Genomic DNA, 57,671 nt, shown 5'->3' with positions numbered 1-57,671 from the left:
TCGTCGCGCATCGGCGGAATCGGCAGCGCGGCGAAGCTCATGTTCTTGCTGTGCAGCTTTTGCAAAAAGGCCTGACGCTGGGCTAGCGGCAAACGGATAAAGCGCTGAACCAGGGCCAGGTTATCGAACTGTGTCATGTCAAAGGGTCTCCAGGTCCGCGAGGAAGTCGTGCATTTCACTCAGGTCGTCGCTGGAGTGAGGGGTCAGGTGTACCGCCAGTTGTTCGGCGTATTCAGCCAAGGATGAAGATCTGAAGAGCAGGTCCAGAGGCACGGCGGCCCCCTGTTCCATTTGCAGGCGTGCCGTTGCTTGTGTCGCCAAAAGTGAATGTCCACCCAGTTCAAAGAAGTTGTCGTCGCGCCCTACCCGTTCCAGCTTGAGCACGTCCTGCCAGATCACGGCCACGCTCTGCTCCAGCGCGCCCTGCGGCGCCACATAGGCGCGCAACAATTGGTTGGCGTCTGGCAGCGGCAAAGCCTTGCGATCGAGCTTGCCGTTCGGCGTCAGCGGGAAGCGTTCGAGCACCAGCCAGTGAGCCGGAATCATGTAGTCCGGGAGCATCGGCGCGAGGTGCGATTTGAGTTCGTCGCGCAGTGCAGCGTCGGACGCCGGCTCAGTCGCCGGAATGACGTAAACCACCAGTTGCGTGCCGCCCGGTCCTTCCTGAGGCACAACCACGGCCTCGCGAATCAGCTCGTGGGCGAGCAGGCAGGCTTCGATCTCGCCCAGTTCGATGCGGAAACCACGAATCTTCACCTGGTGATCGACCCGACCGAGGTACTCGACCACGCCGTCGGCGCGATGCCGCGCCAGGTCACCGGTGCGGTATAACCGCGCCCCCTTGCCGAACGGGTCCGGCAGGAAACGCTCGGCAGTCATGGCCGCACGCCCGTGGTAACCACGGGCCAGGCCGTCGCCGCCGATCAGCAGCTCACCGATCAGACCGGCCGGGTTCGGCGCAAAGTGGTCGTCGACGATGTACAGCGCAGTGTTGGCAATCGGCCGGCCCAGAAATGGCAGACGCTTGCGTTCGGTCAGTTGATAAGCCGCCGACCAGATCGTGGTTTCGGTCGGGCCATAGAGGTTCCAGACCTGTCCAGCCACACCCAGCAGCCGCTCGGCCAGATCCTCGGCCAACGCTTCGCCGCCGCACAGGCATTTGCGCCCGCGAAGGTTCGCCAGCAACGGGTGGTCGAGCAACATCCGCCAGGTCGATGGCGTCGCTTGCACAATGCTGACCTGTTGCTGCTCGATCACCCGCAGCAGCGCCTCGGGATCGTGGGCGCTGAGCTTGTCGACCAGCACCACCGCCGCGCCGCAGAACAGCGGCCCGTAGAGTTCCAGACCGAAAATATCGAACGAGAACGTCGTCAACGACAGCATGCGGTCAACCGCTGTAATGCCCGGCTCCTTCGCCATGCTGACGACGAAGTTCACCAGTGCTTCATGGCGCACCATCACGCCCTTCGGCTTGCCGGTCGAACCGGAGGTGTAGATCGCGTAGCAGAGATTGTCGCCATCGACCGCCACGTGCGGGTCGTGGTCAGCAGCCGATTCGTCCGGCGCACCGAGCAGCAGGGTTTGCACCCCGACCGGAATCGGCAGTTGCTCCAGCAGCGACACCTGGGTCAGCAGCAGTTGCAGGCCACTGTCCTCGATCATGTGCACCAGGCGATCCGCCGGGTATTGCGGGTCCAGCGGCACGTAGGCGCCACCGGCCTTGAGGATCGCCAACAGGCCGACAATCATCTCCAGACCACGGTCCACGGCAATCCCGACCAATTGATCCGGGCCGACGCCTTTTTCAATCAAGCGATGGGCCAAGCGGTTGGCGCGGATGTTGAGTTGGCGGTAGGTCAACGACTGCTCGGCAAATACCAGAGCAGTGGCGTCCGGCGTACGTCGGGCCTGCGCCTCGATCAGTCGATGGATGCAACGCTCGCTCGGGTAGTCGGCCTGACTGGCGTTCCACTCCAGCAGATGCTGTTGGGTTTCACGCGGGTCCAGCAAGGTCAGGTCGCCCAGCAATTGCTGTGGGTTGCCGATCATTTGCTGCAACAAGCGCTGAAGATGGGTGCCGATCTGCTCGATCGAGTCCTGGGCAAAACTGGCGCACTGGAAGCTGAACTGCACCGCCAGTTGCGCACCGAGGCTGACCGACAGCGTCAGCGGATAGTTGGTTTGTTCCAGGTTATCCACCGCGCCAAAGCGCAGACCTTGCGGTGAACCTTGCTCCAGTGCCTCGGAAATCGGGTAGTTCTCGAACACCAAAATGTTATCGAACAAGGCTTCACCGCCCTGCCCGGCCCAACGCTGGATGTCGAACAACGCCGTGTGTTCGAACTCGCGCAGCGCCAGGTTCTGCGCCTGCACGACGTGCAGCCAGTCGCCCAGACTCTGCTCGGCACGCGGGCTGGCGATGACCGGCAAGGTGTTGATGAACAGACCGATCTGCTGCTCGACCCCGACCAGATCCGCCGGGCGCCCGGACACCGTGGCGCCGAACGCGACGCTGGATTTGCCGGTGTAACGCTGCAACAGCAACAGCCACGCCGCTTGCACCAGGGTGTTGACGGTGACTTTCGACTCGCGGGCGAACTCGCTCAAGCGCAGGGTTTGACCATCATCCAGCGCGATGTGGTGCTGGCCGTACAGGTGAGTCGCGACCTCCTCGGTCGGCCGGGCAAACACTTGCGCCAGGCGCAGCGGCTCGTCGAGGCTGCGCAACTGCGGCGTCCAGAACGCTTCGCTGGCGGCCGCGTCCTGGCGTTGCAACCAGGCGATGTAATCGCGATAACGCCCAGGCTGGCGAGCCACGCCCTGACCGCTGTAATGCTGCAGCACCTCGCCGAGCAACTGCGCACTGCTCCAGCCGTCCATCAGGATGTGATGGTTGGTGTAGATCAGGTGATGACGGTCGGCAGCGGTTTGCACCAGCACCAGACGCAACAGCGGCGCCTGAGTCAGATCGAGGCCTTGGGCCCTTTCTTCATCTGCAAGGGTTTGCAGCGCCGCATCGAGGTCGAGCTGATTACGCCAGTCCAGCACCGAAAACGGCACTTCGATGTTGCGATGAACCACCTGAATCGGCTGCTCCAGATCGCCCTGCCAGAAGAATCCGGTGCGCAGGATATCGTGAGCATCAAGCGCCGCTTGCCAGGCGTCGCGGAAGCGTTGCGGGTCGACGCCATCAACGTCCAGACGCATCTGGTTGATGTAGTCGCCGGTGCCTTGTTCAAGCAAGGTGTGGAACAGCATGCCCTGCTGCATCGGCGATAACGGGTAGATGTCGTCAATGGTTTGAGGTGCGACAGCCAGGTTGTCCAGTTGCGCCTGGGACAGTTGCGCCAACGGAAAGTCTGACGGTGTAACGCCGCGATTGGCGGTGTCACAGCAATGAGCGATGAGCGCGGTGAGTTCTTGCAGGTAGTCATCGGCCAGGCGCTGGATGGTCGCCTCGTTGAACATCTCGCCGCTGAAGGTCCAGCTCAGGTCCAGTTCGCCGCCAAACACTTGGCCGTCGAGGGCCAACTGATTGCCCAGCGGGCCTTGCAGGTTCACTTCCTGGCCGCCGGACTCGCTGGTCGGCACGAACAAGGCATCGCCCGCCGCATCGAAACTGCCATCGAACTGACCGAGGTAGTTGAAGGTCAGGCGTGGTTTTGGCAGCGCTTGCAGGGTTTGCCGCGCGTGGTCGTCGCCCAGATGCGCGAGGGCACCGAAGCCGATGCCTTTGTTCGGGATCGCCCGCAGTTGTTCCTTGATCTGTTTAAGCGAGGTGCCCAGCTCGGCAACCGGGGTCAATTTCGCCGGGAACAGGCTGGTGAACCAACCGACCGTGCGGGTCAGGTCCACCGCTTCGAACAGGTCTTCGCGACCGTGACCTTCAAGTTGTACCAAAACACTGTCGTCACCGGTCCAGCGCACCATCACCCGCGCCAGCGCGGTCAGCAGCAGGTCGTTGACCTGCGTGCGGTAGGCCGCCGGGGCTTCTTGCAACAGTTGGCGGGTCAGGGTTTTGTCGAGTTGGCTGCGAATCACCAACGCTTGCTGGTGTTGCTGCCCGCCCTCGGCGTTGTCGCACGGCAATGCGACTGGCGCGCCTTGCAATTGTTGCTGCCAGTAAGCCAATTCGGTCTGCAACGGAGCACTGGCGGCATAGCCTTGCAGCGCTTCGGCCCAAGCCTTGACGGGGCTGGTCTTGGCCGGCAATTGCACGGTTTCACCGGCCAGGCTTTGGCGGTAAGCGGTTTGCAGGTCTTCGAACAGGATGCGCCACGACACGCCATCGACCACCAGGTGGTGAACAACCAACAACAAGCGTTGAGTACCATCGGCCAGGTTCGCCAACACGGCGCGGATAAGCGAACCGTCGCGCAGTTGCAGGCTGCGTTGGGCTTGATTGCCCAAGGCTTCGAGGGCTGCCAGATCGGCGACGCTGGCTTGCCAGAGGATTGCTTCGCCTTCGAAAACGTCGCGGTACTGTGCGGACCAATCGTTGTCCTGTTCAATGAAATTCAGACGCAGACTGTCGTGATGAATCACCAACGCGACCAAGGCCTGTTCCAAGGCTTGAGGATTCAACGCCTGAGTCGGCTTGAGCATCACCGACTGGTTCCAGTGATGACGATCAGGAATCGCTTGGGCGAAGAACACCTGATGCACTGGCAACAGCGGAGTTTCGCCGGTTACCGGACGCTGATCGATCTGCTGCAACGGTTCGCCGGTCTGGACCACCGCCACCAGCGCCTGAATGGTCTGGTGCTGGAACAGGTCTTTCGGGGTGAAGCGCAGGCCAGCCTGGCGGGCGCGGCTGACCACTTGAATAGAGATGATCGAGTCGCCGCCCAGCTCAAAGAAGTTGTCGCTCAAACCCACGCGTTCGAGCTTCAGCACGTCTTGCCAGATCGTCGCCAGTTGCTGTTCCAGGGCGGTTTGCGGCGCCACGTAGGTTTGCTGCAATTGGCTGACATCAGGGCGTGGCAGGTTCTTGCGGTCGAGCTTGCCGTTGGGGGTCAGCGGCATGCGTTCGAGCAGCAACACGTAGGCCGGAACCATGTGCGCCGGCAGTGCGGCTTTAAGCTGTTCACGCAATGATTCGGCGAAATCCTTGCCTTGGGCGTCGCCGACCACGTAAGCGACCAGCCGTTTGCTGCCGGCGCTTTCCTGAGCGACCACCACCGCTTCGCGGACACCATCGAAGGTCTGCAAACGCGCTTCGATTTCGCCCAGCTCGATACGGAAACCACGGATCTTCACCTGGTTGTCGATACGTTCCAGGTAATCGAAAGTCCCGTCGGCGCGTTGGCGCACCAGGTCGCCAGTGCGATAGAGCAAACCGCCGGTACTGCTGAACGGATCAGCCACAAACCGCTCGGCCGTCAGGCTCGGACGATTCAGGTAACCCCGGGCCAGCCCGGTGCCGCCGAGGTACAGCTCACCGGCCATGCCTTGGGGCAACAGGTTCAGGTCAGCGTCGAGCACGTAAGCGCTGCGATCACCGATGCGACTGCCAATCGGCGCATAAGCCGCGCCGCACTGCACCTCGCGGCCAGCCTTCCAGATCAGCGGCGTGACCACGGTTTCGGTCGGGCCGTAGCCGTTGATGATGTACTCCGGGTTCAGCGCACGCTTGACCCGTTCAAAACTGGCGTTCGGCACCGCATCGCCGCCGAAGCAGTAGATGCGCACCTTCGGCGGGTTGCCTTCACGTTCAGCGTATTCGGCCAGTTGTTGCAGGTAGACCGGCGGGAATGCGACCACGGTCACGCCGTGTTCGATCATCGCGTTGTAGGTCTGCTCCGGGGTCCACAGGCTGTCGTCGCGAATCAGCAGCGAAGCGCCGTGGGTCAGGCTGGTCAACCAGCGTTCATGGGCGCCGTCGAAGGCGAACGACATGAAGTGGAATTCGCAGTCGCTGTCACGCATTTCATAACGTTCGCCGATGGCCAGGCAATGCATCGCCAGCGGACCGTGGGTCACGCTGACGCCTTTCGGATTGCCGGTGGAACCGGAGGTGTAGATCACGTAGGCGAGGTTGTTCGGGGCGAGGTTTACAACCGGTGCCGTTGTTGGACGTGCCCTCAGGTCGAGGTGATCCAGCTCCAGAACGTTCATGACATCTTCAATCGGCAACTGCGCCGAAATCCGCGAGTCGGTCAGCAGCAACGCCAGCCCCGAATCCTGCATCAGGTACGCCAGGCGTTCGCGGGGGTAACTGGTGTCCAGCGGCACATACGCGCCACCGGCCTTGAGCACCGCCAGCAACGCGACGATCAAGCCTTCGCCACGCGGCAACGCCACGCCGACCCGCACTTCGGGGCCGACGCCTTGCGCCACCAGTTCATGGGCGAGGCGATTGGCCCGCAGGTCCAGTTCGCCGTAGCTGAAACGCTGACCGTCGAAGATCACCGCCGTGCGCTCGGGACGCTGGGCCGCCAGCGCAGCGAAACGCTGATGCACCGCGACATTCACCGGGTACGGTTGTGGCTGATTGTTCGCTTGTTGCAGGGCCTGTTCTTGCGGGGTGACCAGGGCGATTTCACCCAGGCGCCGCTCGGCGGACTCGGCAAAGCTGTCGAGCAAGTGCAGCAAATGGGCACTGAGACGTTCGATGGTCGCGGCGCTGAACTTCGCCTGATCGAAACTCAAATGCAGCGCCAACGTTTCGCCAAGCGTCACGCCAATCGTCAGCGGATAGTGAGTTTGATCCTGATTGGCGACGTCGCCGAACACCACGCCTTGGGCAGTGCCGTGTTGCAGCGCTTCGGAGATCGGGAAGTTCTCGAACACCAGCAAGGTGTCGAACAGCGACTCACCGCCCTGCCCGGCCCAGCGCTGGATATTCGCCAGCGGCGTGTGTTCGAACTCGCGCAGGCTGAGGTTTTGCGCCTGCACCGCAGCCAGCCACGCGCCGACGCTTTGGTCCGGACGCGAGCCGGCGATCACCGGCAAGGTGTTGATGAACAGACCGACTTGTTGCTCGATACCCACCAGGTCCGCCGGACGCCCGGCGACGGTGGTGCCGAACGCCACGCAGGCGCTGCCGGTGTAACGCTGCAACAGCAACAGCCACGCGGCCTGGACCAAGGTGTTGACGGTAATTTTCTGCTGACGGGCGAAATCATTCAGGCGACGAGTACGCAACGCGTCCGCCGCGAAATGACGCAGCGTATGACCGGTTTCGCTCAGCACTTCACCGCCGCTCGCTGCGGCTTGGGCCAACACGGTTGGCTCCTGGAAATCGCCGAGTTGCGCCAGCCAGAACGCTTCGCTGACGGCACCGGCCGGGCGTTGCAGCCACTGGATGTAATCGCGATAACGACCGGCCGGGCGCGGCGGTTGTTGGCCGCTGTAACGCTGCAACACCTCGCCGAGCATCTGCGCGCTGCTCCAGCCATCCATCAGAATGTGGTGGTTGGTGAAGATCAGGTGATGACGGGTGTCCCCGGTCTGGATCAGGGTCAAACGCAGCAGCCCGGCCTGGGTCAGGTTGAAACCTTGGGCCAGGTCGGCGGCGGTGAAGTCGCTGAGGGCCTGGGCGATGTCAGTGCGTTCGCGCCAGTCGAGCAGCACATAAGGCAGCGGCAGGTGGCGATGGATGATTTGCAATTGTTCCTGCAACTCGCCCTGCCAGATGAAACCGCTGCGCAGGATGTCGTGGGCGTCCATGGTCGCCTGCCAGGCATCACGGAAACGCTCGGCGTCGAGGCCGTCGACATCGACGCACAACTGGTTGATGTAGGTGCCGGTGCCCTGCTCATACAAAGTGTGAAAGAGCATGCCTTGCTGCATCGGCGACAGCGGGTAGATGTCCTCGATGGCTGCGGCCGGCACTTGGATCGCGTCCAGTTGTGCCTGATCAATGTGCGCCAGCGGGAAGTCCGACGGCGTGACACCCATCGACTCCGGCAGGCAGCAATGGCTGATCAACGCTTCGAGTTCGCGAGTGTATTCATCGGCCAATCGGGCGATGGTCGCTTCGTTGAACACCTCGCGGCTGAAGGTCCAGCGCAGGTCGAGTTCGCCTTCAAACACCTGACCTTCGACGCCCAGCCAGTTGTCCAGCGGCGCTTCGGCGCTTTGTTCGAGGCCGGCACTTCCGCCGGCCGGGCTGAACAATGCGCCTTCATCGGCATCGAAACTGCCGTCGAACTGGCCGAGGTAGTTGAAGGTGATGCGCGGTGCCGGCAAGGCTTTGAGGCTGGATTGCACCGACTCACCGCCGAGGTATTTCAGCACGCCAAAACCAATGCCTTTGTTCGGGATTGCCCGTAGCTGTTCCTTGATCTGCTTGAGCGCCGAGGCCAGGGAATCGGCGGTTGTCAGGCGCACCGGGAACAGGCTGGTGAACCAGCCGACGGTGCGGGTCAGGTCGATCGCGTCGAACAAGTCCTCACGACCATGACCTTCGAGTTGGATCAAGGTGTCAGCGTGGCCGGTCCAGCGGCAGATCACCCGGGCCAGCGCGGTCAACAGCAGATCGTTGACTTGCGTGCGGTAAGCGGCGGGAGCCTGTTGTAACAGTTGTTGGGTAAAGGCTTTGTCCAGTCGGCTATGAACCACTTGGGCATGGCGGCTTTGCTGACTGCCTTGCGGGTTGTCGCACGGCAGTTCGACGGTCACACCGTTGAGTTGCTGGTGCCAGAAACTCAGCTCCGCTTGCACGGCTTCCGTGCGCGCATAAGCCTGCAGATGCTCGCCCCAGGCCTTATAGGAACTGGTTTTGGCCGGAAGTTTGGCACTCGCGCCCAGCGACGCTTGCTCGTAAGCGAACTGCAAATCCTCCAGCAAAATGCGCCACGAAACACCGTCCACGGCCAAGTGATGAATCACCAGCAACAGACGTTGACTGCCATCGGTCAACGTCGCCAATACACCGCGCAGCAATGGACCGTTTTGCAGGTCGAGGCTGCGCTGGGCCTTGGCGTAGAGTTCGTCCAGTTCGGCAGTGCTGACGTTGTTGGCGGTCCAGAGCAATTCGTTATCGACCGCAACCGCTGCCACTTCGGCGCGTCCTTCGGTAAACCGCGAACGCAGCACGTCGTGGTGCGCCATCAACACATTCAGCGCTTGAACCAACGGTGCCGCTTGCAAGCCTTGATGGGCGCGCAGCAGCACAGCCTGGTTCCAGTGGTGACGCTGGGGAATCTGTTCTTCGAAGTAGGTTTGCTGGATCGGCAGCAACGGCTGTTCGCCGGTCACTGGGCCTTGATCGATGCTCAGCGCTACGACGCCTTGCTGCGCGACGCCCGCCAAACCCTGCACGGTTTGGTGCTGGAACAGGTCACGGGGACTGAAATGAATTCCGGCCTGACGCGAACGGCTGACCACCTGGATGGAGATGATCGAGTCGCCGCCCAATTCGAAGAAGTTATCGGTCAAGCCGACCTTCTCCAGCTTCAGCACGTCCTGCCAGATCCCGGCGATTTTCTGTTCCAGTTCGCTGCGCGGCGCCACGTAGGCCTGCTGCATCTGGCTGGCATCCGGGGCCGGCAAAGCCTTGCGATCGAGTTTGCCGTTCGGACTCAGTGGCAATGCCGCGAGGAACAGCAGATGGGTCGGGACCATGTAGTCCGGCAGGTTGTCCTTGAGTTGAGCCTTGATCGTTTCCCGGGCCTCGCCTTGTTCTTCGGCGCACGCTTGCACCAGCGAAGTGTCGGTTGGCACCACGTAGCCGACCAGTTGCAGGCTGCTGCCGCCCTGCACGGCCAGAACCACGGCGTCACCCACGGTGTCCAGTTCCAGCAGTCGCGCTTCAACTTCACCCAGCTCGATGCGGAAACCGCGAATCTTCACTTGATGGTCGACGCGCCCCACGTATTCGATCACCCCTTGGGCGTTGAACCGCGCCAGGTCGCCGGTGCGGTACAGGCGTGCGCCGGAACCGGAAAACGGATCAGGGATAAAACGCTCGGCACTCAAGTCCGGCTGTTGGAAGTAACCACGGGCCAGCAACTCGCCGCCGATCACCAGTTCGCCGATCACACCGACCGGGGCCGGTTGGCCGTTCTCATCGAGCAGGTAAGTGTGGCGGCCGGGCAATGGCTTGCCGATGGGCAAGGTCAGCGGCAACGGCTGGCGGCCGAAGATGTAATCGCTGCAATCCAGGGTCGTGGCGGTGACGGTGGCTTCGGTCGGGCCGTAGGTGTTGAGCAGTTTTACCTGCTCCAGGCCGGCCTGACGCCAGGCCAGCACGCCTTCCGGCGGCATCGCTTCACCGCCGCTGTGCACCTGGCGTAGTTTTGCGTAGTCACGTGGACCGACAGCGGCGAATTCCTTGGCGACCATGTTCCAGTAGGCCGTGGTCAGGTCCATCACCGTGATGCCCTGCTCGACGATCTGTCGGTAAAGGGTTTCGCTGTCCCAGACTTCGTTACCGCGCAGCACCACCGACGCGCCGCAGGTCAGTGGCCCGAAGAGTTGCTCGCCAAAGGCATCGAAGTTGAACGTGGCGAATTGCAGCGCGCAATCGGCGGCGCTCAGGTCGTAATAGTGCTGACAGGCAAAGGCATGTTTGCTCAACGCGCCGTGACTGATGCCGACGCCTTTCGGGCGACCGGTCGAGCCCGAGGTGAACATGACGTAGGCCAGGTTGTCCGCCCATACCGGACAGGACAAATTGCTTTCATCGGTCGACTTCCAGGCGTCCTCCTGATCCAGGCACAAGCAAGCCACGCCGTCCGGCACCGGCAAACGCTCAAGCAGATGACTTTGGCTGAGGATCAACTGGCTGGCGCTGTCTTCGATCATGCCCAGCAAGCGATCGCGCGGGTATTGCGGGTCCAGCGGCACGTAGGCGCCGCCGGCCTTAAGCACCGCGAGCACGGCGACGATCAGGTCGAGTCCGCGATCCACCGCGATGCCCACCAACACTTCCGGTCCCACGCCTTGGGCCACCAACGTGCGGGCCAAACGGTTGGCCCGGGCGTTGAGCTGCCCATAAGTCTGTTGCTGGCCATCGAAGATTAACGCGATCGCGTCGGGAGTTTTCTCGGCTGCGGTTTCAAACAGTTGATGCACCGGGCGCTCGCTCGGCCACACGTTGTCGTTACGGCCCCAGTCGGCGACCAGTTGCTGATACTCGTCCGCCGCCAGCAACGGGATTTCACCCACCCGTTGCTGCGGGTCGTTGACGATGCTGCGCAGCAGGAACGTCCAGTGCCGGGCCAGACGCTCGATGGTTTCAGGCTCGAACAGGTCGCTGGCGTAGGTGAACGCCGCGTGCAGTTGCCCGCCCTTCTCATACGTATCCAGGCTCAGGTCGAACTGGGTGCTGCGGCTTTCCCATTCGATCACGCCCAGTTCCAGACCGGTGCCAACCTTCAGCGTGGTGACATCCGCCACTTCCGGCTGGTGGTTGTACATCACCTGGAACAGTGGGTTGTAGCTCAGGCTGCGTTCCAGTTTCAGCGCTTCGACAAGACGCTCGAACGGCAGGTCCTGATGGGCCTGGGCGCCGAGGGCAGTCTCTTTGAGGTCGCGCAACAGATCGCCGAGACGGGTCTGGCCGTCCAGTTGCACCCGCAGCACTTGGGTGTTGACGAAGAAGCCGATCAGCCCTTCGATTTCCCGGCGATTGCGGTTGGCAATCGGCACGCCGATACGCAGGTCGTTCTGGCCGGTGTAACGGTGCAACAGAATATTGAAGGTGCCCAGCAGCAGCATGAACAGAGTCACGCCGTGCTGACGGGCAACGCCGCGCAGTTGCTCAGCCAGTGCGGCGTCGACCACGTGTTCATGGCGACGACCGCGATAGCTCGGCAGCACCGGGCGCGGATGATCGAGCGGCAGTGCCATCACCGGATGTTCGTCACCCAGTTTCGCCAGCCAGTAATCGAGTTGTTTTTGCTGCTCGCCGGCTTCCAGCCAGCGGCGCTGCCACAAGGCGTAGTCGCTGTATTGAATCGGCAGCGCGGCGAAATCAGGGGTGTTGCCTTGATCGTGGGCATCGTAGAAGCGGCAGAACTCGTCGATCAACACGTTCATCGACCAACCGTCAGAAACGATGTGGTGCAAGGTCAGCAGCAGCACGTGCTCCTGCTCGTCCAGCTTCAACAAGCGCACCCGCAGCAGCGGGCCCTGGGCCAGATCGAAAGGAATCAGCGATTGCTGTTCGGCTGCTTCGGCGACACGGGATTCACGTTCTGCCGGCGGTAAGGCGCTGAGGTCGATGCGTTCGATGTCCAGCAGTTGCTGCACCGAGACTTGCAACAGGCTGTCGTCGGGTTGTTGCTGGAATACCGTGCGCAGGGTTACGTGGCGTTCGATCAGGCTGGCGAACGCTTGCTCCAGCGCAACCTGATTCAGGCGACCGGTCAGGCGCACCGCCGCCGGCAGGTTATAGGCGCCGCTTTGCGGGTCCAGGTGCCAAAGAAACCACATGCGTTGCTGGGCATAGGACAACGCCTGGCGGTCCTGGGCCTCAACCCCGGCCGGGATCGGGAATTGCGAGAAATCCACGCCTTCCTTTTGCAAGGCCGCAAGGAACATCTGGCGCTTTTCCAGGGGCAACCCGATAAACCGGCGAGCAAGTTTCAAGGAGTCTTCAGCATTCATTTCTTAGCATCCGGATCAGTAGGCAGGAAGCACAAAGGCACGTCGTCCCTATAAAACGAATGCAGACCGGAAAAATTAGCGAATGAGAACAACTATCAGGAAGGAGGTATTGCGGGGAGTTTGAGACTGTCGCAGATCAATGTGGGAGCGGGCTTGCTCGCGAATGCGGTGTGTCAGTCAACAACAATGCTCAATGACATACCGCATTCGCGAGCAAGTCCGCTCCCACAGGGTAAAGCAGTTGAGTCGTCAGGCGCTGGCGGCCATGGCATGCCGCCGCCGATGCCCTTCCAGTTGATCCTTGATCACCCGCAGCACCTTGGGCTCATGCTCATGGATGAAGAAGTGCCCGCCGGCCAGCATGTCCACCGAGAAGCTGCCGTGGGTTTCCTTGCTCCAGCCGATCAATTGTTCGGTGGTGGCCTTGTCGGCCTTGCCGCCGAGCACGTGCACCGGGCATTTGAGCAGTGGGCGCTGGATCGGCTGAAAACGCCCGCACAGCAGGAAGTCGGCGCGCAGGATCGGCAGGGTCAGGCTCATCAACTCTTCATTGGCCAGCACTTCTTCGCTGGTGCCATTCAGGGTGCGCAACTGGTCGATCAGTTCGGCGTCAGTCTTGGGTTCGGCAAAACCGCGATCATAGTCGGCGCGCATGGTTGGCGCTGCGGTGCCCGAGGCAAACAGCGCCACCGGTTCCGGGCAACCGAGTGCACGAAACGCGTGGGCCAACTCGCACGCCATCAGGGCGCCCAGGCTGTGCCCGAACAAGGCGTACGGCGTCTTGAGCGTCGGGCGCAATTCCTTGGCCAATTGCATCGCCAGCCCGCGCATGTCGGTGTGCAACGGTTCGTCAAAACGGGCGCCACGCCCCGGCAACTCGACCGGTTGCAGTTGCAGCCATTCCGGCAACTTGCGCCGCCAGCGGCTGTAGACCATGGCGCTGGCGCCGGAATACGGCAGGCACAGCAGAGTCAGCTTGGTCACCGTGGGTTCCTCAAAAAGATGTCTGTACCAAGTAACGCTCCGGCGCCTGGGTAAATTAGTCGTCGATCACGCAACGATCGGGAAGAGGTTGGTAACCCATTACCCCTGTGGGAGAGAGCCTGCTCCCACAGTTAGATCTCATTTCAAATGGCGGAAGCTCTGGATCGCCGACCCCAACACCACCGCCCCCGCCGCAATCGCCACCCAAAACCCGCTGCGCGCCCCGAACGCATCCACCAGCCACCCGGAACTCGCTGCGCCCATTGCAACGCCAATGCTCAACCCGGTGACCAGCCACGTCAGGCCTTCGGTCAGTTTGGCTGGCGGAACGATGCGTTCCACCAACGCCATCGCCACAATCAGCGTCGGCGCAAAGAACAGCCCGGCGACAAATACCGCCAGTGCCAGCCCGAATATGTTCGTCGCCAGCAGTAACGGCAATGTCGTCACCGCTGTCGCCACACCGCCATAAAGGAACAATCGCGGCAGCGGCACTTTCGAGCGCAATGCGCCGAACGCCAACCCGGCCAGGCACGAACCGATGGCGTACACCGACAGCACGATACTCGCTGCCGCCGGTTGGCCCTGCTGCTGGGCGAACGCCACGCTGACCACGTCCACTACGCCGACAATGGTGCCCATGGCGGTCATCAACAGCATCAGCAGGCGGATTTCACCGGAACGAATGATTGAGCCCTGATGGTGAACTTCATGGGGATGCACCGCCGGCTCGGTGCCGCGCTGCAACACAAACGCCGCGACCCCGATCGCAAGCATCAGTAACGCCGCCAAGGGACCTGCCTCGGGGAACGCCACCACGCATAAGCCCACCGACAGCGGCGGCCCGACAATAAAGCAGACCTCGTCCAGCACCGATTCCAACGCATAGGCGGTTTGCAGTTGCGGCTGACCGCGATAGAGCTCGGTCCAGCGCGCCCGGACCATCGCCGACATGCTCGGCATGCACCCGGCCAGGGCAGCGAACACGAACAGCGTCCAGTGTGGCGCCTGCAACCGTGTGCAGAGCAACAACAGCAACAGCGAACCGCCACCCACCAGCGCCGACACCGGCAGGATCCGGCCCTGGCCGTAGCGATCCACCAGACGCGAAACCTGCGGCGCACAGAATGCCGTGGCGAGGGCAAAAGTTGCCGCAACGGCGCCGGCCAAGCCGTAGCCACCCTGTAACTGCGAGAGCATGGTGATCAGGCCGATGCCGGTCATGGAAATCGGCATGCGCGCGATCATCCCGGCCAGCACAAAGGCCCGGGCGCCAGGGGCGTTGAACAGTTCGCGGTAGGGGTTTGCCATCGATTTCGGCCTCAATCAGGGCCTGCAAGTTGCCATAAAGGCTGGTTGAGGGGAAAGCGGGTAATTGTTGGTTGAATGTTAAGGCCCCTTCGCGAGCAAGCCCGCTCCCACATTGGATTTTTGGTGTAAACGCGATCGTGTGGGCGCGACCAAACCTGTGGGAGCGGGCTTGCTCGCGAAGGGGCCTGCACTGACGCCCGAAAATGAACTCTCTACCCAACAATCCAGTCAGCTAGTTAGGCCCTCCCTTCAAGGCGCTAACGCTCATGCAGATTTCTCTCGATCAACAAGTAGCCCTGGTCACCGGCGCCAGTTCCGGCATTGGTGCCGGCGCCGCCAAAGCGCTGGCCGCTGCCGGTGCTGCCGTCGTCATCAACTACAACTCCCAGGCCGCTCCCGCCGAAGAACTCGCCAAGCAGATCAACGACAGCGGCGGTCGCGCCATTGCCATCGGTGCCGACGTCTCGAAGGAGGAGGACGTCGAACGGCTGTTCGCCCAGACCCTCAACGCCTTCGGTTTCCTCGATATTCTGGTGGCGAATTCCGGCATGCAAAAAGATGCAAATGCCGTGGACATGACCCTCGCCGACTGGAACCAGGTGATCGGCGTCAACCTCACCGGCCAGTTCCTCTGCGCCCGCGCCGCCCTGCGGATTTTCAACAAACAGGGCATTCGCCAAGGCGTGTCCCGAGCCGCCGGCAAGATCATCCACATGAGTTCGGTACACCAGCGCATTCCATGGGCCGGCCACGTCAATTACGCAGCGTCCAAGGGCGGCGTCGCCATGTTGATGCAGACCCTGGCCCAGGAAGTCAGCCGGCAGAAAATCCGCATCAACGGCATCGCGCCAGGGGCCATTCGCACGGCGATAAACCGCGCCGCCACCGAGGGCGACGCCGCGCAAGAACTGCTCAAGCTCATCCCTTACGGCCGCATCGGTGATGTCGAGGACATCGCCAACGCCGTGGTTTTTCTCGCCTCCGATCTGTCCGATTACATCGTCGGCACCACCCTGTTCATCGACGGCGGCATGAGCCTCTATCCGGAGTTCCGTGGCAATGGCTGATCATCATCCCGAACGACAAAGCGCCATCGACGCCCACGGCATCATTGGCGACATGCGCAGCGCGGCACTGGTCAACGACAAGGGCAGCGTGGATTTTTTCTGCTGGCCGGAGTTCGACAGCCCGTCGATCTTCTGCTCGCTTTTGGACACTCCCGAGGCCGGGATTTTCCAACTGGCCCCGGACCTGCCTGACGCACGCCGCGAGCAAATCTACCTGCCGGACACCAATGTCCTGCAAAGCCGTTGGCTGAGCGAACGCGCCGTGGTCGAAATCACCGACTTGCTGCCGATTGGCGACAGCGAAGATGACCTGCCGATGCTGATGCGCCAGGTGCGGGTGGTCAGCGGCACGGCGACGATACGCATGCGTTGCGCGGTGCGGCATGACTACGCCCGGGCAAAAACCCGTGCTCGCCTCGATGAACAGGACGCGGTGTTTGAAGCCACAGACCAACCGTCCCTACGCCTGTCTTCGGATCAAGCCCTGAGCCTCGACGGTAATTGCGCCGTCGCCGAGTTCACCCTTAAGCAGGGACAAAGCGCGAAGTTTCTGTTGGGCGCGGTCGACGATCCACGCTTCAAGGAAGGTGCCGCCGAACTGTGCCTGGAACGTACCTTGAAGTTCTGGCGCGACTGGATCGGTCAGTCCAACTATCGCGGTCGCTGGCGGGAAATGGTCAACCGCTCGGCCCTGGCCATGAAGTTGCTGACCTCGCGCAAACACGGCGCAATCCTCGCCGCCGCGACCTTCGGCCTGCCGGAAACCCCCGGCGGCGAACGCAACTGGGATTACCGCTACACCTGGATCCGCGACGCCTCGTTCACCGTCTACGCCTTTATGCGCCTGGGCTTCGTCGACGAGGCCAACGCCTACATGAACTGGTTGCGCGGGCGCGTCAGTGATTGCCACGGCAACTCGATGAAAATCAACATCCTCTACGCCATCGACGGTCGCCAGAAACTGCCGGAAACCGAACTCACGCACTTGGCCGGCCACGGCGGCGCGAAACCGGTGCGCATCGGCAACCAGGCTTACGATCAGATCCAGCTCGACATCTTCGGCGAGCTGATGGACGCGGTGTATCTGGTCAACAAGTATGGCGAAGCGATTTCCCATGAAGGCTGGAAGCACACCGTGGAAGTGGTCGATCAAGTCTGCGAAACCTGGGAGAGCGAAGACGTCGGCATCTGGGAAATGCGCGGCGAGCAGCATCACTTCCTGCATTCGCGACTAATGTGCTGGGTCGCCGTGGACCGGGCCATTCGCCTGGCGTCCAAACGTTCCCTGCCCGCCCCGTTTGCGCGCTGGGACCAGACTCGCCAAGCGATCTACACCGACATCTGGGCAAAGTTCTGGAACGAAGAACGCGGGCATTTCGTGCAGCATATCGGCGGCACCGCGCTTGATGGCTCGATGTTGCTGATGCCGCTGGTGCGCTTCGTCAGCGCCAAGGACCCGCGCTGGCTCTCGACCCTGGAAGCGATCCAGAAAACCCTGGTGCGCGATGGCATGGTCTACCGCTACCACAACGAAGACAGCCACATCGACGGCTTGGTCGGCACCGAAGGCGCCTTCGCTGCTTGCTCGTTCTGGTACGTCGAATGCCTGGCCCGAGCCGGCCAGGTGGAAAAGGCTCATCTGGAGTTTGAGCAGCTGCTGAGGTACGCCAACCCGCTGGGCCTGTATGCCGAAGAGTTCGACAGCCATGCGCGGCACCTGGGCAATACGCCGCAAGCGTTGACGCACCTGGCGCTGATCAGTGCGGCGAGTTTTCTGGATCGCAAGTTGAGTGGGGAGAAGAATTACTGGCAGCCTTAAAAAACAGTTCACTGCCGCTCGCTTTAATAAAACACCCACCATCAAGAAGCTTCTTCTATAAGAAGCTTTACTTTAAAACAGCAATACAACAAACCCAATACACCGAACTTGAATTTTATCGCCACACTTTAAAACTTCCTTCCCTACCTGATAACGAATTATAAGTACTTCAAGCTCAAACCCGGCACAACATACGCCAATCAGGGCTTATCTACTTTATAATCCATCATCTAGAATCATTAACAATGAATCCAGCAAGCAACACCACAACCCGCAACAACTACGCCAATTGGATGAGCACTACGCCACATATTGACAGTTTGAAAATCGGCGAACTTGTCTGGCCTGGCTGTCACAATGCCGCCATGGACTGGGACATCGGTCATTCTTTCCCGGAGTCTGCATCGGCCAACTGGGCGCTTTGTCAGAACCACGACTTACTCTGGCAAATGAGGAACGGGGCACGGTCTTTTGATCTGCGGATGCTCTTGCAAAATAACGAATTCAAGGCCTACCACTGGAAAATCCGCGGGCGGCTACTTAAAGAAATCGTTGCCGCAGCCAACACTTTCCTTGATGAAAACCCGGATGAATTCATCATCTTTGACTTTAATACGCTCCATGATGAAAAAGACAATCGGTTTGATCACTCATTATTCAAAGAGGAAATACTGCGCCATTTAAAAGACCGTCTGATCCCATACAGCAATAAATACCTAAGCTTTGCGCAACTGAGGAAAATCAGCCGAAAGCAACGAGTTATTCTCTCCATCGAATATCATGAAAAATTTGGTTCAGAATTATTCTGGCCTGCCTTTCAAAATCGCTGGGAGGGAAGCACATTTGTTTCTGTTGAAAAGCTAGCGCAATACGTTACTGCAGTGATGCAAAACCCTCCGTCCTTCACTTATCCGTGGAGACTGTCCATGACCCAATACACTGCCGCACGTGGCCCCACCAAGTTAACCAAGGAAATCAATGCCTGGTTCGACATGGAAAGCTACTTCCTTTACCGTTCGAGCATTATCAGTGTCGACTTTTTTGACGAAAGCAGACTCGTGGAATATTGCATCGGCGCAAACAGTCGGCTGGTTCGGGAGCCGCATTTAAAACGTCCTTTTAAATGAGTCGGATACATCCGTAGGCATTAACGCTATTGGCATTGATCCTTGCGGCGAATTTTCTCTATCGCAAGTTCAGCGCCGAGAAAAATTACTGGCAGCCTTGAACGTCATCCATAGCCGCCAGATCTTGTCGGAAATTTCCTTTTTCTAACCTCGACCTGTAGGAATTAGACCTACATGCGATAAACAAAACCCGGTTTATCTGCCAAAACACACGCCCTTGTGGTGAGGGGGCTTGCCCCCGTTGGGTTGCGCAGCGGCCCCTTTAACTTTTGCCCCATTGCCTCAGATGCACCGTATTTGCTGGTTTTGCGACTGCTGCGCAGCCGAACGGGGGCAAGCCCCCTCGCCACAGAGGTATGTAGGTCGGCCCCTACAATGTCTAAACGACAGGCTCCGATTCAAAGTCCAGAACGTCCGTCCTACCCCCACAAATACCTTGTTGCCAGCTGTTACATCCCCCCCTAACATCCACCGTCAACGGGTACAGCGGAGCTGTCCAACAAAACCCGAATTCAAGGAAACAGAATGACCCAGCGCATCCACCGCACCATCGACGCCCCACTGCGCTCCGGCCTGAACCGGGATGAACTGTGGGAAGCCCACGACAAGGGCCTGATCAAATGCTGGGAAATCGGCCGCCAACGCGCCAGCCGATTCCCCGACATTGCCCAACAGTGCCTCGCTGGCGAACTGCCGGTGCTGGGCTGGAAAGGTGGCGTGAGCCGCAGCCTGAAGAAACTCGAAAAGTACGGATCGCTCAAGTACCTGGCGCAATGGCAGGGGTTACGTGGGGAAGATCTGGATATTGATCTGAGTGAAGAGCGGGCATTGACGTGTTCGCGGACCAGAATGGTGGTGACGTTTACGCCGGATCGGGCGAAGTATTTTAATCAGGTGGCAGAAGTCGAGGCCTGAGGCTGACACACTCCCGTTGGACTGCGCAGCAGTCGTAAACCTGCAAAATGTGTTTTCCTGGGAGGAATGCGGTGATTGATTTGGGCCTGCTGCGCAGTCCAACGGGGGCAAGCCCCCTCGCCACAGAGCTCCCTCGCCACAGGTTCAGTGCACCGCTCAAGTCGGGCTTCATCAGCTAATGTTCTCGGATGCCAGCGCTCAGGAGTTCCTCGTGACCAAGTCGCCAGTCGTTCAGTACGTTGAAACTCCAAGCCTGAAAATCGCCTACGAAGAACACGGTCCGACCACTGGCGATCCGATAATCCTGCTCCACGGTTTCCCTTATTCCCCCCGTGCCTATGACGACATCGCCCCAGCCCTCGCGGCTCAAGGCTACCGCGTCATCGTCCCGTACCTGCGCGGCTACGGCCCGACTCGCTTCAATAGCCCCGACACTCTGCGCTCCGGTCAACAAGCCGCCCTCGCCCAGGATTTGCTGGACCTGATGGACGCCCTGGCCATCCTGCAAGCCGCGCTCTGTGGCTACGACTGGGGCGGTCGGGCGGCGTGCATTGTCGCGGCGTTGTGGCCGGAGCGGGTTCGCTGCTTGGTCACCGGTGATGGCTACAACTTGCAAAACATTCCCCACTCCACCCAACCGCTGGACCCTGAGACTGAACATCGCCTCTGGTATCAGTACTACTTCCACACCCCGCGCGGGGTTGAAGGCCTGACCCAAAATCGCCGGGCCTTCTGCGAATTGCTCTGGCGCCTGTGGTCGCCGACCTGGGTCAGGAACGCCGAGCGTTATCCCTTGAGTGCGCCGGCCTTCGACAATCCGGATTTCGTCGAGGTGGTGATTCACTCGTATCGGCATCGGTTCATGTATTCGCCCGGCGATCCTGCGCTGGAGTGGATGGAAGAGGCGCTGGCCAAGCAACCGCCGATCAGCGTGCCGACAATTTCCCTGTGCGGCGCCGACGATGGCGTCGGACCGGCGCCGGAGATGGACGAAGACATCGAGCACTTCACCGGCCTTTACGAGCGCCGCGTACTGGCCGGTGTCGGGCATAACATTCCTGAGGAAGCGCCCGAAGCGACGATCAAGGCGTTACTGGATCTACTGAAGGGCTGACGCTGAAACGCTCGCGGTAGGCCTGCGGCGTCACGCCCATGGCCCGCAGGAAACTGCGGCGCAGGGTTTCTTCGCTGCCAAACCCGCATTGCACCGCGACCCGTTTGATCGGCACGCCAGTATCGCTGAGCAGCCGTCGCGCGGTTTCGACCCGAATCAGTTCAATGGCCCGGGCCGGGGTTTGGCCGGTGTCGGCGCGGTAGTGACGGATAAAACTGCGCTCGCTCATGCCGGCCTGCAGGGCCAGGGTCGGGACACCGAGGTCTTTGGTGAGATTTTCGCTGATCCAGGCATGAAGTTCGTCGAAGCGGTTGCCTTCCTGTTGCAGGGACAGGGTCACGCTGAACTGCGACTGACCGCCCGGACGCTTGAGAAATACCACCAGTTGCCGGGCGACATCCAGGGCCATCGCGCGACCGAGGTCTTCTTCGACCATGGCCAGTGCCAGATCGATGCCGGCGGTGACCCCGGCCGAGGTCCAGACCGGGCCGTCGTTGATGAAAATCGGGTTGGGTTCGACGTGCAGGCGTGGATACATCTGCGCCAACTGTTCGCAGCGGGTCCAGTGGGTAACCACTCGTCGACCATCGAGCCAACCACTGGCGGCCAGCAGAAACGCGCCCGTACACACCGAAGAAACCCGACGACACCGCGTCGCCTGCTCGCGCACCCACGCCACCAAGGGCTCCTCCTGTGCCGCCGAATAAACGCCCCAGCCACCCGCGATGATCAAGGTGTCGCTGCCACCCGCCGGCAACGGCTCGGCCAATATCGCCAGCCCCGCCGACGACATTACCGCCCCGCCACCGCTGGCAATCACAGACGGTGCATAGGGCGCAGGCAAACCCTGTTGACGGGCACTGTCGTTGGCCGAAGCGAACACTTGCAAGGGTCCGGTGACGTCGAGCAGTTGCACGTTGGCAAACGCGAGTACGTGAATGGTCTTCGGCATGATTGGCGTAATTCGTGGGGTAATTGGCGGATACGCCAAATCCTACGAGCCTACAGTGAAGCCGTCCACCCCAACCAGGAGAAAAAACGCCATGACGTTGCAGATCGGTTTTCTGTTGTTTCCGCAGGTTCAACAACTGGACCTGACCGGCCCTTATGACGTACTGGCTTCGTTGCCGGACGTGAAGGTGCATTTGATCTGGAAGGACCTGGTGCCGGTCACCGCCAGTACCGGACTGGTGCTGAAACCGACCGCCACGTTCGACGATTGCCCGGCGCTGGACGTGATCTGCATCCCCGGCGGCAGCGGCGTCGGGCCGTTGATGGAAGATGAACAGACCCTGGCCTTCATCAAGGCTCAGGCGGCGAATGCCCGTTATGTCACCTCGGTGTGCACCGGTTCGCTGGTGCTCGGTGCCGCGGGCTTGCTGAAGGGCAAACGCGCCACGACGCATTGGGCGTATCACGAGTTGCTCGAAACACTGGGCGCGATCCCGGTGAAAGATCGGGTGGTGCGCGACGGTAACCTGCTGACGGGGGGCGGGATCACGGCGGGCATCGACTTTGCCCTGACCCTGGCCGCCGAGCTGTTCGATAAAGACACAGCGCAAGTTGTGCAACTGCAACTGGAATATGCGCCAGCGCCACCGTTCCAGGCCGGCAGCCCGGAAACCGCGCCGCAGAACATCGTCGAAGAGGTTCAACGGCGTTCGGCGCAATCGTTCCTGCAACGCAAGCTGATCACCGAGCGGGTGGGAGCCAGGCTGAACCTTCGATAAACAATCCCGCAGCAGGACGATTCAGAACGGAGTCGCTGTCGGTGTACTGTAGGAGCGAGCGGTGCAGCGATCCGACTTGCCCGCGAAGAACGGTGACGCGGTTTGTCTGTGGCACCGCGTCAACTTCTTCGCGGACAAGCCTTGCTCCTACAGGGGCGATGTTGTGGGGGGATTTTCGACAGGCGAAAAAAAACCCGCCGAAGCGGGTTTCTCAAGACCATTGCGACATCCTGTCGGCAGCCATCCTGGCTAATGGTCGATCATCCGTGATCCTGAGCACTTCCTGTGCTTCAGTTGATGGATCCAGAATAAGCGTATCGACGAGGCTTAAACAGACGACATACCCGCGAGTGCGTGTAAGCCTTTGACCATTATTGCCAATAATCCCCCTGTGGGAGCGGGCTTGCTCGCGAAGACGGAGTGTCAGGCAACATTGATGTTGAATGTGCCGGCCTCTTCGCGAGCAGGCTCGCTCCCACAAAGTCAGCCATAAATTTTTCGACAGACGAAAAAAAACCCGCCGAAGCGGGTTTTTCCCAAGACCATTGCGACTCCCTGTCGGCAGCGAATCCTTGCTTATGGTCGATCATCCATGATCCTGAGCACTCCCTGTGCTTCAGTTGATGAGGCTAGATTACGCTTCGGATCCAATGTGCAATAGACGACATAGCTACCATCGCGTGTAAGACATTCGCTATAGCTGCCCTTCCGAAAACCCTTAGACCTGTCAGGTATCAAGCGTAAAAGCCGCGAGTTTAGCGACCTGCAGCTGACCTTCGGCCGCCATCGTGTCGTTATCCTCAAGAAACCAGGCGGCAGACAACCCGGCAAAGGCCAGCACCCATTGCAGCAAGCGCCGCCGCTCAAGCCCCGCTGCTTTAGCCACTATCTTGATTTGCCGCTCGAAACGCAGCGGATCCGACGCTGTAGGCAGTTCGGGGTTGCAGATCAGGTTGGCGTAATCGAAACCGCGCTCACCGAGCACCCGCTTGGGATCGATGGCCAGCCAGCCTCGCGTTTCGAAATCCAGAATATTGTCGTGATGGAGATCGCCGTGCAGCACCACCACGTCTTGCGGCTCGGCCAGCAAGGCTTCGGCCGTGGAAAGGCTGAGAGCATAGAGCCCGCCGTGCTGTTCAGCAGCCAGGCGCAACGCGTTGAACCATTGCGTCAACGGAACCAGCGGCGGCAAGGGCGACAAGCGCGGTGCATGCAACCGCGCCACCGCCGCACACATGATCTGGTTGGCTTCATCGTCCTGCCCGTTGAGCGCCATGCGCATCAGCGAGCGCCGGCCCATGGCTCGTTCAATCAACAAACCGTCGCCGTGATGGGCGAACACCTGGGCGGCGCCCTCACCGTCCCACCAGGTCATCAGCAGATTGCCGAATTTCTCTTCGTCATCGACGGCGATCTTCAGCATCGCCGGCACATCGCCCATGCGCACCGGTAGCAAGCGACTGCCAAGTGTGATGATGGGTTCGCCGTCCGGCACCAGCGCCCAGCGCTTCAACCAAGGTTCAAACATGCAACCTTCACTCGCCCTGATGTTCACGGGCCTTGATACTGACTTTGAGAAACTCTTCGATATTGCTCATCTGCTCGTCCCAGCCACGGCTGTCCATGCGGAACGCCTTGAGCCTGCGCGTCTGGGGAATGTGATCAAAACCGGACTCGGTAACCTTCAGCAACGTACCGTTATCCATGTCTTCGAGCTCGAACAGCACCAGTGTGGTGGGCTCCTGGGAGTAATCGACGTCCGGCTCCACCGCATACGGATGCCAGCGAAACGAGAACACCCGTTCCGGCTCGACCCGCTCCACCAGGACATTCCACAGCAAATGCTCATAACCGGGATACGTGATTTGCCCCTGGGTCCACTCACCGGCGACAAAACGCTTGCCCTCCAGTGACACACCAAACCACTGGCCGAACGCTTCGGCATTGGCCAACACGCGCCAGACCTGCGAACGCGGCGCCTTGAGCAGAATCTTCCTTTCGATGCGATCTGATGCTGGGTTCATAAGTCACCTCCTGTACTGAACAGTAGGCCTGTGAGACCACAAGACCAACCCTAAAGTTGTATCAAGTGGGTGCGGTTGTCGCTTTCGGGATCTTGGTCGCGCCTTCGCAAGGGCCTGACACGCGCATGTTAAAGTGCGCAACGTTTTAAATTCCGGCCAAGGATGACCCATGCAACGTCCCTCCCTGCACGGCAGTTGCCTGTGCAAAACCATCGAATATCAACTCGACGGCCTCGACATGCCGATCGTTCACTGTCATTGCCAAACCTGCCGCAAGGCCCACGCTGCGGCGTTCGCCTCGACGGCCGGGGTCATGCGCGAGCATTTTCGCTGGACCAAGGGTCAGGACCGGCTGAGCAGCTACGAATCGTCGCCGGGCAAGCTTCGGCATTTCTGTTCGGTGTGTGGCTCGCAGTTGATGGCGGAGCGGTTGGCTCAGCCGCATGTGATCGTGCGGGTGGCGACGCTCGATGATGATCCGGGGACGACGCCTCAGGCGCATATCTGGATGGCTCACGATGTGCCTTGGCTTGAATATGAAGCCATTGAACAATGCCATGAGTGGCAGACATAAATTCCCGAGACTACACAGAACCTGATGTGGGAGCGGGCTTGCTCACGAAAGCGGTGTGCCAGGCAATATCAATGTCGACTGACACGCCCTCTTCGCGAGCAAGCCCGCTCCCACAGTAGATTGGGGTGGTCTGCAGATTGATTGATTGACCGTCCGCGTCGCTACACTGCACCTCAATTTTCCATTGTCACCGCGAGAATCCCCTATGAACCCACGCTTTCTCCTGGCCCTGTTGCCACTGCTGTTCACCACCGTGGCGCATGCCGTGGACTGCGCCAACGCCAACGACCAGAGCACCATGAATCAGTGCTCCGCCGAGCAGTACAAGGCTGCGGATAAAGAGCTGAATGTGCTGTATCAGCAGATCACCAAAAGATTGAAGGACAGTCCCGATGCCAAGAAGCTGCTGGTCAGCGCCCAGCGTAGCTGGGTGGCGTTTCGGGATGCCGAGTGCGAGTTTTCGGCCTCCGGGGTGGCGGGTGGCAGCATGGAGGGGCTGATCTACAACCAGTGCACCACCCACCTCACCAAGGTTCGCGTCGAGACCTTCAAGAGTTACCTCAAGTGCGAGGAAGGCGATATGAGCTGCCCGGTGCCCTCCAACTCTTAAAAGCGAAAAGATCGCAGGCTACGCCAGCTCCTACAGGGATCGCGTAACACTGTAGGAGCTGCCGAAGGCTGCGATCTTTTGATTTTCTGCCGAGAATCAGCGCACAAAGATCTGCGCCGTGGTAATCGCCATATCCCCACCCGGCATTTTGATGCTGCCGATCTGTTTCAGGCTCTCGGCATCGAAGATCGCCACATCATTGAACGTCCCGGCCAGGTAGATCTTGCTGCCGTCCTTGTTGAAGGAAATGCAGTAGTAGGAGTGATCCAGCGTCGCCGACTGCAACAGTTTTTTCTGCTTGATGTCGTACTTGGCCAACCGGTTGAGCACACCGAACATCAGGTTCGGGTCCTTCGGTGAGCGCATGCCGCTGAAGTAGATTTCCGTCAAAGGACCAAAATCGGTGGTTTCGGTCTTGCCGGTTTTCAGGTCGATACTGAACAGCCCGTAGAGGTACTCGGCGGTCAGCGGGTCCTGCTTCTTGTCCTTGAATTTCGCCGCGGTGTAGAGCAGCGAGAAGTCATGGCGATAGGTCTGCTGGTTCCACACGTAGAGCACGTCCGGCGCGCTGTAGTTCTCGCGTTTCCAGTGACGGCTGGGGATCAGTACATCGAACTTGCCGGTTTTGACATCGACCTTGTAGACGTCCGCCCCCGCCACATACAGCGTGCCATCGTCGCCACTTTGCATGATGGTCAACTGCCGTGGCGCCGGGAAACTGCGCACGGGTTTGGCGTCCATGCCAGCGTCGGTGGCGTAGACATCGAGCCGCGGTTGCTGCACTTCATAGCGGTCGTTGAGCATCAGCGTCGGGTTGGCGACAGCGAACAGTTCCTTGCCGTCATGGCTGAGGGTGAAGGCGAACATCGAGCGCGCTTTCTCACCGGGTTTCTGGGTGATGCTGGTGTGGAACACCTGTTTGCAGTTATCCAGCTCAACGCCGTAGATGTCCGCATAGTGGTTGTTCAGCACGTACGCGGTCTTGTGATCCGGCGACAGTTGCACGGTGCCAGGACCGAAGGCGTCCGGCATTTTGCAAGTCTTGAACAAGGTGTCGGTGGCCAGGTCGATCACATTCAGGTTGTTCGGGTAATTGGTGGTCAACATGTACTCGTGACCGTCTTGCAGTGCAGTGTTTTCATCGGCCAGAACGTTAAGCGAACAGACGCTCAGGACGGCGAACGCGGCCAGGCCGCAGGTTTTGACAATAAGCATGCTGAAATCCTTCTGAGGTCCGATCACTTATCTTTTGGGAAAACAGTCCCGAGGTTGCGCCAACTCTCGTTCGAGGCCTGCGCGTCCTTGTTCCAGTCCGGGTAGGTGCTCATCATGTCGGGCACCTGGGCCGGCCACCAGCACGGGTCGGAACAGCCATAAAGATCCGCTTCCATCGGCTGGCACAGCGACGACACACCGCCAAAGGCATCGATTTCCCAACCTGGGTCGGTGGTCGAGGCGCAGCCGGCGACCGAGCTCATCGCCACCACTTCTTCAATGCGGTTTTCGGCTGCGGCCTGATCGAGCTTCAGCGCTTTGTTATTGATTGCCTTGAGATGTTTCATATCAGTGAGCCTTGCGCGGAGTGATGTAGCTGCTGATAAACGCAGGGTTGTGGGCCATGATCCGGGTGTAGACCTCGATGCCGAAGTCGACCCAGTCACGCATCAGTTCGCAGTAGTGATAGGTCGGGTGGGTCGGGTCGCCGTAACGGGCATAGCTTTCGTGATAGCAGCCGCCGGAGCAGAGGTTGCGGATCTGACAGTCCTCGCAACCGGTGTTGGTGCGGTCCAGGCGCTGGGACAGGAAGTCATTCAATTCGACCTGTTTTACACCGCTGTGCACGTTGCCAAACGTCGGCAGTGACGAGCCGGTAAAGCGGTGGCACAGGTTCAGCTCACCCTTGTGATCCACTGCCAGCATCTTCAAACCCGCGCCACATGGCAGGGCTTTTTTATGGCCTTCGTGGATGTCGGTGATCAACTGGTGCAGGTTGGAAAAACCGATATTGCGGTGCTCCAACGCGGCTTCCAGGTAACGCCGGCCGAGTTTCTTCATGTTGGCAAAGACTTCGATCAGCTCCTCGCTGGACAGGTTGAAGGTGCTGATGTCGCCAGACGTCACCGGGGCGAAACCGACTTCGGCAAACCCCAGTTCGTTGAACAGATGATCCCAGATGGTTTCGACATCGGTGACGCCGGTGGTCAGGGTTACCCGCGCGCCGACCGGGCGGCTGTTGTAGCGCGACAGCAGCATCTCGGCCTTGCGCCGCACCACGTCATAGGTGCCCTGCCCGCCCACGGTGATGCGATTGCGGTCGTGCACGGTTTTCGGCCCGTCGATACTCACAGAGAGCCCGAAACGGTGGGCGTTGAGGTAGTCCACGGTGTCTTCGGTGAGCAGCGTGGCGTTGGTGGTCATGACGAACTCGACGAACTTGCCCGCCTCGGCAAACCGCTTTTCACAATAATCGACCATGTACTCGATCAGCTTGCGGTTGCTCAACGGCTCCCCACCGAAAAACACCACGGTGAAACGCTCTTCATCCGGGGATTCGCGCAGCAGCATTTCTACCGACGCGACCGCCGTTTCAACGTCCATTTTCTTGCCGGCCGACGGCTTGTCGAGGTCTTCCTTGTAGCAGTAGGTGCAGCTCAAGTTGCAGCCGGTGTTCACGTTGAGCACCACGGTATTGATCGCCGTGCGCTCGACTCGTTTGGTGCCGATGTCCGGGGTCAGTGGCGAGCCGTCGCTGACCAGTTCCAGGGCCATCAGCTCGCGCAGGGTTTCGGTGATTTCGTCACCGTTAAAGCGTGCGGCCAAACGCTGGATCAGGTCCTCCGACGAACAGCCTGGACCGCGCAAGGTATCGATGATGGTGCCGGTCAGCTCATCGCTGGCGAACAGCGAACTGCTGGGGATGTGGAACAGCATGCGGTCGGCGTCGACGTGCACTTCGTGCAGATTGCGTTCAACCAGATTCAAAATAGCGCCCATTGCAACCTCCTGTGCAAACCCCGGTTTCGAGGCCTGCGGTCATTCCGAAAAAGTGTCTGAAGCCGTTGCGGTCAGCTAGCTCACGTTTTCAACATCATGGAATGGGTGGATTGTTCCAGCGTTGCACGGTGACGATCATGTGGCCTTCGCCGGTCAGGGATTTTCCTGCGTCGTCGACGGCGGCGATCACCTTGAGGTTGCCGGCATTGTTGGTGGACATTTTGCGCTGCGGGTTTGGCCCGGCATCGCCCGGTGTAAACACGCCGCTGTCGGCCTGCATGGTGCCGGCGAACTTGACGTCCTGGTCTTCCTTGGCGCGATCATCGAAGGCCTCGACCTTCCATTGCGCCGGGAACACGCCAATGCGATACGGCTTGCCATCGGCGCCCTTGCCCCAGGCTTCAGCATCGAAACGGCCCTGGACTTTCGGCGTCGAGCCACCGCCCTCGCCGATCCGCGCCACCGAGAATTCCGGCACGACTTTGACGGCATCGATGCTGCTGTAGACCGACAGGGTCGGGCCTTTCAGCATGCCGACAGTGACGTTGCGCAGGCCCGGTTGAGCATTCGCAGCAGCCTTGAGTTTGACCTTGATCCGGTCAGGGCTTTGCTCGACGACGGCGACCACTTCCACGCCTTTGCCGAAGTTCGGTTTGCCGGTGAGGCCGCTGCCAATCAACGTCACTTCGGTTTCAGCACCAGCCTTCAGATAACCCGGTTGAACGGCCAGCAAACGGCTGCTGCCCTGCTTGGCGGCAACGAAGTCCAGACCACGCTCATCGTGCTCAGCCTCGAACATCCGGCCCTGCATCGCGGTGCCTTGGGCGGCGAACACCTGGCGCATGGTCACGCCGTCGATGGTCACGTTACCGCGCCATTCATAACCGCTGTAGAGAATCGCGCTACCGTCGCCGTTGAACGGGCTGCCATCGGCGTATTGGCCTTTGACGCTGACCTTGAAGGTGTCGCTGCCATCGGCCGTGACGCTCATCACGCCGGCCAGTTCGCCTTTACTCGGCAAGTGGCCGCTGAAGCTCCAGTCGCCCACCAGCGCATCGGCTTTCGGCGCGACTTTCAGCCAGGCTTTCCAGGCCGGGTTGTCCAGCGGATAACGCTTGGCCAACAGGGGCACCATGTCCTTACGGGCGATATCAAACCAGTCGCGATCCCGAGCCAGGGCCTGGTACTCCAGCGACGGCCATTGACCGAGGTGGAAGTTCACCAGACGCTCCCACTCCTGGGCCGGACGGCGTTGCAGCGCAACCCGCGCACCGGAGTGGCAGCGGCCGCACATCTGGCTGGTCTGGTCGTCGAAATGCTCGACGGTATTGAGTCGGCGTTCCAGCGCATAGCGCACGCCATCGGTCTCGCTCGGCGCCAGGCCCTGGGTGTCGGCCAGGTATTTGACCAGGGTGCGGCGGTCGTCATCGCTGATCTGCAAACCGTGCATGGTCTGCATCCGGGCGATGCTCATCAGCCAGCCTTCCGGGGTCTTGCGCTGGTGGCTGATGCGGCTCAGGGCGTTATCGGCTTCGGGGGTGTGACAGCCCTGACAGGTTTCCTTGAGGATGGTCTGGGCGTCGCGGGCTGCCAGGCTGTAAGGCGAATGCAGCGCCACACAAGCGGCCACGGCCAGCAGGCCGGCGCTCATGCCTGATCGGAGTTTTCTCTTCATCAACGTCGAACCTCGCACGGTGCTTTCTTATTGTTGTGGCTTATCGTTTTTATGGTTTCTGCCACCGGCGGCGAGCCGCTGGCGGAGGCAAGAGAAACGTCTGCGATGAGCAATACACGGAGCGTGCCAGCTTATTAATAGTCTTTTAAATCAATAAACTGTGATGAAAAATCAGTTTACAACCGGGCTTCGAAAGGCAAGCCGGCGTCTAATATCGCGACAGCTGTTGCAGTCTGAGACAAGGATAACCAACTCCCGAACCACTGCTACGCTTGCAGCGCGCACATCGTGTGCGTTACGCCTCAAACCACCGAAAACCTGAGGAACGCGTCATGGGATCAAACGGAAATGATCACAATTGCACCCATTGCGGCTGCGAAAACCCCATCTGGAATGCACTCAAACACACTTTCGACCCAACGGCCCTTGCGAGCCAGCTGCCCAAGCTCGGGCCAGAACCTGATAGCGAGTCGGTCATCTTTACCGGCGGGGTGATTTACCCGCTCAAGGACGGCAACATGGATGAGCGGGTCGAAGCGCTGGGCATCCATGGTGGCGACGTCGTCGCCTCCGGTAGCCTCGGCCACGTCCAGGCCCACATGAAAGCCAAAGGCATCGCCTGGACGACCCGGCAACTGGACGGCAAAACCCTGCTGCCCGGCCTGATCGAACCCCACGTGCACATCGTGCAGACATGCGCGATCGAAGGCTGGCTGGACCTGGGCGCCATCCAGGATTCGTCGAATCCGGATGACCTCAAAGGCCCGCACGACATTAAACAGGATCAGCGGCTACGCCCCCGCTATGACTGGAACTGGCTGAAGGAAGAAATCAACCAGCACATTCCCGAAGACACTTCGACCTGGATACTCGGCCGTATGGTCGACCCGGCGCTGATGCCGTTCAAGGAAGTTAAAAACGGCCTCAATCAGCTCACAACCTTTTACTGCGACATCAATGAAACCGGGAACAACGTCGGCAACCTGGACAACATCGTGTCGCAAAACCCGTTGTTGATGGTCAGCGCTTCGATGCACACCTTTTACTTGAACACGGCCGCGTGCAAAGCCGTCTACAACAGCCACAACCCGAGCAGCAAAAAACTGCGCGAGCACTACGCAACCTGCCAGGATTTCATCGACGCCACGCGCGGCAATCTTCAGGAGGAGGCCGGCATGATGCCTGCCATTCTGTCGATTCCGCTCAAGCAGGCCCTCGACGTGTTGAACATCTTCAACCACCTCAAGGCCTATTTCGATAAAGCGTCCAGCCGGGGCGTCACCCTGCTCTACGACGCCATGATGGACACGTTCTCCAAAATCGTCCTCGGCATCTATGATCTCAAGCACCACAGCAACGTGCGGATCGGTTATGCCGCGCCCTACGATAGCATTGGGAAGAAATACCATCCCGTGACCAAAGAAGCCGCCAGGCGTTTTTATCAAGGTGGGCTCAAGTTGATTTCGGACGGCTCCAACCAGGGGCTGACGGGCTATCAGGCGCAGCCGTACTGCTGTGAGACGAAGCCCGAGTTGGGTAACTTCAACTTCTGTGATCCGGATGGAACTACAACCCCGACAGTCATTCCCGACGCCTATCAGACCACCATCAATACGGCCATGAAGGACGGCTGGCCGCTGATGATTCATGCCAACGGTGACCGGGCGATCAGTTTCACCCTCAGCGCTTATGAGGCCGCGCTGAAAAAAACCAGCGGGCTTGAAAAACGTCACCGTATCGAACACTGCTCGCTGTTAACCGAAGACCATCTCAAAGACATGAAAAAACTGGGCATCTCACCGAGCTTTCTGATCGGTCATGTCGGCTACTGGGGCTACGCATTCGAAAAGGCTATTTTCGAGGAGAAAGCCACGAAGATGCTCGACCTGTGCAAGTCGGCCCTGGACCATGGATTGAGAATCTCGCTGCACAGCGATTGTTCGGTCACCCCACTGGGACCGCTGCGCTCCATGGAGCAGGCCGTGACCCGGAAAATGGAAGGCATGCGTGATGCGCAAGGCCATTTCATCAGCGACCCGCGTCAGCAACCGATCCTCAACGAAGCCGAGTGCCTGACACGCCAGCAAGCCTTGAAAGCCATCACCTATGACGCCGCTTGGCAGTGCCATGCCGAGCAGTGGATGGGCTCGTTGCAGGATGGTCACTTTGCCGACCTAGTGATTCTCGAGCAGAACCCGCTCGACGAAAAAGTCCCAGCGACCAGCATCCGCGATATCAAGATCTGTGAAACCTGGAAAGGTGGCCGCAAGGTCTATGCCCACCCTGAAAAGTGATCGGTAGCACCGGGCGTCCGAAGTGACAGGTCGGGCGCCCATCACCGCGAAACCGTCTCAAGCGCGTCTCAGATTGCGACACACGCGCCCCTTCCTCAGCCTCTTTTGAAAGCTGAAACCCCGTTAAACCGCCGCTGTTACTGCTCGCCAGCAAACTGGCACAACCGTTGCGAAAGCGCTGATCTCACGAATAAAAAGAGATCTCGCCATGTCGCTTCCTTATTTGCTTCCCGCCACTTCGGCCTTCATCCAGCGCGCGCCGCGCATGCTGATCGGCGGCGACTGGGTCGAGGCCGCCGACGGCCAGACCATGCCGCTGCACAACCCGGCCACTGGCGAAATGCTGTGCGTGGTGCCACGGGCGACGCCCGAGGATGTCGACCGTGCAGTACTCGCCGCCCGCCAGGCCTTCGATGATTCAGCCTGGACCCGCACCCGCCCGCGTGAGCGGCAAAACCTGTTGTGGAAACTCGCCGACCTGATGGAGCGCGACGCCGAGCTGCTGGCGCAACTGGAATGCCTGAACAACGGCAAAAGTGCGGCGGTGGCTCAGGTGATGGACGTGCAATTGTCCATCGATTTCCTGCGCTACATGGCCGGTTGGGCGACCAAAATCGAAGGCTCCAGTGTTGAAGTCTCGTTACCGCTGATGCCCAACGATCAGTTCCACAGTTTCATCCGGCGCGAAGCAGTGGGCGTGGTCGGTGCCATCGTCGCCTGGAATTTTCCGTTGCTGCTCGCCTGCTGGAAACTCGGCCCGGCCCTGGCCACCGGCTGCACCATGGTGCTCAAACCCGCCGACGAAACCCCGCTGACCGCACTGAAACTCGCCGAACTGGTGCTGGAAGCCGGCTACCCCGAAGGCGTGTTCAACGTGGTCACCGGCACCGGCATCACGGCTGGCTCGGCCCTGACCCACAACCCGTTGGTGGACAAGCTGACCTTCACCGGCTCGACCGCTGTGGGTAAGCAGATCGGCAAGATTGCCATGGACTCCATGACCCGGGTGACCCTGGAACTGGGCGGCAAATCGCCAACCATCGTCATGGCCGACGCCGACCTGAAGACTGCCGCCGCCGGTGCTGCAAGTGCGATTTTCTTCAACCAGGGCCAGGTCTGCTGCGCCGGTTCCAGGCTGTATGTGCAGCGCAAGCATTTCGAGAATGTGGTGGCGGACATCGCCGACATCGCCAACGCCATGAAACTCGGCAATGGCATGGACCCGAGCGTCGAGATGGGGCCATTGATTTCGAAGCGTCAGCAGGAGCGGGTTTACGGATATATCGAAAAGGGTCGGGAAAGCGGCGCGACCATCGCGTGCGGCGGCGAGCAGTTCGGGCCGGGGTTCTTCGTCAAACCGACAGTGATTGTCGATGTCGATCAGAAGCACTCGCTGGTGCAGGAAGAAATCTTCGGCCCGGTGCTGGTGGCAATTCCGTTTGATGACGAAGCCGATGCGCTGCGCATGGCCAATGACAGTCCGTATGGATTGGGGGCGAGTATCTGGTCCAATGATCTGGCGGCGGTGCACCGGATGATTCCGCGGATCAAGTCAGGGTCAGTGTGGGTCAATTGCCATAGCGCGCTGGACCCGGCGCTTCCGTTTGGCGGGTACAAGATGTCCGGGGTTGGGCGGGAAATGGGGTATGCGGCGATTGAGCATTACACCGAGTTGAAGTCGGTGTTGATCAAGTTGTAATCGGCGGCGTTCTTTAGGCCGCTATCGCGAGCAAGCTCGCTCCCACATGGGTTTTGTGTCGATCACAAATCCACTGTGGGAGCGAGCTTGCTCGCGATGAGGCCAGCCAAGTCACCCAACATGTCAGGGCTTGAAACCCTGCTGCAACAACCAACCCCGAACCACCCGCCCCTGCTCCACCGTCAACCCGGCCAACGCCTGCTCCGCTGGCTCGCTGCGCAACCGCCGCACCAACGGCGCCAACTCAACCCCCTGAACATGCCAGATCCCCAGCGGCTGATCCGCTGTCACCACCACTTCAACCTCATCTACAAACCCATCCCGCAGCACCGGCGCCCGCTCAATCCGCAACGCCGCAAAATCCGCCTCGACATGCGCCACCTCGGCATCCGGCCACTGTCGCCGAGCCTGCCAGAACGGTTGATCCCGCCAGCGCTGCTCATCGGCATAAAAATCTCGTCCGATCCGGGCAAAGCGCAAAAACAACTGCTCCACCCGCCGCTGATGAAAGCGCTGGGCCAACGCCGTTCGCTGCGGCTTACGCAGCAAGGTGTTGATCACCGTGGGCGCCTGCAATGCCGAGGACAACGACTGAAAAATCCCGTTGCCCGATAACGGGTCTACCGCCATCGCCGCGTCACCCACCCGAATCCAGTTATCGCCGCAGACCTGTGGGCACAAAATCGCTGTGCTGCTGCGGGCGTGCAGTTGCAGATCGTATTCAGGTTGATGACCGAAAAACGCCCGAGCCACTTCCGAACCGTGGCGCCGCTGACGACAGTAATCAAGCAACTGAGCCTTACCCGGTAACGAAGCACTGGCCACGTCCACCGTCCATTGCCAATAACATTGACCGTCGGCCCGCCGCGCCATCCAGGCCCAGCCGTCCTCAAGACTTTCCACAGCGCTGGCGGTACTGCCCGGCGTGCCTTGCCAGCGATTGAGCAGGCTGACCGTCTCCGGCCCGCGCAAGCCTTTACCCAGCGCTGGAGCGGAACGTCCACGAGCCTCCACCAGAAAATCCGCGACCAACACGTCGTGTCCTTCAATTTCGACCCGATGCCCGGTAGCCAAGGACCGCACCGTCAGCACCCGCCCTTCGATCATCTCAACACCAGCCAGACGCAAATCCTCGCGCAATCCACGATCAAAACTCGGACGGTCCAACAAATATTCGATGTTCTGCGCATGCTGCTGACCATTCCACGACACCTGTCGCTGGGAAGGTAGCGCCGCGTCCGCCAATGCGTGATTCAGTCCCGCGCCGCGCAACGCCTCCAGCACTCGAATGGAAACCCCTTCGAGCGCGGCAAACCGTCGCCATTCGCTGACCAGCGTCACCGGGTAACCGAGTCGACGCAAACCCAAGGCAACCGCCGCTCCTGCGGGCCCTGCGCCAAGAATCAAAATCATGGCCCGCTGCGCCGTTCTGGACCACGATAACGCGCGTTCTCTCGCAGCCATTCAATGACCTGCTCATTGCTCACATCAGGATGAGCAACCAGGAAACCGGCAATGTGTCCGCTCAACGCCGCACACCCCAGACTGGCCCCGGACTGCCCCGGATACGTCCCATGCACACACGCCGCGAAATCCGCCTGGGCACTGTTGAGCCACGACCATTCGTTCTCGGCACAACGGGCATCACCAGTGACGCGCAACACCTGTGGATAATTCGCCGGAAACACGCCCTCACCCTGAGCCGGACTCGATGCACACAACAACACGCCGCTCGCCACGGCTGCCGCGCAGGCTTCGCGCAACAAGCTGCGATCCTGCCGCAACCCCAGGCTCAAATTGATCAGCCGCACATCCTGCGCCACCAGCCAGTCAATCGCCGTGGCGATCTGCAAGGCACTGGTGACGCCACGCTGGTCAAACACCTGCGCCACACAAAACACCGCCGCCGGCGCGCGCCGCCCGATGGCCTCGATCACCGCGCTGCCGTGGCCAAGCGGATCGTCGCGTAAATCACTTTCCGCCAACCCATCCTCCAGCAACGAAAACCGGCGCCCCGCAACAACCTGCACTCGCTGCACCGCCGAATGACCGCTGTCCACCACGCCAATTCGCAGTTCAGGCTTCATGCATCACCGTTTTCGAGGTGAGCACACCGTCGAGCAATTCAAAGCGCAGATCGGCGTCCGCCAGAGTCGATGGACGATGGCTGATAAGGATGCGCGTACGCCCGGCAAACAGTCGGTCGATGGCTTCGATCACTTCACGCTCGGTGGCTTCATCCACCGCCGAAGTCGCTTCGTCGAGCACCAGAATCAATGGGTCCTGCAACAGCGCCCGGGCAATGGCGATCCGCTGTTTCTGCCCGCCGGAGAGCTGCTGACCGCGCTCACCCAACGGACTGTCGAGGCCTTCGGGCAAGGATGCGATCAGGCTGTCGAGTTGCGCCAACTGCGCAACACCGGCAATCGCCTCGCGACTGGCATCCGGCACCGCATACGCCAGGTTATCGGCGAGGCTGCCGCGAAACAGCACGATGTCCTGACTGACGATTGCAATCCGTCGACGCAGCTCGAACAGGTCCAGTTCCCGCAGATCGATTTCCCCCAACAACACCCGGCCAGACTGCGGATCGTGATGCCGCTGCAGCAGGTCGATCAGGGTCGATTTGCCGACACCCGAGCCGCCACTCAGGGCGACTTTCAAACCGTAGGGAATGCGTGCATCAATCCCGCGCAAGGTGCTCGGACGCCCCGGATGGCTGAAATGCACGTTGTCAAAACGCAGCTCGCCGCAGCGCGGTATCGGCTGCGGCGTGACCGGTGTGAGCACGGTCGGCTCTTCGCCGCGCAACTCCATGACGCGCCCGAGGCTGACGGTCATCCGCTGAATGGCGACATAGAGCCCGAGCAGACTTTGCACCGGCCCCACCGCCATCCCGAGATAAGTTGAAAACGCGATCAGCGCGCCGAGTTGCCACGTCCCCTGCACCACCCAATAACCGCCGATCAAAAACGCACAGGCCCGCGACAACGACGTCAGTGTGCCGGGCACAGCCTGGGTGAAAAACTCGGTGACTTGCAGGCGCAGCAACTGGCTCATATAACCCTGGCCCAAGCTCTCCAGCCGTCGCGCTTCGCGTTGTTGCTGGCCGGCGGACTGGATGAATTTCATCACCGGCAGGGTCTCGACCATGAATGACGACATGTCCGCCGAACGCTCGCGCAATTGCCGCACATCGCGCTCGACCTTGCGCCGCATCCAGCGCAGCCACAGCACGTCGAGGGGAATCAGCACCAGCGCCAGCAGCGAGAGTTTCCAGGACAAGGTCAGCAGCATCGCCACGGAGAAGAACAGCCCGATCACGCTCGATACCGCCGAAAACAACGAGTCCACGGCAAAGCGCTGAATCTCTGCGACGTCGCCATCGAGGCGCGACATCAGGTCGCCGATCCGCCGCTGGCCATAGAAGCTCGGCGACAAGGTCTGCAAGTGCCGATACAGGTCATCGCGCAGGGCGAACAGGATCCGTCCGGACAGCCGCGTGTGCAGGTAACGGTTGATCCCCGACAGCGCCGTACCGAGCAAACCGGCGACGATCATCAACCCCGCGATCAGCACCAACACCGGGAAATTGCGCCCCAGCAGGCCGTCGTCAATCAGCAGTTTGGTCAACCACGGTTGCACCAGCACCAACAACGAAGCGCAGACCGACAACCCGAGCAACCCGGCAATCGCCAGTCGATGCGGTCGCACGAAGCTGTAGAGCCAGCGCAACGAAGATTGCAGGGCTTGCGGATTCTGGCTGTCGATCAGCCGAACGATCAGGCGCTGCATCACGGGCGCAACTGCTTGAGTTTGCGATACAGGGTCGCGCGGCTGATGCCCAACGCGTCGGCGGCGGCCGAGACATTGCCCTGATGCGCGTCGAGGGATTGGCGAATCAGCTCCAGTTCGTTTTCGCGAATGCTCCCGGCCTGCGGGCGTTCGGTGGCGGTCAAGTCATCGAGCATGCTGTCGGGCAAGTGGTCGAGGGTGAGCACGGTGTCCCCCACCTCGCGCATCGCCAACGCCGTGCGCAAGACCATCTCCAATTGGCGGATGTTGCCCGGCCAGTGATAGCCGCCGAGCAATTTGCTCAGGTCGTCGTGCAAGGTGACGGTCGGGGCGTCGAGTTTGGCCAGCAGTCGACCGACCAGGCCACTGAAATCTTCGCGTTCGCGCAGCGGCGGGAGCATCACGCTGATGCCGTTGACCCGGTAGAACAAGTCTTCGCGAAAGTGTTTGTCCTCGACCAGACGCTTGAGGTCGCGGTGGGTGGCGCAGATCAGTGCGACGTCGATGTCCTGCTCTTCGCCAGCGCCCAATGGCGCGACTTTGCGGTCCTGCAACACCCGCAGCAGTCGCGCTTGCAAGGCCAGCGGCATGTCGCCGATTTCATCGAGGAACAAGGTGCCGCCATGAGCCTGTTGCAGGCGCCCGACCATGCCGCCACGGCGTGAACCGGTGAAGGCGCCTTCGCGGTAACCGAACAGCTCCGACTCGATCAGGCCTTCGGGGATCGCCGCGCAGTTCACCGCGACGAAGGGTTTATCGCAGCGCGTGCCGGCCATGTGCAGGGCACGGGCGATGACTTCTTTACCAGTGCCGGTTTCGCCGAGCAGCAACACCGGCAGTTCATTCGCCAGGCCTTGTCGGGCCATGCGCAAGGCGCGGGCATAACGGACATTGCTGCCGGCCAGGGATTCGAGGTCCGGTTGTGGTTTGGCGGGTTTGGCAACCGGGCGCGGCGTGGTGCCGACGTTGATCGAACGCTGCGGTGCACGCAGGGTTTTGTAGAAGAATTCGCCCTTGGCGGTTTGCAGGCTGCCGATGCCGCCCTGTTGCAGCCGGGCCAGCAGTTGCAGGCCATCGACCCCGAGAAACTCCTCGCAGCGGTGCCCCACCAGTGCCGAACGCTCGGCGCGCAGCAATTGGCAGGCCTGGGCGCTGACCGCGAGGATCTGCCCGCCGAGGCTCACCGCCAGCAGGCCTTGCCACGGCGATTCGAGGTACTGCCGACGGCTGTGGAATGCGAGGACGATTTGATCCGGATAACTGGCGTTGAACACCCGGCTTTCAATCTGGCTGACGGCCATGGCCAACAACGCAGTGCTGTCGTGAACCCGGCCGAGTGGGCCTTCGCGAGTGAGGTCGAGGACGCCGAGGATGTCGCCTTGCGGGCAGTGGATCGGCACTGAGGTGCAGGAGAAATCGCTCAGCCGATCCAGGTAATGTTCGCCGCAATCAATCAGGGTCGGTCGGGCTTCGACCAATGCGGTGCCGAGGGCGTTGGTGCCGCGAGCGGCTTCACTCCAGCAGGCACCGAGGGTGATGTCTTGCAGGCCAGAGCCCTTGAGGCGGTCGGCGCGGCCTTCGACGGCGAGGATGGTCGCGTCGGAGTTGGCGAGGATAATCAGCCCTTCCTTGCCCTGGCGCTCGGCCAGGTAATCGATGGCCGGCATCGCGGCGTCGATCAGCAGGCGATTGCTCGCCAGCAACACTTCAAGGCTGGCGCTCGATTCGAGCGTCAGTTCGTGTTTGCCGTTGAAATGCACGCCGTGGCTGAGGCTGCGCCGCCACGAGGCATCGATTTCCGCACGCAATACGCCATCGGGGACTTCGCCTTCGAGGTGAAGCTTTTCCCGGGCCAGCCGTGCTTCCTGTTGCGGTTTGGGATGTGTTGTTTTTATGAGTGTCATCAAGCGCTCCGCAGCGGTCCGCTCGGCGCTTTTTGAAATCAGCGCCCTGATGCCAATCTTTACGTTAACGTCAGGGCGATGGCAAGAGTTAGGTAGAGGAAGGCTTGCCTGTGGCGAGGGGGCTTGCCCCCGTTCGGCTGCGAAGCAGTCGTAAAACCATCGCCTGCGGTTTACCTGACACCCCGCAGTCGCAGGTTTTGGGGCCGCTGCGCGACCCAACGGGGGCAAGCCCCCTCGCCACAGGTCAAAGGTGCCAAACGTCGGAATTCACAAAAAACGCCCGGACGTTGTCCTCAAGACTCTCCAGGTGATAACCGCCCTCCTGCACAATCAGGCACGGTAACCCAAGGCTGCGAATCCGCTCGCCCAACACTGCAAACCCTTCCCGCGTCACCGCCACTTTGCTCTGCGGGTCCAATTCAAAAATATCGAACCCCAGGGACAGCACCAGCACCTCGGCACCAAAGTCTTTCACCGCCGCCAACGCCACCTCAAGTTGCCCGAGGAAATCCGCCTCGCTAGCGCCGTGAGCCATCGGCAGATTCAGGTTGAAACCCTCCCCCGCCCCGACGCCACGCTCATCGGCAAACCCGGCCACCCCCGGATAGAAGTTGGTCGGATCGCCATGCACCGAGACGTACAGCACGTCATCACGCTCGTAGAAAATCTCTTGAATGCCCTGGCCGTGATGCATGTCGGTGTCGAGCACCGCCACCCGTTCAAACCCGCCGAGCAACACTTGGGCCGCGACTGCGGCGTTGTTCACGTAGCAGAAACCGCCGGCCGCTTCGGCTCGGGCGTGGTGCCCCGGTGGACGGCACAAGGCATACGCGGCCGGTTCGCCGTCGAGTAACGCCTGGGCACCGGCAATCGCGCTTTGCGCCGACCAATAAGCCGAACGCCAGGTCTGCTCACCCACCGGGCAACTGCCATCGGCCAGATAACGGGCAGCCTGGGCGAGAATCCCGCGCAGGGCGTTGGGCTCGCGGACGAAGATGTTCGACATGACTTCGTCGCCCCAGTCCTCGGGGATTTCCTTCCAGCGTTGATGGGCTTCCTGCAGGAACGCCAGGTACGGCGCACCGTGTACCGCCAGCAAAGGAGCGAGTCCCGCGTCGGCGGGTTGCTCGACTTTGAAGCCCAAAGAATGAGAAGCCTGTACCAATCTTTGAGCGCGCTCCGGCACTTCCTGTGGCGTGCGCATTTGCCCGCGGGAGTAGTAGCTGCGTGGATGGTGGAGCAATTGTTCGGGGTGAAAAAAACTGCGCATGGGATAAATTCCTGTCAGCTAAACGTAGATCTTGAAACCGGGTGCATCCTCCTGTGGGAGCGGGCTTGCTCGCGAATGCGGTGTGTCATTCAGCATCGATGTTGGCTGATACTCCGCCTTCGCGAGCAAGCCCGCTCCCACATTGGATCGGGTTTATTCAGCTCTTTGGGCGCGAGCCAGGACTGCGTGGAGCAACACGTCAGTGCCCTGTCGCACGTCCTCAGGCAACACGTCTTCCGCTTCGTTATGGCTCAACCCACCCACACATGGGATAAACACCATCGCTGTCGGGCAGAACCGCGCCAGGTGAATCGCGTCATGCCCGGCGCCACTGACAATCGATTGCTGAGCGTAGCCCAAGGCATCCACCGCGTGCTGCACCGCCGCCACGCACTCGGCGTCGAATGGCGTGGCCGGGCTGATCCAGTGTGGGGTGATGGTCAGATTCAGGCCACGACCGTCGGCAATCGCCTGAAGTCGTGCGCGGACTTGCTGCTCCATCGCCTCAATCGCTTCGTCACGGTGATGACGCAAGTCGACGGTGAAATTCACCAGACCCGGAATGGTGTTGCGCGAGGATTTATTGATGCCCAACTCGCCAACGGTGGTCAGGCCTTCCGGGGCGAAATCAGTGGCTAGAACTTCGATGGCCTGAATCATCTGCGCCACGCCGTAGAGGGCGTCCTTGCGCAACGGCATCGGCGTGGTTCCGGCATGCGCAGCCATGCCTTCGACCCGCACGTCGAGCCAGCGAATCGCCTGGCCGCCAGTGACCACGCCGATGCTCTTGGCATTGTCTTCGAGGATCGGCCCTTGCTCGATGTGCGCTTCAAAGTACGCATCCACCGCGCCGCCCAACGGCCGCTCGCCGGCATAACCGGTGCGTTGCAGCGCTTCGGCGACGCTGATGCCATCGATGTCACGCACCATCAGCGCCGCGTCCAGTTGCATGATGCCGGTGAACACCGCCGAGCCAAACATCGCCGGGGTGAAACGCGCGCCTTCTTCGTTGGTCCACACCGCCACTTCCAGCGGCTTGCTGGTCTGGATGCCAAGGTCGTTGAGGCAGCGGACCACTTCCAGACCGGCGAGCACGCCGTAGACGCCATCGAAACGGCCACCTTCAGGTTGAGTGTCGAGGTGACTGCCCATCATCACTGGCGCAGCGTCCGGGTCAGTGCCGGCGCGGCGGGCGAACAGGTTGCCGATAGCATCGACGCTCAGGGTCATGCCGGCTTCGCGGCACCAATGGGAAAACAGTTCGCGACCGGCCTTGTCTTCATCGCTCAACGCCAATCGGCAACTGCCACCGCGGGCCGTGGCGCCGATTTCGGCCATGGCCATCAAACTCGCCCACAGGCGTTCACCATTAATTTTCAACATAAGTTACTCCTGCAAACGTTGGATTAAGCGTTGGCCAATTCAAGGCGTTCAGCGCTGGCATGGCGACGGGCAAGGGACAAGACACAGATCAAGGAAGTGGCAGCGATCAGGCTGTAGAACACCGCCAGCGGCCACCATTGGCCGGCGAACTTGTGCGCCAGCAAAGTGCCGATCAGCGGCGTCAGGCCACCCGCCACCGCACCGCAAATCTGGTAGGCCAGGGAGATCGCGGTGTAGCGCACGCGCGTCTCGAACATACCGCTGACGTACCCGGCAATCACCGCGTAGAACGACGCCATGCACACCACCGCCAAGGCGATGCCAAGGATGATCAGCGGCGCCTGGGCCGAGCTGACCAGCACGAACATCGGGTACGGCGAGGCCATCGCCAGCAGCGACATCAGGCACAGGAACCGCGTCGCGCCGATCTTCTCGGCGACCCACGCTGCCAGTGGTTGAATACAGAACTGAATGACCGCCACCACAAACAGGCACTCAAGGATCAGCGAGCGCGGCAGCGCGAGTTGCTGGGTGGTGTAGGCGATCATGAAAGTGTTGGTGAAATACACCCCGGCGATTCCGAGTGTGTTGGCGCCGATGCACAGCAACAGTGGCCGCCAAGCCGTGCGCAAGACTTCCATCACCGGTGCCTGCTCTTTACGCGTGCTTTTGCTCGCCAATTCTCGGCTGGCGAGAAACTCCGGGGATTCATTCACGCCCAGGCGAATCGCCAGGCCGACCAGCAACAACAGCGAACTGGCGAGGAACGGCAGACGCCAGCCCCAGCTCATCAAGTCTTCTTCGGACAAACGAGTGACCGCGCTGAAAGCGAGCAGCGACAGGATTAAACCGGCCGGGCTGCCCAGTTGTGCAAACGAGGCGAAGAAATTGCGTCGCCCCTTCGGCGCGTGCTCGCCCGCCATCAACACTGCCCCGCCCCACTCACCACCAACGGCGATACCCTGGACGATGCGCAGCAGGATCAACAGCGCCGGCGCAGCCACACCGATTTGCCCGTAAGTCGGCAGCAAACCGATGCACACCGTGACCACGCCCATCATCAGCAAGGTGATGATCAGCGACTTCTTGCGGCCAATACGGTCGCCAATATGGCCAAAGATAATCCCGCCCAACGGTCGAGCGAAAAAGCCCACGGCGAAGGTGCCGAACGCGGCCATGGTGCTGAACAGTTTGTCGTCGGAGGGAAAGAACAGCGCGCCGAACACCAGGGCGGCGGCGGTGGCGTAGATGTAAAAGTCGTACCACTCGATCATGGTGCCGATGAAGGCAGCCGCCGCGGCACGGCGCGGTTGAGACGAAGCAACAGGCTTCATGGGGTCAGGCTCCTTTGATTGTTTTTTTGGCAGGAGTGAAACAGCAAAACCGAGGCACTCTGGCGGTGCCTGTCTGGGGGTGATTTATCGTCCCGGGGCTATGATTAGTCAATTTTCTATTTATTATGCGAACTATTACGCCAGCTTATAATCGAGAACCACCATGGCCGAACGCGACGTGCAACGCCTGCTCAATGACCGTCTGGACTGGAACCTGCTGCGCACCTTTCGGGTGATCGGCCAGGAGCTGAGCATCAGCCGCGCCGCTGCCCGCTTGCACCTGACGCAACCGGCGGTGAGCCAGGCGTTGAAACGGCTGGAAGAACAACTGGGGCGCCAATTGATCGCTCGACGCGGACCAAGGTTTGCCTTGACCGAAGTCGGCGAGCAGATCTTCGAACTGGCCGGGGAAATTTACGGGCAGATGTCGCAAGTCAGCAGCGTACTGGAGCAACCGGCCGACGAAGTGATCGGCAAGGTGCGGCTGTTGATCATCAGCCGAATCTTCTCCGAGCGCTTCGATGACTTCCTCGCCGACTTCCATCGCCAGCATCCGCGGGTGGATCTGGAAGTGGATGTGATGCGCAGTTCCGACATCGTCAGCGCCCTCCAGGAAAAGACTGCGACCCTTGGCCTGAGCCTCAATCGTCGGCCGCAACCGCGCCTGGAACAGCGGTTGTTCCTGCGGCAGCGCTATGCATTTTTCTGCGGCAAGCACCATGCCTTGTTCGGGCAGCAGAACGTTGCCGAAGGGGATTTGCAGCGGGAGAATTTCGTCAGTTTCACCAGCGACCAGATTGGCGGCATGCTTTCGCCGCTGACGATTTTCCGTGATCAGCAAGGTTTCAGCGGACGGATTGTTGCGTCTTCACCGAGCCTGGAAGAAGTCCGAAGACTGGTGATCGCCGGCTTCGGCATTGGCTGCTTGCCCGAGCACGTGGTGGCGGCCGACGTCGACGCCGGATTGCTCTGGCGCCTGCCACCCCACGAAGGGATTGCCGATGTGGACATTCATTTGCTGTGGAACCGCGAGCAGCGCATGAGCCGGGCCGAGACGATCTTCATCGAGAGCTTGCAACGCTGCCTGACGGCCTAGACGCGCAACACCTGCGCCACCGGCTCACCGGCCCGCAAACGCTCAAGCAAACGCGGTTCGGCAAGATCGGACGCCAACGCCTGATCGATGACCCCGGCTGCCGTTGGCCAGTCGAGAAACAGCACGCCGTTGTCGTCCGCCAGCACCAGATCCCCTGGATTGACCGTCACGCCGGCACACTGGATCGGTTGATTGATCTGGCTGTCCCCACGGCCATGCAACTTGGTGGTCAGCAGGCTGGTGCCACGGGCGAAGACCGGCAGCCCGGCCTCGCGCAGTTCCAGTAAATCGGTGACTGTGCCATCCACCACAATGCCCACGGCCCCCGCGCAACTTGCGGCGCAACTGGTGACGGCGCCGACCGGAGCGTGCTGCCAGTAGCCATCGGTGTCGATCACCAGCACATCGCCGGGTTTGATCAGCGCCAGGGCCTGGTTGACTGCGATGGCATCGGCGCCGACCAGTTTCAGGGTCAGCGCCCGGCCGACCAGTTTCACATTGGGGACCATGGCCCTCAGTTGCGAATCGGCAAAGCCCTTCTCCAGGAAGTGCCCGAGGGTCGGAAAACTCACGGTTTTGAACTGCTCGATCAACCGGGACTCATCCATGTTGCGACTCCCTGACAATTAGCTCGGCAACGCAATCGATCTCCAGCGACACGCCCCACAACGCCACGCACACCGTGGTCCGCGCCGGCGGCGCATGGCCGAGAAACTCGCGATACACCGCATTGAACGGCTCCAGTTGCGCCGGATCGGTGAGGTAGGCGTTGACCTTGATCACGCGGCTGAAATCAGACCCGGCTTCAATCAGGATCGCCTCCAGGTTGCGTAAGGTTTGCCGAACTTGTTCGGTGAAATCGGCGGGTTGGTCATCAAGAGTGTTCTGGGCCGGAATCTGCCCGGCGGTGAATACCAGATGGCCGCTGATCACTGCCTGGGAGTAAGGGCCGACCGGGCCGATAAAGCCTGGGGCGGATTGAATTCTGCGCATGGTGTTGAGCTCCTTGGGTCAGGCCGCAGCTGATTTGAAGGGTTTGTTGTGAGTGTCGGCAGGCGCCCCAACCGGGACTTCACTGATGTCTCGCTTGAAGGTCTCGGTTAGCAGTAACAGCGCCAGCAACGAAATCAACGCCGCGCCGATCATGTACCAGGCCACCGAAGAACCTTTGCCGGTCGCCGCCAGTAGCGCGGTGGTGACGATCGGCGTCGCCGCACTGCCGAGCAGGCCGGACAACATGTAGCTGATCGACAGCCCGGAATAACGCACCCGCGTGCCAAACAACTCGGCGAGAAAAGTTGCGATCGGCCCGTAGTTGGCGGCGAACGCGGTCATCAACAACAAGTAGCCGAAGATCACCAGCGGCAGTTCTTTGGTGTCCATCAACCAGAACATCGGGAACGCCACCAATGCTTCGGCGACGATGCCGGCAACGATGATCGGTTTACGTCCGTAGCGGTCCGACAGCGCACCGAACACCGGCAACATAACGATGCACCAGACGCAGGACAGCAACACCACGCCGAGCATCGTGCTGCGGCTGAAGCCCAGATTTTGCGTGCCGTAAGTCAGGCCAAACGCGACGATGATGTTGAACGAAGCACCGGTCGACATCGTCGCGATCCCCCCGAGCACCACTTGCTTCCAGTACTTGCGAAAGACCTCCGCCAGCGGCATTTTCACCTGCACCTCAGCTTCCTTGACCTTGTTGAAGGCCGGGGTTTCAGCGATGTTCAAGCGGATATACAAACCCACGGCAATCAGCAGCACGCTGGCCAGGAACGGGATACGCCAGCCCCAGGCCAACAGGTCTTCGGGAGACAGGAAAGCGGCGATCAACAGGAAGGCCAGGTTGGCGATCATGGTCCCGGCCGGAACGCCGATCTGCACCCATGATCCGTACAAGCCGCGCTTGTTGGCCGGCGCATGTTCCACCGCCATCAACACTGCCCCGCCCCACTCGCCGCCCAACGCCAGGCCTTGAACCACCCGCAGCAATAACAACAGGATCGGCGCCCAGATTCCGATGGCTGCGTAGTTGGGCAACAAGCCAATGGCAAACGTGGCAGCGCCCATCGTCAGCAGCGAAATCAGCAACATCGACTTGCGACCCAAACGGTCACCGAAGTGCCCGAACAATGCCGCGCCGACGATTCGCGCCAGATACGCCGAAGCGAAGGTGCCGAAGGCCAGTAACGTGCCGATCAAGGGCACGAAGTCCGGGAAGAACACTTTGTTGAACACCAGCGCGGAAGCGGTGGCGAAGACAAACAAGTCGTACCACTCCACCGTGGTGCCGATGACACTGGCCACCGCGACTTTTTTCATGCTGATGGCAACTTCCGGCGGTGCGCCGGACTTTTCTGCGGACGATAGATCGCTCATCACTGACTCCAGGCATTTATTTAATTGTTTTTACTGGCAGTAAAACGTTTCGAGGCGAAGGATTTTTGTTATTGCTCGCCCAACTTAATGGGCGAGTTTGTTATTAGTAACCCAGTGTTCTGTCCGCACAATTGAGCAGCGGTTCGTCGGCGTTTAAACGGCGGAAGTTCTCTGCCACTTGTTCGGCAATACAATCGTGGGAGGCGGCCGAGGCCATGTGTGGGGTGATCGTGACGCCGGGCAGGGTCCAGAGGCGATGATCGGCCGGTAGCGGCTCTTGTTCGAAAACATCCAGCAAGGCGCCGCGCAGTTTTCCGGTTTTTAAAGCTTGGTCGAGATCGTCGATATTGAGATGCCCGCCGCGACCACAATTGACCAGTGCGGCGCCATTGGCCAATCGTTCGAAAGTTGCACGGCCGAGGATGCCGCGGGTTTCACCGGTCAGTGGCAAAAGATTAATCAACAACTCCACGCCATCGAGAAACGGGTTCAGTTGTTCGGCACCGGCGAAGGTCCGGACACCGCTCAAATCCTTGCTACGGCGCGCCCAGCCTCGAACGTCATAACCGGCGGCGACCAGATCCTCGGCGATGGCGCTGCCCAACGAACCCAGGCCCATCACCCCGACCTTGAACTGCCCCGCCGCTCGTTGCAGCGGTCGCTCCCAATGCTGTTTCTGCTGTTGCACCAGCACCTGATCGAAGCCACGGTGATAGTGAATAACCGCCCAGCGTACGTACTCGGTCATGCCCTGGCGGTGGCCGGGATCGACCACCCGACACACTGGTAAGTCTGGGCACGAGGGGTCGTTCTCCAGGTGATCGATACCGGCGGCCACCGAGTGAACGACTTGCAGGTTCGGCAACGCGCCGAGGCTACCCGGCAAGGGAAACCAGCACGCGGCGATCTGTGCGTTGGTGGCCAGTGGATCGTCGGCCAGCACCACCGTGAGTTGCGGTGCACTACGAGCAAACGCGGCTTGCAGTTGTTTGAGCAACAGGTTGTCGCGGGACAGCAGAACCACGGTGTTGATGACGGTTTTCACGATAAGTACGACTCGCGCTGGGATTCGATCAGGGTCAGAGCGGCCTCCCAGGCCAAGTCGATGATGTTGTCCTGTTCATCGCGGTCAAATTGCTCGGCGGTGTGCGCGCATACTTCCGGGGACGGATAATTCAACGCCGAACCACCGGCCAGTGCCGCCACCTGCGCCTGGCAAGCTCGCTCCAGAAAGTGAATCTCCTGAAACGCCTGGGCCACGCCGGAGCCGCCGACCAACAAGCCGTGATTGCGAAGGATCATTGCCCGGTGCGGTCCCAGGTCGGCGATCAACCGCTCGCGCTCATCCAGCGACAGTGCGATGCCTTCATAGGTGTGATACGCCAATTTGCCGTAGAACTTCAGCGCGTGCTGACTGATCGGCAGCAAGCCTTGCTTCTGCGCGGCGACCGCCATACCAGCGGCGGTGTGCGTGTGGATCACGCAGTTCAGGTCCGGGCGGGCCATGTGGATCGCCGAGTGAATGACGAAGCCTGCGGCGTTGACCCGATGACCTTCGTAGGCCGGATCGACGATGCGCCCTTCCTGGTCGATACGCACCAGGTCCGAGGCGCGCATGCGGTCGAAAATCACCCCGTAGCGGTTGATCAAAAAATGGTGCTCAGGCCCCGGAATCCGCAGGGTGATGTGGGTGTCGATCAGGTCGGTCATACGAAAGTGCGCGACCAGCCGATACAGCGCCGCCAGTTCGCAACGGGCTTGCCATTCAACCGAGTCGATGTGTGCAGGTTTACTCACGAATACACCTCTTTAGCAGCGTGGGTGGCGATCGGGTTGGCGCGCAGGCGGGCCAGGCCGCAAACACCGATCAAGGACAGGGCCGAGAGCAAGGTGAAGTACACCGCCAACGGCAACCATTGCCCGGAAAATTTGCTCGCCAGCAGCGTGCCGATCAGCGGCGTAGTGCCGCCGGCCAGGGCGCAGCTCAACTGGTAAGCGATGGAAATGCCCGAGTAGCGCAGGTGTACCGGGAACGCCTGGGTCATGTAACCGGCAATCACTGCGTACAGCGCCGAGAGGATCACCACCGCCAGGGCGATGCCGACGGTCATCAACACAATGTTCTGCGTGCCGACCAACAGGAACATCGGGTACGGCGTGACCATGCACAGCAACGCGACGAGTTTGAGGAAACGGCCTTCGCCGATGCGCTCAGCCAGCAGCGCGGAGAGCGGTTGCGAGAGCAACTGAATGACCGTCACCAGAAACAGGCAATCGAGAATCGTGGAGCGCGCGATGCCCTGATACTGAGTGACGTAAGTAATCATGAAGGTGTTGGTGAAAAAGAACCCGGCCGAACCGATGGTCACGGCGGCAGCGGCGAACAGAATCTGCCGCCAGCAGGTGCGGATCACATCCTTCACCGGGTATTTGGAGGTCTCGTTGTTGTCCCGGGCCTTGGCGAATTCCGGCGATTCGTGGACACCGGAACGGATCATCAGGCCGACCATCATCAGCACGCCGCTGGCGAGGAACGGCAGGCGCCAGCCCCAGGCGAGGAAGTCCGCCGGCTCAAGCGAGGTCACCAAGCGAAAAGCAATCAAGGCCAGCAGCAAACCCGCGGGGCTGCCGAGCTGGGCGAACGAGGCGTAGAAGGTTTTGCGCTTGGCCGGTGCGTGCTCGCTGGCCATCAGCACCGCCCCTCCCCACTCGCCACCGACGGAAATACCCTGGATCAGTCGCAGCACAATCAGACCGACCGGCGCCCAGATACCGACGCTGGCGTAGCTGGGCAACAGACCGATGCCGGCGGTGGCCAGGCCCATCAATGCCATGGTGACCAGCAGCATCTTCTTGCGACCCAGGCGATCGCCCAAGTGACCGAAGACCATGCCGGCCATCGGTCGGGCGATGAAGCCAACGGCGAAACTGCCGAACGCTGCCAGGGTGCTCATCACCGGGTCACTGCTGGGAAAGAACACTTGCCCGAGCACCAATGCCGCGGCGGTGGCGTAGATGTAAAAGTCGTAGAACTCGATGGTCGTGCCAATGAAGGCAGCGGCCGCGGCTCGTCGCGGTTGAGGGGTGGTGTGCATGCAAGGACCCTGTGTATTTATAGTTTTGGGCAGGTACTGAAGGCTGAATACGGTTGCACTCTGTGGCGCTTGTGGGCTTTATCGCTTCCGTGCAAGGATTAGTCAATTTTCAAATTCTTATCTTTACTATTAGCGCTGCTACTACCTGGATTTATCATGACCTCAACAAACCCTTGGGTCGGTCGTCGCTTTTTGAATGACCGCCTCGACTGGAACCTACTGCGTACTTATCTAGTGATCGGCCAGGAAGGCAGCATGAGCCGGGCTGCTGCGCGATTGCACATCACCCAGTCGGCGGTCAGCCAGGCACTGAAACGGCTGGAGGAACAACTCGAATGTGTGCTGATTGCCCGCAGCGGGCGACGGTTTGATCTGACCGAAACTGGCGAAGAAGTCCTGCGCATTGCGGCGGATATCTACGGTGATATTTCCCGCTTGGGCACCGTGGTCGAAAGTCGTCATGACGATGTGGTGGGCAAGATCCGCATCCTCACCGTCAGCGGTGTGCAGGCGCGGCACTACGATGAATTCCTTGCTGACTTCCATGAGACCCACCCGAAAATCGAGCTGGAAGTCGAGGTGATGGGTAGCTCGAATATCATCAGTTCATTGCTGCAAAAGACCGCGACCATTGGCGTCGGCCTGTGCCGTTTGCCACAGCCACGGCTGGAACAGCGGGTGCTGTTTCGCGAGCGTTACGCGTACTTTTGCGGCCAGCGTCATCGGCTGTTCGGGCAGGAGAACCTGACCCTGGAACAGCTCGCGGCGGAGAATTTCGTGAGTTTTACCAGTGACCAGTTAGGGGGCAATCTTTCGCCGTTGACGCTGTTTCGCGACGAACAAGGTTTTACCGGGAAGATCGTCGCATCATCCACCAGCTTCGAAGAGATTTACCGTCTGATCTGCGCAGGGTTTGGGATTGGTTGTTTGCCGGTGCATTTGGTGCGGCGGGATGTGGAGCAAGGATTGCTCTGGCGTTTACCGCCGGAAGAAGGGGTGGTGGATTTCGATATCCAGTTGCTGTGGAATCGCGAGCAGAAGATGACTCAGGCAGAAACGGTGTTCCTGGAAAGCTTCCAGCACATGCTCAGCATCCGTGAGCCTGTGCTGTGAAGCCTTGATCGCTTAGACGTGAGGATCGCCCGGCGGTTTGGCGGGCGTGGCGTACTGCGGCTTGAGATGGCCGTCCTGATCGAGCAGCCAGGCGTCCATGATCTGCCGCACCACAGGACCGGCCACACGACCACCGGCCTCGCCGTTTTCGATCATCACCGAGATCACAATCTTCGGATGTTCGGCCGGCGCGAAACCGACGAACAAGGCGTTATCGCGGTTACGTTCCAGGGTTTTCGCCCGGTTGTAACGCTCACCTTGCTTGATCGCCACCACTTGCGCGGTACCACTCTTGCCGGCGATTCGGTACTGAGCCCCCACCGCGGCCGCTCGGGCAATGCCGCGAGGGTCGTGCATCACCATTTGCATACCGTGGTTGACCTGTTCCCAGTCACGCGGATCCTTGAGCAGGATATTCGGCATCGGGTTCGCATCCACTGGGGCTACGCCGTCGACAGTCTTGGCCAGGTGCGGTCGGTTCCAAACGCCTTTGTTGGCGATCAGCGCGGTGGCTTGGGCTAACTGCAACGGTGTGACCTGCATGTAGCCCTGGCCGATGCCGAGAATCACGGTTTCGCCGGGAAACCATGGCTGACGGCGTGTGGCGCGCTTCCAGGCTTGAGATGGCATCAGACCGGCAGACTCTTCGAACATGTCCAGGGACACCTTCTCACCCAGCCCGAACATGGCCATGTAGTCGTGTAGTCGATCGATGCCCAGCTTGTGCGCCAGATCGTAGAAGTAGGTGTCGTTGGAACGCATGATCGCTGCGTCCATGTCTACCCAACCGTCGCCGCTGTGGTTCCAGTTGCGGTACTTGTGATCGAAATCTGGCAGTTGGTAGTAACCAGGATCGAAAACGCGGGTTTGCGGGGTGACCACACCAGCGTCGAGGCCGGCAATCGCCACTTCTGGCTTGATGGTTGAGCCGGGGGCATAGAGGCCACGCAGGACGCGGTTGAACAGTGGCCGGTCGATGGAATCGTGCAGCGCCGCGTACTCCTTGAAGCTGATGCCGGTCACGAACATGTTCGGATCGAAGCTTGGCTTGCTGACCATGGCCAGCACTTCGCCAGTCGACGGATCGAGCGCGACCACTGAGCCACGACGGTCACCCAAGGCATCCTCGGCGGCTTCTTGAAGCTTGACGTCCAGACTTAGAACGATGTTCTTGCCTGGCGTCGGGTCGGTGTGCTTAAGCACTCGCAGCACGCGGCCTTGAGCGTTGGTTTCGACTTCTTCATAACCGACGTGGCCGTGCAGCTCGGACTCGTAGAATTTTTCGATACCGGTCTTGCCGATGGATTGGGTGCCACGGTATTCCACCCCGTCCAGAGCCTTGGACTCTTTCTCGTTGATGCGACCGACGTAACCGATCGAGTGGGCGAAGTGCACGCCCAACGGATAATGACGGACGAACTGAGGCTCGACATCAAGCCCCGGTAGGCGGAACTCGTTAACCGCGAGTACGGCGATCTGCTCTTCGGTGAGCTCGTAGAACAAGGTTACCGGCACGAACGGATGCCGTGCCTGCTTCATCGCCTTGTCGAACAACGTGCGGTCTTCGGCTGGCAAATGCAGGAGGTTGACCACCTCATCCAACTCGCCTTTGACGTCGGAGGCGCGTTCGCGGGTGATGGTCAGGTTAAAGCTGGGCCGATTGTCCGCCAGGATCACGCCATTGCGGTCATAGATCAGCCCTCTCGTCGGGGTGATCGGCAAAACGTGGACGCGGTTGTTTTCGGAGATGGTCGAGTGGTAGTCGAACTCAACCACTTGCAGAACGTACATGCGCACCACCAGTGCGCAGGTGATGGCGACCACAAACAAGGCGCAGGCCATCAGTCTTTTATTGACCAGGCGCGTCTCTTTTTCGTGATCCTTGATGGGTATCGGTTCAGGCATTTCTGCAGCAGCTCTTGACGATGAAGGGGGTGCCGATCCTCAGCGTTGTAATCAGTCCGTTAAAAAACGAGCTGCACCATACCAAAAATGACGCCAGCACTTTAGCGCGATTTCCTCGAACGGTTGTCCTTGAGGGCCAAAACGACGGTCGGACGTGTTGGGGATCAAGGTGAATTCGTGCGTTTTACTCAAGATTGATATTCCCATTCCTGCATTTTTCTTGCAGATGGGCCTGTGGATACTGGGTGCATGTCATTCCCTTTGGAGTTTTTCATGCACTCGCGTTTTCAACGATTACTGGGTTCGAATGGGTTTTCTATCGGGCTTGAATTGCCGCTGGATAACGACTGGTCCAGTGATGGCCAACGGTTGAGACTGGCCGAGGACAGGCCTTTTGGAGTTCCGGACCTGAAACAGCATACGGCAATGGCTCGTTTGGCCGACCAATCTGGGTTTCGCGCCCTTTGGGTTCGCGATGTACCGGTTTACGACCCCAACTTCGGCGATGCCGCACAGGTATTCGAAACATTTTCCTACCTTGGCTACCTGGCGGGGATCACCGACAACATTATGCTGGGCACGGCTGCGGTGGTACTGCCGTTGCGTCAACCCTGGCTGACACTCAAGGCTGCCAATAGTATCGACGAGCTTAGTGACGGACGGCTTTTGCTTGGCGTGGCCAGCGGTGATCGTCCGATGGAGTATCCATTGTTTGGTGTGGATTACGCTCAGCGCGCAGAGATCTTTCGCAATACGGTTGAGTTGTTGCGTAACCAAGGTGAAGGGCGGCTGCCTGAAGGCGCTCGCCTGCTGCCGGAGCGCGATCAGCCGGTACCATTGCTGGTAGCGGGGCTTGGTCAACAGTCGCCGGCATGGATTGGCCAGCACATGGACGGCTGGCTCGCTTACCCGGGCACTCCGGATGAGCATCGTCGTCGAGTGGGGCTGTGGCGAGAGGTCGGTGGCGATAAACCTTACATCAGCTTTGTTCATCTGGATTTGGTAGCCAATCCCCATGCGCCGATGCGACGTGTGCGCTTCGGCGGCAGTTGCGGGCGGCTGGCATTGATCGATGAACTTCAGGCCTTGCGTGATGCAGGTGTGCAGCATGTTGGCCTGCATATGCGTCGTAGTGAACGGCCGGTGGCGGAGGTTATTGAGGAGATCGCGGAACACGTTCTGCCGATGTTTCACTGACGATGCGGCTGGAGCCAGGGATAGCCATGGGGCTGTCCCTTTTTCGTTTGAGCACTTTCCTGCAGGCAAAACAAAACCCCTACCTGCATACGCAGATAGGGGTTTCGGAATTTAATCTTGACGATGACCTACTCTCACATGGGGAAACCCCACACTACCATCGGCGATGCATCGTTTCACTACTGAGTTCGGGATGGGATCAGGTGGTTCCAATGCTCTATGGTCGTCAAGAAATTCGGTAGCCAGGTCGTTCTCCTTACGGATTACGCTCCAGCGAATGGGTATGTGATAGATCTCGGTGTTTTGTGAGTGTCTCGAACTTTCGGTTCGTTTCGTCTTCACACACCGCAATCTGGTGCTCTTTCGCTTTTCAGCTCGAAGCAAGCAAATTGCTTGGGTGTTATATGGTCAAGCCTCACGGGCAATTAGTATTGGTTAGCTCAACGCCTCACAGCGCTTACACACCCAACCTATCAACGTCGTAGTCTTCGACGGCCCTTCAGGGGACTCAAGGTCCCAGTGAGATCTCATCTTGAGGCTAGTTTCCCGCTTAGATGCTTTCAGCGGTTATCTATTCCGAACATAGCTACCCGGCAATGCCACTGGCGTGACAACCGGAACACCAGAGGTTCGTCCACTCCGGTCCTCTCGTACTAGGAGCAGCCCCTCTCAAATCTCAAACGTCCACGGCAGATAGGGACCGAACTGTCTCACGACGTTCTAAACCCAGCTCGCGTACCACTTTAAATGGCGAACAGCCATACCCTTGGGACCGGCTTCAGCCCCAGGATGTGATGAGCCGACATCGAGGTGCCAAACACCGCCGTCGATATGAACTCTTGGGCGGTATCAGCCTGTTATCCCCGGAGTACCTTTTATCCGTTGAGCGATGGCCCTTCCATACAGAACCACCGGATCACTAAGACCTACTTTCGTACCTGCTCGACGTGTCTGTCTCGCAGTCAAGCGCGCTTTTGCCTTTATACTCTACGACCGATTTCCGACCGGTCTGAGCGCACCTTCGTACTCCTCCGTTACTCTTTAGGAGGAGACCGCCCCAGTCAAACTACCCACCATACACTGTCCTCGATCCGGATAACGGACCTGAGTTAGAACCTCAAAGTTGCCAGGGTGGTATTTCAAGGTTGGCTCCACGCGAACTGGCGTCCACGCTTCAAAGCCTCCCACCTATCCTACACAAGCAAATTCAAAGTCCAGTGCAAAGCTATAGTAAAGGTTCACGGGGTCTTTCCGTCTAGCCGCGGATACACTGCATCTTCACAGCGATTTCAATTTCACTGAGTCTCGGGTGGAGACAGCGCCGCCATCGTTACGCCATTCGTGCAGGTCGGAACTTACCCGACAAGGAATTTCGCTACCTTAGGACCGTTATAGTTACGGCCGCCGTTTACCGGGGCTTCGATCAAGAGCTTCGCGTTAGCTAACCCCATCAATTAACCTTCCGGCACCGGGCAGGCGTCACACCCTATACGTCCACTTTCGTGTTTGCAGAGTGCTGTGTTTTTAATAAACAGTCGCAGCGGCCTGGTATCTTCGACCGGCATGGGCTTACGCAGTAAATGCTTCACCCTCACCGGCGCACCTTCTCCCGAAGTTACGGTGCCATTTTGCCTAGTTCCTTCACCCGAGTTCTCTCAAGCGCCTTGGTATTCTCTACCCAACCACCTGTGTCGGTTTGGGGTACGGTTCCTGGTTACCTGAAGCTTAGAAGCTTTTCTTGGAAGCATGGCATCAACCACTTCGTGTTCTAAAAGAACACTCGTCATCAGCTCTCGGCCTTAGAATCCCGGATTTACCTAAGATTCCAGCCTACCACCTTAAACTTGGACAACCAACGCCAAGCTGGCCTAGCCTTCTCCGTCCCTCCATCGCAATAACCAGAAGTACAGGAATATTAACCTGTTTTCCATCGACTACGCTTTTCAGCCTCGCCTTAGGGACCGACTAACCCTGCGTCGATTAACGTTGCGCAGGAAACCTTGGTCTTTCGGCGTGGGTGTTTTTCACACCCATTGTCGTTACTCATGTCAGCATTCGCACTTCTGATACCTCCAGCAAGCTTCTCAACTCACCTTCACAGGCTTACAGAACGCTCCTCTACCGCATCACCTAAGTGATACCCGTAGCTTCGGTGTATGGTTTGAGCCCCGTTACATCTTCCGCGCAGGCCGACTCGACTAGTGAGCTATTACGCTTTCTTTAAAGGGTGGCTGCTTCTAAGCCAACCTCCTAGCTGTCTAAGCCTTCCCACATCGTTTCCCACTTAACCATAACTTTGGGACCTTAGCTGACGGTCTGGGTTGTTTCCCTTTTCACGACGGACGTTAGCACCCGCCGTGTGTCTCCCATGCTCGGCACTTGTAGGTATTCGGAGTTTGCATCGGTTTGGTAAGTCGGGATGACCCCCTAGCCGAAACAGTGCTCTACCCCCTACAGTGATACATGAGGCGCTACCTAAATAGCTTTCGAGGAGAACCAGCTATCTCCGAGCTTGATTAGCCTTTCACTCCGATCCACAGGTCATCCGCTAACTTTTCAACGGTAGTCGGTTCGGTCCTCCAGTTAGTGTTACCCAACCTTCAACCTGCCCATGGATAGATCGCCCGGTTTCGGGTCTATTCCCAGCGACTAGACGCCCTATTAAGACTCGCTTTCGCTACGCCTCCCCTATTCGGTTA

Annotated in this window: 38 protein-coding genes and 2 rRNA genes (2 of these 40 cut by a window edge); 13 read left to right on the top strand and 27 right to left on the bottom strand. The window is 60.0% G+C overall.

Features of this window, described 5'->3' with window-relative positions; translation table 11 throughout:
- The 4 genes from AC1MEW_RS13960 to AC1MEW_RS13945 all read right to left on the bottom strand — a co-directional run.
- A protein-coding gene (locus tag AC1MEW_RS13960; RefSeq protein WP_480426668.1) for a non-ribosomal peptide synthase/polyketide synthase crosses the window boundary here: on the bottom strand, window positions 1-137 show its 5' portion. Its footprint begins 13,363 nt before the window's first position; 137 of the gene's 13,500 nt are visible here — the first part of the coding sequence; it begins with the start codon at window positions 135-137; its stop codon lies off the left edge, out of view.
- A 1-nt stretch (window position 138) separates the two neighbouring features.
- The gene (locus AC1MEW_RS13955) at window positions 139-12,558 is read right to left on the bottom strand and encodes a non-ribosomal peptide synthase/polyketide synthase (protein WP_480426667.1); all 12,420 of its coding nucleotides are present in this window, start codon (window positions 12,556-12,558) and stop codon (window positions 139-141) included.
- 249 nt (window positions 12,559-12,807) lie between these two features.
- Complete coding sequence (locus tag AC1MEW_RS13950; protein ID WP_480427234.1) at window positions 12,808-13,494, bottom strand: thioesterase II family protein; 687 nt, start codon at window positions 13,492-13,494, stop codon at window positions 12,808-12,810.
- Window positions 13,495-13,680: 186 nt separating this feature from the next.
- Window positions 13,681-14,853, bottom strand: coding sequence for an MFS transporter (locus tag AC1MEW_RS13945; RefSeq protein ID WP_201202193.1), 1,173 nt, complete (start codon window positions 14,851-14,853; stop codon window positions 13,681-13,683).
- A 266-nt stretch (window positions 14,854-15,119) separates the two neighbouring features.
- Between AC1MEW_RS13945 and AC1MEW_RS13940 the strand changes: the two genes are divergently transcribed.
- From AC1MEW_RS13940 to AC1MEW_RS13920, 5 genes are all read left to right on the top strand, one after another.
- Window positions 15,120-15,920 (top strand): glucose 1-dehydrogenase, encoded by an 801-nt coding sequence (locus AC1MEW_RS13940; protein WP_480426666.1) that lies wholly within the window; start codon window positions 15,120-15,122, stop codon window positions 15,918-15,920.
- Window positions 15,913-17,739 carry a glycoside hydrolase family 15 protein gene (locus tag AC1MEW_RS13935; RefSeq protein WP_201202191.1) on the top strand — a complete coding sequence of 609 codons (1,827 nt, stop codon included), beginning with the start codon at window positions 15,913-15,915 and terminating at the stop codon, window positions 17,737-17,739. The genes AC1MEW_RS13940 and AC1MEW_RS13935 overlap by 8 nt, the downstream gene beginning before the upstream one ends.
- A 245-nt stretch (window positions 17,740-17,984) precedes the next feature.
- Window positions 17,985-18,866: a PI-PLC domain-containing protein gene (locus AC1MEW_RS13930; RefSeq protein ID WP_480426665.1), complete on the top strand. Its 882-nt coding sequence runs from the start codon at window positions 17,985-17,987 to the stop codon at window positions 18,864-18,866.
- A 525-nt stretch (window positions 18,867-19,391) separates the two neighbouring features.
- Window positions 19,392-19,781, top strand: coding sequence for a hypothetical protein (locus AC1MEW_RS13925; protein ID WP_480426664.1), 390 nt, complete (start codon window positions 19,392-19,394; stop codon window positions 19,779-19,781).
- A gap of 211 nt (window positions 19,782-19,992) precedes the next feature.
- Entirely contained in the window at window positions 19,993-20,895 is a 903-nt protein-coding gene (locus AC1MEW_RS13920; RefSeq protein WP_322269177.1) for an alpha/beta fold hydrolase, read from the top strand.
- Here AC1MEW_RS13920 and AC1MEW_RS13915 read toward each other — a convergent pair.
- A complete protein-coding gene (locus AC1MEW_RS13915) occupies window positions 20,864-21,847 on the bottom strand; it encodes a GlxA family transcriptional regulator (RefSeq protein WP_480426663.1) in 984 nt (327 codons plus the stop codon). The two genes, AC1MEW_RS13920 and AC1MEW_RS13915, sit on opposite strands and share 32 nt — an antisense overlap.
- A gap of 91 nt (window positions 21,848-21,938) precedes the next feature.
- On the opposite strand from AC1MEW_RS13915, the gene inhA reads away from it, so the two are divergent.
- Window positions 21,939-22,625 carry an isonitrile hydratase gene (gene inhA, locus AC1MEW_RS13910; protein ID WP_201255843.1) on the top strand — a complete coding sequence of 229 codons (687 nt, stop codon included), beginning with the start codon at window positions 21,939-21,941 and terminating at the stop codon, window positions 22,623-22,625.
- A gap of 727 nt (window positions 22,626-23,352) precedes the next feature.
- On the opposite strand, the gene AC1MEW_RS13905 is transcribed toward inhA, so the two are convergent.
- Complete coding sequence (locus AC1MEW_RS13905; RefSeq protein WP_322269178.1) at window positions 23,353-24,153, bottom strand: aminoglycoside phosphotransferase family protein; 801 nt, start codon at window positions 24,151-24,153, stop codon at window positions 23,353-23,355.
- A 7-nt stretch (window positions 24,154-24,160) separates the two neighbouring features.
- Window positions 24,161-24,649: an SRPBCC family protein gene (locus AC1MEW_RS13900; RefSeq protein WP_201255841.1), complete on the bottom strand. Its 489-nt coding sequence runs from the start codon at window positions 24,647-24,649 to the stop codon at window positions 24,161-24,163.
- A gap of 169 nt (window positions 24,650-24,818) precedes the next feature.
- Here AC1MEW_RS13900 and AC1MEW_RS13895 point away from each other — a divergent pair, with 169 nt between their 5' ends.
- A complete protein-coding gene (locus tag AC1MEW_RS13895) occupies window positions 24,819-25,223 on the top strand; it encodes a GFA family protein (RefSeq protein WP_201255840.1) in 405 nt (134 codons plus the stop codon).
- 205 nt (window positions 25,224-25,428) lie between these two features.
- Window positions 25,429-25,833 carry a lysozyme inhibitor LprI family protein gene (locus AC1MEW_RS13890; protein WP_201255839.1) on the top strand — a complete coding sequence of 135 codons (405 nt, stop codon included), beginning with the start codon at window positions 25,429-25,431 and terminating at the stop codon, window positions 25,831-25,833.
- Between the two features lie 96 nt (window positions 25,834-25,929).
- Here the strand turns inward: AC1MEW_RS13890 and peaD are convergent, their stop codons facing one another.
- From peaD to peaA, 4 genes are all read right to left on the bottom strand, one after another.
- Complete coding sequence (gene peaD / locus AC1MEW_RS13885) at window positions 25,930-27,048, bottom strand: quinohemoprotein amine dehydrogenase subunit beta (protein WP_480426662.1); 1,119 nt, start codon at window positions 27,046-27,048, stop codon at window positions 25,930-25,932.
- A 23-nt stretch (window positions 27,049-27,071) separates the two neighbouring features.
- Complete coding sequence (qhpC, locus tag AC1MEW_RS13880) at window positions 27,072-27,395, bottom strand: quinohemoprotein amine dehydrogenase subunit gamma (protein ID WP_201205012.1); 324 nt, start codon at window positions 27,393-27,395, stop codon at window positions 27,072-27,074.
- A 1-nt stretch (window position 27,396) separates the two neighbouring features.
- Window positions 27,397-28,827, bottom strand: a complete 1,431-nt coding sequence (gene peaB / locus AC1MEW_RS13875; RefSeq protein ID WP_201191091.1) for a quinohemoprotein amine dehydrogenase maturation protein — start codon at window positions 28,825-28,827, stop codon at window positions 27,397-27,399.
- Between the two features lie 94 nt (window positions 28,828-28,921).
- The gene (gene peaA, locus AC1MEW_RS13870; RefSeq protein ID WP_480426661.1) at window positions 28,922-30,502 is read right to left on the bottom strand and encodes a quinohemoprotein amine dehydrogenase subunit alpha; all 1,581 of its coding nucleotides are present in this window, start codon (window positions 30,500-30,502) and stop codon (window positions 28,922-28,924) included.
- Window positions 30,503-30,834: 332 nt separating this feature from the next.
- Here peaA and AC1MEW_RS13865 point away from each other — a divergent pair, with 332 nt between their 5' ends.
- Both AC1MEW_RS13865 and AC1MEW_RS13860 read left to right on the top strand, forming a co-directional pair.
- Window positions 30,835-32,796 (top strand): amidohydrolase, encoded by a 1,962-nt coding sequence (locus tag AC1MEW_RS13865; protein ID WP_480426660.1) that lies wholly within the window; start codon window positions 30,835-30,837, stop codon window positions 32,794-32,796.
- Window positions 32,797-33,004: 208 nt separating this feature from the next.
- Entirely contained in the window at window positions 33,005-34,495 is a 1,491-nt protein-coding gene (locus AC1MEW_RS13860; protein WP_201205016.1) for an aldehyde dehydrogenase family protein, read from the top strand.
- Window positions 34,496-34,618: 123 nt separating this feature from the next.
- Here AC1MEW_RS13860 and qhpG read toward each other — a convergent pair whose 3' ends face one another.
- The 7 genes from qhpG to AC1MEW_RS13825 form a co-directional block, all read right to left on the bottom strand.
- Window positions 34,619-35,908 carry a flavin-dependent monooxygenase QhpG gene (gene qhpG / locus AC1MEW_RS13855; RefSeq protein ID WP_480426659.1) on the bottom strand — a complete coding sequence of 430 codons (1,290 nt, stop codon included), beginning with the start codon at window positions 35,906-35,908 and terminating at the stop codon, window positions 34,619-34,621.
- The gene (qhpE, locus tag AC1MEW_RS13850; RefSeq protein WP_480426658.1) at window positions 35,905-36,582 is read right to left on the bottom strand and encodes a subtilisin-like serine protease QhpE; all 678 of its coding nucleotides are present in this window, start codon (window positions 36,580-36,582) and stop codon (window positions 35,905-35,907) included. Before qhpE ends, qhpG begins: the two co-directional genes overlap by 4 nt.
- Window positions 36,572-38,290: an ABC transporter ATP-binding protein gene (locus tag AC1MEW_RS13845; protein ID WP_201191679.1), complete on the bottom strand. Its 1,719-nt coding sequence runs from the start codon at window positions 38,288-38,290 to the stop codon at window positions 36,572-36,574. Before AC1MEW_RS13845 ends, qhpE begins: the two co-directional genes overlap by 11 nt.
- Window positions 38,290-40,194, bottom strand: coding sequence for a sigma-54-dependent Fis family transcriptional regulator (locus AC1MEW_RS13840; RefSeq protein ID WP_201255836.1), 1,905 nt, complete (start codon window positions 40,192-40,194; stop codon window positions 38,290-38,292). Before AC1MEW_RS13840 ends, AC1MEW_RS13845 begins: the two co-directional genes overlap by 1 nt.
- A 244-nt stretch (window positions 40,195-40,438) precedes the next feature.
- A complete protein-coding gene (locus AC1MEW_RS13835) occupies window positions 40,439-41,464 on the bottom strand; it encodes a histone deacetylase family protein (RefSeq protein ID WP_480426657.1) in 1,026 nt (341 codons plus the stop codon).
- Between the two features lie 153 nt (window positions 41,465-41,617).
- Window positions 41,618-42,847: a Zn-dependent hydrolase gene (locus AC1MEW_RS13830; protein WP_480426656.1), complete on the bottom strand. Its 1,230-nt coding sequence runs from the start codon at window positions 42,845-42,847 to the stop codon at window positions 41,618-41,620.
- Between the two features lie 23 nt (window positions 42,848-42,870).
- The gene (locus tag AC1MEW_RS13825) at window positions 42,871-44,181 is read right to left on the bottom strand and encodes an MFS transporter (RefSeq protein WP_201191111.1); all 1,311 of its coding nucleotides are present in this window, start codon (window positions 44,179-44,181) and stop codon (window positions 42,871-42,873) included.
- 163 nt (window positions 44,182-44,344) lie between these two features.
- Here AC1MEW_RS13825 and AC1MEW_RS13820 point away from each other — a divergent pair, with 163 nt between their 5' ends.
- Complete coding sequence (locus AC1MEW_RS13820) at window positions 44,345-45,277, top strand: LysR family transcriptional regulator (RefSeq protein WP_201255833.1); 933 nt, start codon at window positions 44,345-44,347, stop codon at window positions 45,275-45,277.
- Here the strand turns inward: AC1MEW_RS13820 and AC1MEW_RS13815 are convergent.
- The 6 genes from AC1MEW_RS13815 to AC1MEW_RS13790 form a co-directional block, all read right to left on the bottom strand.
- The gene (locus tag AC1MEW_RS13815) at window positions 45,274-45,885 is read right to left on the bottom strand and encodes an RraA family protein (RefSeq protein ID WP_480426655.1); all 612 of its coding nucleotides are present in this window, start codon (window positions 45,883-45,885) and stop codon (window positions 45,274-45,276) included. The two genes, AC1MEW_RS13820 and AC1MEW_RS13815, sit on opposite strands and share 4 nt — an antisense overlap.
- Entirely contained in the window at window positions 45,878-46,270 is a 393-nt protein-coding gene (locus tag AC1MEW_RS13810) for a RidA family protein (protein WP_480426654.1), read from the bottom strand. The genes AC1MEW_RS13815 and AC1MEW_RS13810 overlap by 8 nt, the downstream gene beginning before the upstream one ends.
- A gap of 18 nt (window positions 46,271-46,288) precedes the next feature.
- Window positions 46,289-47,662 carry an MFS transporter gene (locus tag AC1MEW_RS13805; protein ID WP_480426653.1) on the bottom strand — a complete coding sequence of 458 codons (1,374 nt, stop codon included), beginning with the start codon at window positions 47,660-47,662 and terminating at the stop codon, window positions 46,289-46,291.
- Window positions 47,663-47,765: 103 nt separating this feature from the next.
- Window positions 47,766-48,707 carry an NAD(P)-dependent oxidoreductase gene (locus tag AC1MEW_RS13800; RefSeq protein ID WP_201255830.1) on the bottom strand — a complete coding sequence of 314 codons (942 nt, stop codon included), beginning with the start codon at window positions 48,705-48,707 and terminating at the stop codon, window positions 47,766-47,768.
- A complete protein-coding gene (locus tag AC1MEW_RS13795; protein ID WP_322269191.1) occupies window positions 48,704-49,459 on the bottom strand; it encodes a class II aldolase/adducin family protein in 756 nt (251 codons plus the stop codon). The genes AC1MEW_RS13800 and AC1MEW_RS13795 overlap by 4 nt, the downstream gene beginning before the upstream one ends.
- On the bottom strand, window positions 49,456-50,757 hold the full coding sequence (locus AC1MEW_RS13790) for an MFS transporter (RefSeq protein ID WP_480426652.1): 1,302 nt from the start codon (window positions 50,755-50,757) through the stop codon (window positions 49,456-49,458). The genes AC1MEW_RS13795 and AC1MEW_RS13790 overlap by 4 nt, the downstream gene beginning before the upstream one ends.
- 156 nt (window positions 50,758-50,913) lie before the next feature.
- Here AC1MEW_RS13790 and AC1MEW_RS13785 point away from each other — a divergent pair, with 156 nt between their 5' ends.
- On the top strand, window positions 50,914-51,870 hold the full coding sequence (locus AC1MEW_RS13785; RefSeq protein ID WP_207200136.1) for a LysR family transcriptional regulator: 957 nt from the start codon (window positions 50,914-50,916) through the stop codon (window positions 51,868-51,870).
- A gap of 12 nt (window positions 51,871-51,882) precedes the next feature.
- On the opposite strand, the gene mrdA is transcribed toward AC1MEW_RS13785, so the two are convergent.
- Window positions 51,883-53,775 carry a penicillin-binding protein 2 gene (mrdA, locus tag AC1MEW_RS13780; protein ID WP_201205028.1) on the bottom strand — a complete coding sequence of 631 codons (1,893 nt, stop codon included), beginning with the start codon at window positions 53,773-53,775 and terminating at the stop codon, window positions 51,883-51,885.
- A gap of 273 nt (window positions 53,776-54,048) precedes the next feature.
- Between mrdA and AC1MEW_RS13775 the strand changes: the two genes are divergently transcribed.
- On the top strand, window positions 54,049-54,972 hold the full coding sequence (locus AC1MEW_RS13775) for a TIGR03571 family LLM class oxidoreductase (RefSeq protein WP_480427232.1): 924 nt from the start codon (window positions 54,049-54,051) through the stop codon (window positions 54,970-54,972).
- 115 nt (window positions 54,973-55,087) lie between these two features.
- Here AC1MEW_RS13775 and rrf read toward each other — a convergent pair.
- A 5S ribosomal RNA gene (gene rrf / locus AC1MEW_RS13770) occupies window positions 55,088-55,203 on the bottom strand.
- A 173-nt stretch (window positions 55,204-55,376) separates the two neighbouring features.
- A 23S ribosomal RNA gene (locus AC1MEW_RS13765) occupies window positions 55,377-57,671 on the bottom strand; it runs 597 nt beyond the window's last position.

It is taken from the genome of Pseudomonas sp. ASL4 (assembly GCF_056680395.1).
Note: the sequence above shows the minus strand (reverse complement) of the source record. Positions and strands in the feature narration are given on the sequence as shown.

Excerpts from the sequence above, each read along its gene's own strand:
- AC1MEW_RS13820 (WP_201255833.1), top strand. The coding sequence starts at position 44,345 with ATGGCCGAACGCGACGTGCAACGCCTGCTCAATGACCGTCTGGACTGG.
- AC1MEW_RS13925 (WP_480426664.1), top strand. The coding sequence starts at position 19,392 with ATGACCCAGCGCATCCACCGCACCATCGACGCCCCACTGCGCTCCGGC.
- AC1MEW_RS13845 (WP_201191679.1), bottom strand. The coding sequence starts at position 38,290 with ATGCAGCGCCTGATCGTTCGGCTGATCGACAGCCAGAATCCGCAAGCC.
- AC1MEW_RS13955 (WP_480426667.1), bottom strand. The coding sequence starts at position 12,558 with ATGAATGCTGAAGACTCCTTGAAACTTGCTCGCCGGTTTATCGGGTTG.
- AC1MEW_RS13810 (WP_480426654.1), bottom strand. The coding sequence starts at position 46,270 with ATGCGCAGAATTCAATCCGCCCCAGGCTTTATCGGCCCGGTCGGCCCT.
- AC1MEW_RS13860 (WP_201205016.1), top strand. The coding sequence starts at position 33,005 with ATGTCGCTTCCTTATTTGCTTCCCGCCACTTCGGCCTTCATCCAGCGC.
- AC1MEW_RS13840 (WP_201255836.1), bottom strand. The coding sequence starts at position 40,194 with ATGACACTCATAAAAACAACACATCCCAAACCGCAACAGGAAGCACGG.
- AC1MEW_RS13835 (WP_480426657.1), bottom strand. The coding sequence starts at position 41,464 with ATGCGCAGTTTTTTTCACCCCGAACAATTGCTCCACCATCCACGCAGC.
- qhpC (WP_201205012.1), bottom strand. The coding sequence starts at position 27,395 with ATGAAACATCTCAAGGCAATCAATAACAAAGCGCTGAAGCTCGATCAG.
- AC1MEW_RS13790 (WP_480426652.1), bottom strand. The coding sequence starts at position 50,757 with ATGCACACCACCCCTCAACCGCGACGAGCCGCGGCCGCTGCCTTCATT.
- inhA (WP_201255843.1), top strand. The coding sequence starts at position 21,939 with ATGACGTTGCAGATCGGTTTTCTGTTGTTTCCGCAGGTTCAACAACTG.
- AC1MEW_RS13825 (WP_201191111.1), bottom strand. The coding sequence starts at position 44,181 with ATGAAGCCTGTTGCTTCGTCTCAACCGCGCCGTGCCGCGGCGGCTGCC.
- AC1MEW_RS13950 (WP_480427234.1), bottom strand. The coding sequence starts at position 13,494 with ATGGTCTACAGCCGCTGGCGGCGCAAGTTGCCGGAATGGCTGCAACTG.
- AC1MEW_RS13785 (WP_207200136.1), top strand. The coding sequence starts at position 50,914 with ATGACCTCAACAAACCCTTGGGTCGGTCGTCGCTTTTTGAATGACCGC.
- AC1MEW_RS13830 (WP_480426656.1), bottom strand. The coding sequence starts at position 42,847 with ATGTTGAAAATTAATGGTGAACGCCTGTGGGCGAGTTTGATGGCCATG.
- AC1MEW_RS13890 (WP_201255839.1), top strand. The coding sequence starts at position 25,429 with ATGAACCCACGCTTTCTCCTGGCCCTGTTGCCACTGCTGTTCACCACC.
- AC1MEW_RS13945 (WP_201202193.1), bottom strand. The coding sequence starts at position 14,853 with ATGGCAAACCCCTACCGCGAACTGTTCAACGCCCCTGGCGCCCGGGCC.
- AC1MEW_RS13865 (WP_480426660.1), top strand. The coding sequence starts at position 30,835 with ATGGGATCAAACGGAAATGATCACAATTGCACCCATTGCGGCTGCGAA.
- AC1MEW_RS13775 (WP_480427232.1), top strand. The coding sequence starts at position 54,049 with ATGCACTCGCGTTTTCAACGATTACTGGGTTCGAATGGGTTTTCTATC.
- AC1MEW_RS13930 (WP_480426665.1), top strand. The coding sequence starts at position 17,985 with ATGAATCCAGCAAGCAACACCACAACCCGCAACAACTACGCCAATTGG.
- AC1MEW_RS13805 (WP_480426653.1), bottom strand. The coding sequence starts at position 47,662 with ATGAGCGATCTATCGTCCGCAGAAAAGTCCGGCGCACCGCCGGAAGTT.
- AC1MEW_RS13895 (WP_201255840.1), top strand. The coding sequence starts at position 24,819 with ATGCAACGTCCCTCCCTGCACGGCAGTTGCCTGTGCAAAACCATCGAA.
- peaB (WP_201191091.1), bottom strand. The coding sequence starts at position 28,827 with ATGGGCGCTATTTTGAATCTGGTTGAACGCAATCTGCACGAAGTGCAC.
- AC1MEW_RS13900 (WP_201255841.1), bottom strand. The coding sequence starts at position 24,649 with ATGAACCCAGCATCAGATCGCATCGAAAGGAAGATTCTGCTCAAGGCG.
- mrdA (WP_201205028.1), bottom strand. The coding sequence starts at position 53,775 with ATGCCTGAACCGATACCCATCAAGGATCACGAAAAAGAGACGCGCCTG.
- qhpG (WP_480426659.1), bottom strand. The coding sequence starts at position 35,908 with ATGATTTTGATTCTTGGCGCAGGGCCCGCAGGAGCGGCGGTTGCCTTG.
- peaD (WP_480426662.1), bottom strand. The coding sequence starts at position 27,048 with ATGCTTATTGTCAAAACCTGCGGCCTGGCCGCGTTCGCCGTCCTGAGC.
- AC1MEW_RS13905 (WP_322269178.1), bottom strand. The coding sequence starts at position 24,153 with ATGTTTGAACCTTGGTTGAAGCGCTGGGCGCTGGTGCCGGACGGCGAA.
- AC1MEW_RS13940 (WP_480426666.1), top strand. The coding sequence starts at position 15,120 with ATGCAGATTTCTCTCGATCAACAAGTAGCCCTGGTCACCGGCGCCAGT.
- qhpE (WP_480426658.1), bottom strand. The coding sequence starts at position 36,582 with ATGAAGCCTGAACTGCGAATTGGCGTGGTGGACAGCGGTCATTCGGCG.
- AC1MEW_RS13935 (WP_201202191.1), top strand. The coding sequence starts at position 15,913 with ATGGCTGATCATCATCCCGAACGACAAAGCGCCATCGACGCCCACGGC.
- AC1MEW_RS13915 (WP_480426663.1), bottom strand. The coding sequence starts at position 21,847 with ATGCCGAAGACCATTCACGTACTCGCGTTTGCCAACGTGCAACTGCTC.
- AC1MEW_RS13815 (WP_480426655.1), bottom strand. The coding sequence starts at position 45,885 with ATGGATGAGTCCCGGTTGATCGAGCAGTTCAAAACCGTGAGTTTTCCG.
- peaA (WP_480426661.1), bottom strand. The coding sequence starts at position 30,502 with ATGAAGAGAAAACTCCGATCAGGCATGAGCGCCGGCCTGCTGGCCGTG.